Source organism: Mesorhizobium sp. B4-1-3 (assembly GCF_006439355.1).
Taxonomy (GTDB): domain Bacteria; phylum Pseudomonadota; class Alphaproteobacteria; order Rhizobiales; family Rhizobiaceae; genus Mesorhizobium.
In genome coordinates, this window is record NZ_VFTG01000004.1 from 334,117 (window position 1) to 390,025 (window position 55,909).

55 protein-coding genes, 3 tRNA genes and 1 pseudogene (2 of these 59 running past the window's edge) are annotated in these 55,909 nt (G+C 63.0%); 26 read left to right on the top strand and 33 right to left on the bottom strand.

Translation table 11 applies throughout. From position 1 onward, the window contains the following. A protein-coding gene (tyrS, locus tag FJW06_RS08460) for a tyrosine--tRNA ligase (protein WP_140750518.1) crosses the window boundary here: on the top strand, positions 1-990 show its 3' portion. Its footprint begins 264 nt before the window's first position; 990 of the gene's 1,254 nt are visible here — the last part of the coding sequence; its start codon lies off the left edge, out of view; the stop codon is at positions 988-990. A gap of 11 nt (positions 991-1,001) precedes the next feature. On the opposite strand, the gene FJW06_RS08465 is transcribed toward tyrS, so the two are convergent. Next, positions 1,002-4,418 carry a DUF3971 domain-containing protein gene (locus FJW06_RS08465; RefSeq protein ID WP_140750520.1) on the bottom strand — a complete coding sequence of 1,139 codons (3,417 nt, stop codon included), beginning with the start codon at positions 4,416-4,418 and terminating at the stop codon, positions 1,002-1,004. Between the two features lie 95 nt (positions 4,419-4,513). Between FJW06_RS08465 and FJW06_RS08470 the strand changes: the two genes are divergently transcribed. Beyond that, positions 4,514-4,981: a peroxiredoxin gene (locus tag FJW06_RS08470; RefSeq protein ID WP_140750522.1), complete on the top strand. Its 468-nt coding sequence runs from the start codon at positions 4,514-4,516 to the stop codon at positions 4,979-4,981. A 37-nt stretch (positions 4,982-5,018) separates the two neighbouring features. On the opposite strand, the gene FJW06_RS08475 is transcribed toward FJW06_RS08470, so the two are convergent. Next, the gene (locus FJW06_RS08475) at positions 5,019-6,155 is read right to left on the bottom strand and encodes a GNAT family N-acetyltransferase (RefSeq protein ID WP_140750524.1); all 1,137 of its coding nucleotides are present in this window, start codon (positions 6,153-6,155) and stop codon (positions 5,019-5,021) included. Then, on the bottom strand, positions 6,152-7,153 hold the full coding sequence (locus tag FJW06_RS08480) for a sterol desaturase family protein (RefSeq protein WP_140750526.1): 1,002 nt from the start codon (positions 7,151-7,153) through the stop codon (positions 6,152-6,154). Before FJW06_RS08480 ends, FJW06_RS08475 begins: the two co-directional genes overlap by 4 nt. Before the next feature lie 298 nt (positions 7,154-7,451). Here FJW06_RS08480 and FJW06_RS08485 point away from each other — a divergent pair, with 298 nt between their 5' ends. Then, entirely contained in the window at positions 7,452-8,732 is a 1,281-nt protein-coding gene (locus FJW06_RS08485; RefSeq protein WP_140750528.1) for a M23 family metallopeptidase, read from the top strand. Positions 8,733-8,765: 33 nt separating this feature from the next. Here FJW06_RS08485 and FJW06_RS08490 read toward each other — a convergent pair whose 3' ends face one another. Then, a complete protein-coding gene (locus FJW06_RS08490; RefSeq protein WP_140750530.1) occupies positions 8,766-9,995 on the bottom strand; it encodes an amidohydrolase in 1,230 nt (409 codons plus the stop codon). Next, positions 9,982-11,160, bottom strand: coding sequence for a M24 family metallopeptidase (locus FJW06_RS08495; protein ID WP_140750532.1), 1,179 nt, complete (start codon positions 11,158-11,160; stop codon positions 9,982-9,984). The genes FJW06_RS08490 and FJW06_RS08495 overlap by 14 nt, the downstream gene beginning before the upstream one ends. Before the next feature lie 407 nt (positions 11,161-11,567). Here FJW06_RS08495 and FJW06_RS08505 point away from each other — a divergent pair, with 407 nt between their 5' ends. Continuing rightward, complete coding sequence (locus FJW06_RS08505) at positions 11,568-12,107, top strand: hypothetical protein (RefSeq protein WP_246674559.1); 540 nt, start codon at positions 11,568-11,570, stop codon at positions 12,105-12,107. A gap of 77 nt (positions 12,108-12,184) precedes the next feature. Here the strand turns inward: FJW06_RS08505 and FJW06_RS08510 are convergent. Then, positions 12,185-12,260 (bottom strand) — tRNA-Val (locus tag FJW06_RS08510). A gap of 217 nt (positions 12,261-12,477) precedes the next feature. Here FJW06_RS08510 and FJW06_RS08515 point away from each other — a divergent pair. Further along, a tRNA-Asp gene (locus FJW06_RS08515) sits at positions 12,478-12,554 on the top strand. 660 nt (positions 12,555-13,214) lie between these two features. Continuing rightward, positions 13,215-13,418: a hypothetical protein gene (locus FJW06_RS08525; protein ID WP_126060562.1), complete on the top strand. Its 204-nt coding sequence runs from the start codon at positions 13,215-13,217 to the stop codon at positions 13,416-13,418. A 330-nt stretch (positions 13,419-13,748) separates the two neighbouring features. On the opposite strand, the gene rbsK is transcribed toward FJW06_RS08525, so the two are convergent. From rbsK to ugpC, 3 genes are read right to left on the bottom strand one after another with little or no spacing between them, the layout of a single operon-like run. Beyond that, positions 13,749-14,693: a ribokinase gene (rbsK, locus tag FJW06_RS08530; protein WP_140750534.1), complete on the bottom strand. Its 945-nt coding sequence runs from the start codon at positions 14,691-14,693 to the stop codon at positions 13,749-13,751. Positions 14,694-14,697: 4 nt separating this feature from the next. Continuing rightward, a complete protein-coding gene (locus FJW06_RS08535) occupies positions 14,698-15,150 on the bottom strand; it encodes an RbsD/FucU family protein (protein ID WP_140750536.1) in 453 nt (150 codons plus the stop codon). A 25-nt stretch (positions 15,151-15,175) separates the two neighbouring features. Beyond that, positions 15,176-16,252, bottom strand: coding sequence for a sn-glycerol-3-phosphate ABC transporter ATP-binding protein UgpC (ugpC, locus tag FJW06_RS08540; RefSeq protein ID WP_140750538.1), 1,077 nt, complete (start codon positions 16,250-16,252; stop codon positions 15,176-15,178). A 281-nt stretch (positions 16,253-16,533) separates the two neighbouring features. Between ugpC and FJW06_RS08545 the strand changes: the two genes are divergently transcribed. The 3 genes from FJW06_RS08545 (at position 16,534) to FJW06_RS08555 (ending at position 20,434) form a co-directional block, all read left to right on the top strand. Continuing rightward, positions 16,534-18,198 carry a sugar ABC transporter substrate-binding protein gene (locus FJW06_RS08545; RefSeq protein ID WP_140750540.1) on the top strand — a complete coding sequence of 555 codons (1,665 nt, stop codon included), beginning with the start codon at positions 16,534-16,536 and terminating at the stop codon, positions 18,196-18,198. Between the two features lie 194 nt (positions 18,199-18,392). Next, complete coding sequence (locus FJW06_RS08550) at positions 18,393-19,508, top strand: sugar ABC transporter permease (protein WP_140750542.1); 1,116 nt, start codon at positions 18,393-18,395, stop codon at positions 19,506-19,508. 8 nt (positions 19,509-19,516) lie between these two features. Further along, positions 19,517-20,434, top strand: coding sequence for a carbohydrate ABC transporter permease (locus FJW06_RS08555; RefSeq protein ID WP_140750544.1), 918 nt, complete (start codon positions 19,517-19,519; stop codon positions 20,432-20,434). A gap of 43 nt (positions 20,435-20,477) precedes the next feature. Here FJW06_RS08555 and FJW06_RS08560 read toward each other — a convergent pair whose 3' ends face one another. After that, positions 20,478-21,221 carry a creatininase family protein gene (locus FJW06_RS08560; RefSeq protein WP_140750546.1) on the bottom strand — a complete coding sequence of 248 codons (744 nt, stop codon included), beginning with the start codon at positions 21,219-21,221 and terminating at the stop codon, positions 20,478-20,480. A 3-nt stretch (positions 21,222-21,224) separates the two neighbouring features. Then, positions 21,225-21,791, bottom strand: coding sequence for a 6-phospho-3-hexuloisomerase (gene hxlB, locus FJW06_RS08565; protein WP_140750548.1), 567 nt, complete (start codon positions 21,789-21,791; stop codon positions 21,225-21,227). A gap of 186 nt (positions 21,792-21,977) precedes the next feature. Between hxlB and FJW06_RS08570 the strand changes: the two genes are divergently transcribed. After that, positions 21,978-23,000, top strand: coding sequence for an aldo/keto reductase (locus tag FJW06_RS08570; RefSeq protein ID WP_140750550.1), 1,023 nt, complete (start codon positions 21,978-21,980; stop codon positions 22,998-23,000). Between the two features lie 86 nt (positions 23,001-23,086). Here the strand turns inward: FJW06_RS08570 and hupB are convergent, their stop codons facing one another. The 4 genes from hupB to FJW06_RS08590 all read right to left on the bottom strand — a co-directional run bounded on the left by hupB (position 23,087) and on the right by FJW06_RS08590 (position 28,442). Continuing rightward, complete coding sequence (gene hupB / locus FJW06_RS08575; protein WP_040969493.1) at positions 23,087-23,359, bottom strand: DNA-binding protein HupB; 273 nt, start codon at positions 23,357-23,359, stop codon at positions 23,087-23,089. Between the two features lie 197 nt (positions 23,360-23,556). Next, the gene (gene lon, locus FJW06_RS08580; RefSeq protein WP_140750552.1) at positions 23,557-25,968 is read right to left on the bottom strand and encodes an endopeptidase La; all 2,412 of its coding nucleotides are present in this window, start codon (positions 25,966-25,968) and stop codon (positions 23,557-23,559) included. Between the two features lie 274 nt (positions 25,969-26,242). Then, a complete protein-coding gene (gene clpX, locus FJW06_RS08585) occupies positions 26,243-27,517 on the bottom strand; it encodes an ATP-dependent Clp protease ATP-binding subunit ClpX (RefSeq protein WP_040981372.1) in 1,275 nt (424 codons plus the stop codon). Positions 27,518-27,806: 289 nt separating this feature from the next. Then, a complete protein-coding gene (locus tag FJW06_RS08590) occupies positions 27,807-28,442 on the bottom strand; it encodes an ATP-dependent Clp protease proteolytic subunit (protein ID WP_140750554.1) in 636 nt (211 codons plus the stop codon). 449 nt (positions 28,443-28,891) lie between these two features. Here FJW06_RS08590 and FJW06_RS08595 point away from each other — a divergent pair, with 449 nt between their 5' ends. Then, on the top strand, positions 28,892-29,479 hold the full coding sequence (locus tag FJW06_RS08595) for a hypothetical protein (RefSeq protein ID WP_140750556.1): 588 nt from the start codon (positions 28,892-28,894) through the stop codon (positions 29,477-29,479). 64 nt (positions 29,480-29,543) lie between these two features. On the opposite strand, the gene FJW06_RS08600 is transcribed toward FJW06_RS08595, so the two are convergent. Further along, positions 29,544-29,747 carry a DUF3126 family protein gene (locus FJW06_RS08600; RefSeq protein ID WP_140750558.1) on the bottom strand — a complete coding sequence of 68 codons (204 nt, stop codon included), beginning with the start codon at positions 29,745-29,747 and terminating at the stop codon, positions 29,544-29,546. A gap of 146 nt (positions 29,748-29,893) precedes the next feature. Further along, positions 29,894-30,742: a serine O-acetyltransferase gene (gene cysE, locus FJW06_RS08605; protein WP_040981376.1), complete on the bottom strand. Its 849-nt coding sequence runs from the start codon at positions 30,740-30,742 to the stop codon at positions 29,894-29,896. 121 nt (positions 30,743-30,863) lie between these two features. Here cysE and FJW06_RS08610 point away from each other — a divergent pair, with 121 nt between their 5' ends. Further along, the gene (locus FJW06_RS08610) at positions 30,864-31,469 is read left to right on the top strand and encodes a hypothetical protein (RefSeq protein WP_140750560.1); all 606 of its coding nucleotides are present in this window, start codon (positions 30,864-30,866) and stop codon (positions 31,467-31,469) included. 94 nt (positions 31,470-31,563) lie between these two features. After that, entirely contained in the window at positions 31,564-32,529 is a 966-nt protein-coding gene (gene speB / locus FJW06_RS08615) for an agmatinase (protein WP_140750562.1), read from the top strand. Positions 32,530-32,562: 33 nt separating this feature from the next. On the opposite strand, the gene FJW06_RS08620 is transcribed toward speB, so the two are convergent. From FJW06_RS08620 to FJW06_RS08635, 4 genes are all read right to left on the bottom strand, one after another. Next, positions 32,563-33,063, bottom strand: a complete 501-nt coding sequence (locus tag FJW06_RS08620) for a GNAT family N-acetyltransferase (protein ID WP_140750564.1) — start codon at positions 33,061-33,063, stop codon at positions 32,563-32,565. A 23-nt stretch (positions 33,064-33,086) separates the two neighbouring features. Further along, a complete protein-coding gene (locus FJW06_RS08625; protein WP_140750566.1) occupies positions 33,087-33,854 on the bottom strand; it encodes an alpha/beta hydrolase in 768 nt (255 codons plus the stop codon). Between the two features lie 10 nt (positions 33,855-33,864). Further along, positions 33,865-34,359 carry a DUF192 domain-containing protein gene (locus FJW06_RS08630; protein WP_140750568.1) on the bottom strand — a complete coding sequence of 165 codons (495 nt, stop codon included), beginning with the start codon at positions 34,357-34,359 and terminating at the stop codon, positions 33,865-33,867. 110 nt (positions 34,360-34,469) lie between these two features. Further along, positions 34,470-35,063, bottom strand: coding sequence for a cold-shock protein (locus tag FJW06_RS08635; RefSeq protein WP_040995498.1), 594 nt, complete (start codon positions 35,061-35,063; stop codon positions 34,470-34,472). A gap of 260 nt (positions 35,064-35,323) precedes the next feature. Here FJW06_RS08635 and gloA point away from each other — a divergent pair, with 260 nt between their 5' ends. Together gloA and FJW06_RS08645 are read left to right on the top strand one after the other, a co-directional pair. After that, positions 35,324-35,764 carry a lactoylglutathione lyase gene (gloA, locus tag FJW06_RS08640; protein WP_140750571.1) on the top strand — a complete coding sequence of 147 codons (441 nt, stop codon included), beginning with the start codon at positions 35,324-35,326 and terminating at the stop codon, positions 35,762-35,764. Between the two features lie 122 nt (positions 35,765-35,886). Next, the gene (locus tag FJW06_RS08645; RefSeq protein WP_140750573.1) at positions 35,887-36,174 is read left to right on the top strand and encodes a DUF2218 domain-containing protein; all 288 of its coding nucleotides are present in this window, start codon (positions 35,887-35,889) and stop codon (positions 36,172-36,174) included. 14 nt (positions 36,175-36,188) lie between these two features. Here the strand turns inward: FJW06_RS08645 and FJW06_RS08650 are convergent, their stop codons facing one another. Then, positions 36,189-36,749: a DUF1697 domain-containing protein gene (locus FJW06_RS08650; protein WP_140750575.1), complete on the bottom strand. Its 561-nt coding sequence runs from the start codon at positions 36,747-36,749 to the stop codon at positions 36,189-36,191. Beyond that, positions 36,746-38,002, bottom strand: coding sequence for a threonine ammonia-lyase IlvA (ilvA, locus tag FJW06_RS08655; RefSeq protein WP_140750577.1), 1,257 nt, complete (start codon positions 38,000-38,002; stop codon positions 36,746-36,748). Before ilvA ends, FJW06_RS08650 begins: the two co-directional genes overlap by 4 nt. Positions 38,003-38,276: 274 nt before the next feature. Between ilvA and FJW06_RS08660 the strand changes: the two genes are divergently transcribed. Then, positions 38,277-39,311 (top strand): alpha/beta hydrolase, encoded by a 1,035-nt coding sequence (locus tag FJW06_RS08660; protein ID WP_246674563.1) that lies wholly within the window; start codon positions 38,277-38,279, stop codon positions 39,309-39,311. 106 nt (positions 39,312-39,417) lie between these two features. Further along, complete coding sequence (locus tag FJW06_RS08665; RefSeq protein ID WP_140750581.1) at positions 39,418-40,581, top strand: alpha/beta hydrolase; 1,164 nt, start codon at positions 39,418-39,420, stop codon at positions 40,579-40,581. 7 nt (positions 40,582-40,588) lie between these two features. On the opposite strand, the gene ade is transcribed toward FJW06_RS08665, so the two are convergent. Beyond that, positions 40,589-42,406 carry an adenine deaminase gene (ade, locus tag FJW06_RS08670; RefSeq protein ID WP_140750583.1) on the bottom strand — a complete coding sequence of 606 codons (1,818 nt, stop codon included), beginning with the start codon at positions 42,404-42,406 and terminating at the stop codon, positions 40,589-40,591. Positions 42,407-42,565: 159 nt separating this feature from the next. Here ade and FJW06_RS08675 point away from each other — a divergent pair, with 159 nt between their 5' ends. After that, positions 42,566-43,216, top strand: coding sequence for an outer membrane protein (locus FJW06_RS08675; RefSeq protein ID WP_140750585.1), 651 nt, complete (start codon positions 42,566-42,568; stop codon positions 43,214-43,216). 254 nt (positions 43,217-43,470) lie between these two features. Here FJW06_RS08675 and FJW06_RS08680 read toward each other — a convergent pair whose 3' ends face one another. Then, positions 43,471-43,698 carry a hypothetical protein gene (locus FJW06_RS08680; protein ID WP_140750587.1) on the bottom strand — a complete coding sequence of 76 codons (228 nt, stop codon included), beginning with the start codon at positions 43,696-43,698 and terminating at the stop codon, positions 43,471-43,473. Between the two features lie 179 nt (positions 43,699-43,877). On the opposite strand from FJW06_RS08680, the gene FJW06_RS08685 reads away from it, so the two are divergent. Further along, positions 43,878-43,963: transfer RNA gene (locus tag FJW06_RS08685), tRNA-Leu, on the top strand. Between the two features lie 96 nt (positions 43,964-44,059). Here FJW06_RS08685 and FJW06_RS08690 read toward each other — a convergent pair. Beyond that, positions 44,060-44,638 (bottom strand): NUDIX domain-containing protein, encoded by a 579-nt coding sequence (locus FJW06_RS08690; RefSeq protein ID WP_140750588.1) that lies wholly within the window; start codon positions 44,636-44,638, stop codon positions 44,060-44,062. 152 nt (positions 44,639-44,790) lie between these two features. On the opposite strand from FJW06_RS08690, the gene FJW06_RS08695 reads away from it, so the two are divergent. The 3 genes from FJW06_RS08695 to FJW06_RS08705 all read left to right on the top strand — a co-directional run bounded on the left by FJW06_RS08695 (position 44,791) and on the right by FJW06_RS08705 (position 46,576). After that, a complete protein-coding gene (locus tag FJW06_RS08695) occupies positions 44,791-45,894 on the top strand; it encodes an NADH:flavin oxidoreductase/NADH oxidase (protein ID WP_140750590.1) in 1,104 nt (367 codons plus the stop codon). Between the two features lie 139 nt (positions 45,895-46,033). Next, positions 46,034-46,312: a DUF982 domain-containing protein gene (locus FJW06_RS08700; RefSeq protein ID WP_140750664.1), complete on the top strand. Its 279-nt coding sequence runs from the start codon at positions 46,034-46,036 to the stop codon at positions 46,310-46,312. 24 nt (positions 46,313-46,336) lie between these two features. Further along, on the top strand, positions 46,337-46,576 hold the full coding sequence (locus FJW06_RS08705; protein ID WP_140750592.1) for a DUF2188 domain-containing protein: 240 nt from the start codon (positions 46,337-46,339) through the stop codon (positions 46,574-46,576). A 172-nt stretch (positions 46,577-46,748) separates the two neighbouring features. Here the strand turns inward: FJW06_RS08705 and FJW06_RS08710 are convergent, their stop codons facing one another. The 3 genes and pseudogenes from FJW06_RS08710 to FJW06_RS30470 all read right to left on the bottom strand — a co-directional run. Next, positions 46,749-47,021 (bottom strand): hypothetical protein, encoded by a 273-nt coding sequence (locus FJW06_RS08710; protein WP_140750593.1) that lies wholly within the window; start codon positions 47,019-47,021, stop codon positions 46,749-46,751. A 178-nt stretch (positions 47,022-47,199) separates the two neighbouring features. After that, a complete protein-coding gene (locus FJW06_RS30465) occupies positions 47,200-47,688 on the bottom strand; it encodes a hypothetical protein (RefSeq protein ID WP_246674564.1) in 489 nt (162 codons plus the stop codon). Positions 47,689-47,725: 37 nt separating this feature from the next. Continuing rightward, positions 47,726-48,208: pseudogene (locus FJW06_RS30470) on the bottom strand (alpha/beta fold hydrolase); the annotation flags it as partial. Positions 48,209-48,318: 110 nt separating this feature from the next. On the opposite strand from FJW06_RS30470, the gene FJW06_RS08720 reads away from it, so the two are divergent. The 4 genes from FJW06_RS08720 to FJW06_RS08735 all read left to right on the top strand — a co-directional run bounded on the left by FJW06_RS08720 (position 48,319) and on the right by FJW06_RS08735 (position 51,475). After that, positions 48,319-49,059: a competence/damage-inducible protein A gene (locus FJW06_RS08720; RefSeq protein WP_140750595.1), complete on the top strand. Its 741-nt coding sequence runs from the start codon at positions 48,319-48,321 to the stop codon at positions 49,057-49,059. Positions 49,060-49,142: 83 nt separating this feature from the next. Continuing rightward, positions 49,143-49,976 (top strand): universal stress protein, encoded by an 834-nt coding sequence (locus FJW06_RS08725; RefSeq protein ID WP_140750596.1) that lies wholly within the window; start codon positions 49,143-49,145, stop codon positions 49,974-49,976. Positions 49,977-50,287: 311 nt separating this feature from the next. Beyond that, positions 50,288-50,788 (top strand): xanthine phosphoribosyltransferase, encoded by a 501-nt coding sequence (gene gpt, locus FJW06_RS08730; RefSeq protein WP_127226028.1) that lies wholly within the window; start codon positions 50,288-50,290, stop codon positions 50,786-50,788. A gap of 198 nt (positions 50,789-50,986) precedes the next feature. Continuing rightward, positions 50,987-51,475, top strand: coding sequence for an NUDIX hydrolase (locus FJW06_RS08735; protein ID WP_140750597.1), 489 nt, complete (start codon positions 50,987-50,989; stop codon positions 51,473-51,475). A 186-nt stretch (positions 51,476-51,661) separates the two neighbouring features. Here the strand turns inward: FJW06_RS08735 and FJW06_RS08740 are convergent, their stop codons facing one another. The 4 genes from FJW06_RS08740 to FJW06_RS08755 form a co-directional block, all read right to left on the bottom strand. Beyond that, entirely contained in the window at positions 51,662-52,828 is a 1,167-nt protein-coding gene (locus FJW06_RS08740; RefSeq protein ID WP_181178185.1) for a hypothetical protein, read from the bottom strand. Positions 52,829-53,254: 426 nt separating this feature from the next. Further along, positions 53,255-55,060, bottom strand: a complete 1,806-nt coding sequence (locus FJW06_RS08745; RefSeq protein ID WP_140750598.1) for an ABC transporter ATP-binding protein — start codon at positions 55,058-55,060, stop codon at positions 53,255-53,257. A gap of 373 nt (positions 55,061-55,433) precedes the next feature. Then, on the bottom strand, positions 55,434-55,841 hold the full coding sequence (locus tag FJW06_RS08750; protein WP_140750599.1) for a GNAT family N-acetyltransferase: 408 nt from the start codon (positions 55,839-55,841) through the stop codon (positions 55,434-55,436). A 7-nt stretch (positions 55,842-55,848) separates the two neighbouring features. Next, on the bottom strand, positions 55,849-55,909 hold the 3' end of the coding sequence (locus FJW06_RS08755) for an NAD+ synthase (RefSeq protein WP_140750600.1). It continues 1,619 nt past the right edge of the window; only the last 61 of its 1,680 coding nucleotides appear in the window; its start codon lies off the right edge, out of view; the stop codon is at positions 55,849-55,851.

A 55,909-nucleotide genomic window follows, 5' to 3' on the forward strand; every position in this document is an offset into this window, starting at 1 on the left:
GAGGCGCGCAAGCTGCTCACCCCGCAGGATATCGACGACAATCTCGTCGGCATTCGCCGCAATTTCGCGCCTTACCTGAAATTCGGCAGCGGACCGGGCGACGCGGTCATGGTCAATAACGCCGACTGGCTGATGCAGATTAACTACGTCAATTTCCTCCGCGACGTCGGTCGGCACTTCTCCGTCAACCGCATGCTCGCCTTCGATAGTGTGAAGCTCAGGCTCGATCGCGAGCAATCGCTCTCCTTCCTCGAATTCAACTACATGATCCTGCAGGCCTACGACTTCGTCGAGCTCTACAAGCGCGTCGGCTGCCGGTTGCAGATGGGTGGCTCGGACCAGTGGGGCAACATCGTCAACGGCATCGATCTCGGCCACCGCATGGAAGGCGTGCAGCTCTTCGCCATGACCACGCCCCTGCTCACCACCTCGTCCGGCGCTAAGATGGGCAAATCGGCCTCGGGCGCGGTCTGGCTCGACGGCGACATGCTCTCGCCCTACGAGTTCTGGCAGTATTGGCGCAACACCGAGGACGCCGATGTCGGCCGCTTCCTGAAGCTCTACACGACGCTGCCGCTCGACGAGGTGGCGCGCCTTGAAAAGCTCGGCGGCTCGGAGATCAACGAGGCGAAGAAGATCCTTGCCACCGAGATCACCGCCATGTTGCACGGCCGCGACGCGGCCGAGACCGCAAGCGAGACGGCGCGCAAGACTTTCGAGGAGGGCGCGCTCGCCGACACTCTGCCCAGCATCGAAGTAGCCAAATCGGACCTCGAAGCCGGCATCGGCATCCTGGCGCTGTTCGTCACCGCCGGACTGGCCGGCTCGAACGGCGAAGCGCGCCGGCATATCCAGGGCGGCGCCGTACGCATCAACGACCAGCCGCTGACCGACGACCGGCGCATCGTCACACTTCAGGACCTCGGTCCCGAAGGCATCGTGAAGCTTTCGCTGGGCAAGAAAAAGCATGTGCTGGTGCGGCCGAGCTGAGCGGTCGCACTCTACTGCGCGGGCTGTTGCCTGTACTCGAAGATCGAGCGGAATATCCCGGGCGCCACGACTGACAATGGATTGATGTTGAGCGTCGGCTTGTTGGCGTTGCCGCGCAGCCGGTAGGTGACGCCGATCAGGCCGCGGTCGCGTCCGTTGCCGAGCAGCGGCCCGAACAACGGCAGCTCGCCGAAGAGGCGGTTGAGGCCATAGACCGGCATGAAGGTGCCGGTCATGTCCATGTTGTTGTTCGCATCGTAGAGCGTGCCCTGGAAGGTCGTGCCGATGCGCGGGCCCCGCAACAGGCCGTTCGCCAGTTTCAGATAGCCAGAACCCTTGTCGATCTCGGCGAAGCCGCGCTCGAACTGCACCCTGGACGTATCGATGTTGCTTTTGACGGCCTCGTTCAGGCTGCGCGTATCGCCGGCCGGCGTCGTCGATACGATCGAGGCGAGCTTTGGCTCGTTGACGATATAGAAATTGCGGGCGTCCACCTGTCCCTTCATCGGCCCGTCGGCGGAGCCCGAGAGCGACAGCGTGATCGCCCCGCCTTCCATATGCTCGTAGACGTTGAGGAAGCGCAGGATGGCGCCGGCGTCGGCGGACTTCACCCTGAGCACGCGGCCGCCCTCACCGGTTGTGTTGTTGATCGTGATCGCCGCGCCGGAGCTTGCCGCGGCAGTGACGTTGAGCCCGTTCACGCGCGATCCGGCGGCGCTGTATTCGAGCCTGAGATTGGAGAGCGCCTCGTCGTGGAAGCCGGTCAGCGATGCCACGTTGGCCCTCACCGAGACGGCATCGCTGCCCGCGCCCTTTGTCGCGGTGTCGACGTCCGAGGTGAACTGCTTGATCAGCGAGCGGGCGTCGAGCGACGCGCCGTTGACGTCGACGGCATAACTCTTGCCGGAGCGTTTGATGGAAACGGCGACATCGTCGCCCCGGTTCAGCGAAACCTTGCTGAAGCGGGCCGTGGACAACGCCCCGTTGACCAGCGTCACATTGCCGTCGATAGAAAAGCTTTTGCCGTCGAGATCGAAATCCGACAGCGTGGTGGTGCTGCCGGACTTTGCCATGTTAAAAGCGACCTTGGCGGGAATACCGGCGCCCTTGCTCCAGCCGGCCCAAGGAATGTCGAGCCTGGCATTGGTCAGGTCCGCCGAAACCTGCTGAGCGCCCTCTCCGCTCTTGTCGATCGCCACCTTGATGGTTCCCGAGAGCAGGTCCGAGAGGCCGGGCATGCTGGCATTGCGCGTTTTGTCGTCGAGCACCAGGGCAACCTTACGGCTGCGCGCCGGCCCGTCGTCTTCAAGCGGCTCGACCAGATCGAGCTCGGCCGGAATACCGTTGAGCTTGGCTGCGGCGGAAATCACCGCTTGCTTCGGCCCGACGATGATCGAGCCATTGGCCCCGGTGACCGTCTGGTCCTCGAAAGGCTTGGCGAGCGACAGGTCCTGATAGTCGAGCGAAACCAGCCAATCCAGTTTCGAGGTGTCCATGCCCTTGGTTAACGGGATGTCCGCCCTGACGTGGCCGGTGACGGCGCCGGACAGGTCCTCGGGCGCCAGTCCGACATGGCGCATGGCATTGATCGGCTCGTAGGAGGCAAGCTCGGCGATCGCCGGGGCTTCACCCGCGACGTCGATGTCGAGCCCGCCGACCACAACCGGCAGGTTCGCGTTCTTGATCGTCAAGGCGCCGCCGCTTGCCGCCACTGTGCGGCCGCTCGGCATATAGACGCTGCCCGAGGAGAGCGCGATGTCGACATCGTTGCCGTGGAAGGCAACGACGCCGACGGCGTCACGCACGGGCGGGATCCGCCCGGCGGTATCGAAGCGCGATCCTTTGATCTGGAACCGGCCGAACACTTCGTCGCTGGTCAGCGGCACGCCGTTGCCCAGGCGCCCCGGCGCGACCTGAAACTGCAGTTTGGCGTCGGTCACCGTACCGCCGAACAGATTGCCCAGCACCCAAAGCCGCGCGTTGCGGGCCGAGAACCACGGCCACAATTGCTTGACATGCGAGACCGGCATGTCGTGCATGTTGAGCGACAGCGACACGCCCGGCGGACCGTTGTCGACGAAGGCGACCGTGGCGGCGCCCAGCACCTCGCCCGGTCCGCCGGAGCGCACGCCGATCTGCTCGGCGACGAGCTTGCGGCTCTTCGGCTGATAGATTCCGGCGATGCGGGCCAGGAGTTGAAGCGCTGGTTCCGGCGATTCCGACGGCGCCAGCGTCGAGCCGTCGCTGGTGAGGTCATAGCGATAGGCGGGCTCCTCTCCGGCGACTGCCGGCTTCGGCCCGATCGATCCGGCAAAGTCGAAGCTGGAGCGGCCGCTCCTGATCAGCAGCCGGTCGACCGAAATCTTGTTCGAACCGGCCACCAGCGTGGCATCGGCATCGACATCGGTCGGCAGTAGCCCGCGTTCGTCCAGGTCGAGCACCGAACCGTTGAGAGAGAGCGATGCCGCCAAACGTGACGGGTTGTCGCCCGACGCTTCCGAGCCCGAGAGCTTCAACGCGATCGAACCCAGTTTGGCGCCATCGGTCGCCGGACCGGCTCCTGTCGAACTGTCCCCACCGAGAGGGCCTTCTATCTCGAGGTTGGCATCGAGCGACGAAATGCGCCTTGCCGTCGCGTCGCGTGTCGCCGAGGCGATCAAGGTGGCGTGCCGGCCATCGACCTCGGCATCGTAAGAGAACTGCATGCTTCCCGTGCCGGTCTGCGCGACGGTCGCCGAGGTGACGGTCATGCGCTTGACCGGCCCGGTGTCCGGCAGCTCGAACGCGACATTGCGCAGATCGATCTGGCGCATCGAGTCCTCGCGCACGGCATCCAGCGCGTCGTTGACGCCTGAAAACACCGCCGCCGAGACTTTCTCCGGGTCGACAAGGCCGTCCGCGTTGCGCAGCGCCGCCGTCCAGTCGCCGCCGCCGGAGGGCATGGCGGCCACCACGATATGGGCGTCGGAAAACCTGGCGCTGGTCAGCCGGACGTCGCCGGAAAGCAGCGGCAAGAGGCGCATGCCGAAACGCACCCGCCCGATATCGGCCATCGGCTTGCCGTCGGCCGTCTTGAGGCTGACCTCGTTCACCTGCAGGGCGACGAAGCTCGATCCGTCGAGCGTCAGTCGCGCCGCGCCGACAGTGACGTTGACATCGACGCCTGCCAGCTTCTCGATGGCGCTCTCCGCCTCGGTCCGAAGCCGTTCCGTGCCGATGCCGGATGCGCCGAGGACATAGACCCCCGCCGCGGCCAGGAGCACGAGCGCGCAAAGCCCGGCAAACACGCGACCGAGAATGCGAAAGCGCCGCCGCACCGCCGCGCGGCCAAGCGGCGGCACGCTGCACGCGGACGGCAGCGTCGCCAGGTCGGTGATCTCGTCACGCCTGAACCTGATTTTCTCGTGCTGCGGTTCTTCCTGATCCAAGCAATATTCCGTTGTGACGAACTCGTCGTGGACGACTCCCCGCTTCACGTTATAACGATGATTTCCCGCGCGTAACCGCAAACAAGGGCATCGATATGGCTGATCTCCAGGTGGGCGACGCAGCACCCCAATTCGATCTTCCGCGTGACGGCGGCGGTTCCCTCAGCCTCGCTGCCTTTCTGGGTAGGCCCGTCGTACTCTACTTCTATCCGCAGGACGACACCACAGGTTGCACCAGCGAAGCGATCGGCTTCTCGCAGTTGAAGCCTGAGTTCGAAAAGACCGGCGCCGTGGTTATCGGGCTCTCACCCGATAGCGTGAAGAAACACGACAAATTCAAGGCGAAGCACGGCCTCACCGTCGATCTGGTCGCCGACGAGGAGCGCAAGGTGATCGAGGCCTATCATTTGTGGGTCGAGAAGACGCTGTACGGGCGCAAATATATGGGTGTCGAGCGCGCCACCTTCCTGATCGACAAGGAGGGCCGTATCGCCCGCATCTGGCGCCAAGTTCGGGTCAAGGGCCATGCCGAGGCCGTGCTGGAAGCCGTTCGCGCGCTCTGAGCGTCGCCAAAGCCAAAGCAATCGACAATTATGGTCGTTACTCGTCAGGTACCTCGGCCTTTGGCTGCCGCCGCGTCCTCCAGGATTTCGAACGATGGCTCACCTGATCGGCCAGCGCAGCAAGATGGCCACGCAAGCCGCGCGCGCCGATCATGGACGACAGCGTGACTGATTGCGTGGCAAAGCGCCGCTTGAAATCCTCGCCGCCGCAGAGAAAATCAATCGTGGCAAGGCCGCGGTCGAACGACCATTGGATATAGTCCATCATCAGTACCATACCCGGCGAGGCACGCTCGTATTCGGGATCATAGGTGGTGACGAAAGCCATCATCGTGCCGTGCTGCTCGAAATTGATCGAGACGGCGACGATCGTGTCGTCAAGCTCCAGCACGAAGATGCGCAACAGCCCGAGGTCGGCCAGCACCGAAATAAGCGCGGCGAGAACCGGCGAGCCCTTGTCGAACAGATCCGAGGCGCGACCATGGCGAGCGAGCCAGAGGCGCTTCAGCGTCGCGACGCGCTCGAGCACCGGCTCGCGCGGGTCCTCCGCATCCAGCAGCCGGAAACGCAATGCTCCGCTTTCTTCCATGAACTTGCGGCCGCGACGATAGTTCTGCCGGCCCTTCTTGGACAACGTCTCGAACCATTCCGCCCCACCCTGCCAGGAGCCAGCGACACGATAGCTGAGTTCAGTGCGGTGGTTGGGCCGAAGCGCCTTGCCGTGAGCCGGTTCCAGCAGGGCATGAACACCGGCATCCGGTAGCAGACGGTTGAGATAGACCAGGTCGAAGCCACCCTGGTCGAAAACATACTGCCACAGGCGGAAGATCGCCCGCGGGTCGCTGTCAGGTGCAACCAGCGCGTCGCCATAGTCACTGTGATCCTTCGCCGCCCATTCGAGTACGCGGATGCCGGAACGCCTGAAGGTCGCCAGCGCTATCACGCCATCGAGCCGGTCGCCGTTCCAGGCAAGCCCAATCCTGAGCGCGCGCCGCTCCTGCTGCGGGGTGGTGCGCCACCAAGCCGCGATCCAGTCCGGGTGCTGGAAGACAAGCCCGCCAGCCCGCTGCCAGAGCGCGCTCCAGGCCGGTGCGATCTCGGCCAGGCGCGCCGCCGTTGTCACGACCTCGAAGGTGCGTGTCCGCGGGATAGCGAGCACAAAGGGAGCGTTCATGGCCGTGTCCCCTCCGAGGCTCGCGAGGTGCGTGACCGTGGCTTTCCGGGCCGGATGCGCCTGGCGATATGTCCCCACATCCGCTTCAGCGGCATGACGTAAAGGCCTGCGAGCGACTGATAATCGCGCACATCGCGATCGACCAGTCCGAACTTGAAGTCCTCGTCAGGCCTCGGCACACACAATGTTCCGAAGAGCCGGTCCCAGAACGAGAAGAGCAGCCCGAAGTTCTTGTCGTAGTGGCGCGGATCGACGCTGTGATGCAGCTGATGCCAGTGAGGACACAGGATCAAGTTGTTGAGCAGGCCGAACGAGATCTTGAAATGCGTGTGCCTGACGAAATCCATCATCAGGATGTTACGCATGACATAGACGTTGACGCCAAAAACGGTCAGTTCGACAAGGTTCAGCGAAATCAGCGACCAGATGCCGAAGCAGAACCCCACGATGATGCCGTCCCAAGCTCGGTTCATTAACTCGTCGAGCGGATGGACCCGGTCCTTGGTGATCCCGACCATCACCTCGGCCGAGTGATGCACCTTGTGCAGTTCCCAAAGCAGCGGATAGCGATGCTGGGCGACGTGATAGAGGTAATAGGAAATGTCGTAGGCCAAGAGCATGGTGACGGTGAAGATCAGAACCGTCACGGGCCCGGCCGGCCCCTCGGTCAGAGGCGGCTGGAAGTGGAACAGTGTCGAAAACAGCCAGTTGGTCCCGTATCCCACCGCCGTGACGAAGACGATTCCGGCGGGCAGCATCAGGAAAGGCATCAGGGCCTTCTTCGTGACCCAGAACAGAAGGTCGGCCTTCGCGGAGGGATGAGTGATGACCTCACGCGGGATGGCGAACTCGAAAAACTCCTTCCAGCTCTTCTCCTCGACCGCGCGCCAATAGGCCACAAGCGCGCTGACAAATGCGGTCAGCAGCAAAAGGCCGGTCGCCAGCAGACTGGTGCCCGAAATCTTGTCGAGGATCTTGCCAACCAGATCGCCCAGCATTCCTACCGCCACGGTGAATTCCAAATACCAACACGCCTTTACTCGAAAAACGTCAATTAAACGCAATCGAAGACAGTTAAGAAACCCGAGCTTGCTCTACGAGCTACGGGCTGCTCCTGGCAGAATACTGGTGTTCATCGCCAAAGCGACATGGCGTCCGCATCCTGGAGATTTTCGCGCAACCTCGTGCCCGTACTGCGTGCATCCGGCGCCGCGCGGTCGACACGGCAAGCCTTTGTTAACCCTAATAATGTGTAATCAGGCTTGTCGTTGGTCCCGTAACGAAAGCTTGGTCCCCGTGAAACCAACCGGTCAGTCCGCTGTCTTCGGCAGGCGCAAGGAACCGCACACGGTCATCATCGCCCGGGGCAACGAAATAAGGCATTTCACCATCCGCCCCTGGCTCGCCGCCTTCATCGGCTCGGCCCTGGCGGCGATCGCCATCGGTTATCTGCTCGCCACGTCCTATCTGGTGCTGCGCGACGATCTGATCGGCGCCACGACGGCCAGGCAGGCGCGCATGCAGCAGGGCTATGAGGACCGCATCTCAGCACTGCGCGCTCAGGTCGACCGCATCACCAGCCGCCAGCTTCTCGATCAGCAACTGATGGAAACCAAGGTCAGCGAGCTCTTGGCCAGGCAGACTCAGCTCAGCGAGCGGCACGGACGGCTCGGCCCGATCTTCGAGCGCGCCGAGAACGAGGTCGGCGACGCACCCGCGGCGGGCGCCGAGGCGCCCAAACTCGACGAGCACGCCGAGGTCACCGGCAGCCTCTCGCAGGCGCCGACCTATTCCGTCGCATCCTTGGGCGCCGGCGACACCAGGCCCTTCTCGCTCTGGTCGACGAGGTCCGATCCGCTCGACGGCGAAACGGCCGCCGATCGCGCCGACAAGCTGTTCGTCTCGATCAATGCATCGCTGAAGGCCATCGAGAACCGGCAGCTTTCGCGCATCACCACGCTTGCCGACAACGCCTACAAGAATGCCGATGCTATCGCCCAGGCATTGGGAGCGGCGGGCCTGCCGGTCGACAGCGAACTCAACAAGAGCGATGTCGGCGGTCCCCTGGTCCCGGTTGATCCTTCGCTGGTTTTCGACAGCAAGGTCAAGGAACTCGACGAAGCGCTGGACGCGCTCGACCAGGTCAAGAAGGAGGCGCGCAAGCTGCCCCTCGCCAACCCCGCCCCGGGCCATGCGGTGACCAGCCCGTTCGGCGTGCGCACCGACCCCATCCTTGGCAGCGCCGCCCTGCATACGGGCATGGATTTCAGGGCGCCGATCGGCATGCCGGCCAAGGTCACGGCCGCCGGCACCGTTACCAGGGCCGGCTGGGCCGGCGGCTACGGCCGCATGGTCGAGGTCGACCATGGCAACGACTTTGCCACACGCTACGGCCATCTGAGCGAGATCGACGTCACCGTCGGCCAGAAGCTCGCCGCCGGCGACGTCATCGGCAAGACCGGCAGCAGCGGCCGCTCGACGGGTCCGCATCTCCATTACGAAGTGCGCCACGATGGCGAAGCGGTCGACCCACTGCGCTTCCTCACCGTCGGCAAGAAGGTCGCGCAATATCTTTGACCGGTTGCCGATCCAAGATCGGCATTCGCGGCCTTACGGCGCGTCTGAAACCTCCTCGCCTGCCAGGAACATCGTTGCCGCCGAAACCAAGGTAAGGACGCCGTTCTTCAACGCAGCCTCGTCGAGGCGGAACCGGGCGTGGTGAAGCGGGTAGACCGATCCGACCTCCTCGTTGCGGATGCCGAGCCGGAAATAGACCGACGGGCGTTTCTCGCTGTAATAGCCGAAGTCGTCGGCAATGCTCCATCCGGGCATGTTGAGCGCATTGTCCGCGCCGATGCTCGCCTTGGCGCCGGCCATGATCAGCGCCGCCATCCCGGCATCATTGACCACGCCAGGTTCGCCCCGATGGATGTCGATCTTTACGCTTGCGCCGTGGCTTGCCGCTATTCGTTCCAGCACCTCGCGAAGCCGGCGCCATGCGCGCTCACGGGTGGCATCGCTGCCGCTGCGTATTGTGCCTTTGAACGCGACCTTGCCGGCGATCACATTGTAGGCGTTGCCGCCATTAATGGCGGTCACCGAGATGACCAGCGGATCAAAAGGATCGGTCTCACGCGAGACGATCTTCTGCAACTCGCTCACCATGGAGCAGGCGACAGTCAGCGCGTCGATACCTTCATAGGGCTTTGCCGCATGCGCCGCCGAACCGGTAACCAGCACATCGAACGTGTCGCACGCCAAGGTGTAGGGACCGGAACCGACCGCGACCTTGCCGGACGGCGTATAGGGATCGACATGGACGCAGATCGCGGCGTCGACATCGTCAAGCAGCCCCTCCTCCACCACCCGTCGGCCACCGGACGGTTCATCTTCCTCGGCCGGTTGGAAGATCAGGCGGACGGTTCCACCGAAACTGCCGCGTGAGCGATTGAGATGCGCGGCCACCGCAAAGCCCATCGCGGCATGGGCATCGTGACCGCAGGCATGCATCACGCCCGGATTTTCCGACGCAAAGTCGACGCCGGACTCTTCTTCGATCGGCAAGGCGTCGATATCGGCGCGAATAGCCACCTTGCGGTTCGAGGGCCGGCCGGTGCCGACGATATCGACGGCAAGCCCATAGCCGGCGACGTCGCGGATGTCCGCAATTCCCTGCCCGGCAAGCATCTCGCGCAAATAGCGCTGCGTGCCCGCCTCGCGGTTCGAGAGCTCGGGATGGCGGTGCAGATGGCGGCGGATCTCGATCATCCGATCGAGAATCGCGGCATCGACGTCGGGGGCGGGATCGCTCGCTGAAGACGGCCGGTCAGGATTTGACATGAATGTCCCGCGGGAACTTCGTGAGCGTCTCGTTGCCGGTTTCGGTCACCAGGATGGTCTCGCTGACCTCGATGCCCCAACCATCCATCCACATGCCCAGGATGGAATGAACGACATTGCCGGGTTGAAGCACCGTCTTGTCGCCGGGCCTCAGGCTGATCGTGTGCTCGCCCCAATCCGGCGGGTAGGCGACGCCGATGGAATAGCCGATGCGCGACTCCTTCTTCAGCCCGTAACGCTCTATGACCTTGCGCCAGGCGGCTTCGACCGCCTCCGCGGTCGTGCCCGGACGGGCGGTGTCGAGCACCGCATCCATGCCCTCGATCACCGCCTTTGCCGTATCCGCTACGCGAGTCGGCATTCTGCCAAGCTGCATCGTCCTGGCAAGCCCCGCCGCATAGCGGCGGCAGACGCCGGCAAGCTCGAGCGCGATCGTTTCGTCCTTCCCGAACCGCCTGTCGCTCCACATGATGTGCGGCGCGGAAGCGTTTTCGCCACCGAGGATCGTTGGTGGCAGCGCTGTGATGTCGCCGGCGAAATCCGGGCTGCCGGCGATCTGCGCCGCCTGGATGGAAGCAATCGCGTCGCACTCGCGCATGCCGGACGAGATGACTTCGTAGGCCCGCGCGACCGCCGCCTCGGCCAGCCTCGATGCGTTGCGCAGATAGGCGATTTCCGACGCCGACTTCACCGCGCGGATCCAGTTCACGAGCAGATCGGCATCGTGCCATTTCGCATTGGGCAGCCCGGCGACGAGCCGTGCATGGGCCTTCGGCGAGAAATAATAGGCTTCGAGCTCGATTCCGATGGGACGGTTACCCCAGCCCTTGGCGGCAATCCAGGCCGCGATCCAGTCCATGGGATGACGATCGGCGCGCTGAACATGGTCCTCCGGGAAGCCGACGACGTTTTCCGGCTTCATCCAGGCCGTCAGCAAGCCGCCCGCCGCATCCATGGCCCGGCCTATCCAGACAGGCTCTACGTCCTCTATCGGCACAAGCACCACCTGCGGCGTGTAGAACGACCAGCCGTCATAGCCGGTGATGTAATGCTGGTTGGCGACGTCGTTGACGATCAGGAGTTCGATGCCGCGCTTGGCCATCTCGGCACGGATTTTCCCGAGCCGCTGCTGGTATTCTTCGCGGGCAAAAGGCAGTTCAATCATCTTTTCTCCTCACCGGATCGATCTGGTCGGGGACAAAGCCCTATCGTCCACCATTGCGGTGGTTTTGACCGGCGACAATCGGCCAGGACGATGCATAGGCAGGGCCTAGCCGAACAGGCTCTTCTTGCCCGCCGACCAGCTCCCTTACCTTGAACGAGCCGGTGACCTGTTCGCCGAACAGGGGAGCGACTGACTGCGGCGATCCTGCTGTCGCCGTCGCTGTCGATCGCGTTGTTTTGCCTCGTCGTCCTGATCGAGCGGCGAATCATCAAATATTGAGCAAGACGGCAGCCCCGCGGCGTGTGCTCACGCATCGAGACAGGAACATCCTCCCGATCAGGCATTCATCGCGCATTTAATCCGTCTGCGGTAGGATGCCGGCGTACAACCAAACCGGGAGACAATTCGTGTTAAGAACCTTTCACGTCTCGATCCGAGCGACGCTGGCCTTCATATGCTTGGCCGGCCTGGTCGCCGCGGTGTCCGCCCTTTTCCCCGCCACCGCCTCGGCGCAGCAGCTGCGGCGATGCGCCAATGAAGGCGGCATATGCCGCTTGCCCTATCCCACGGAGGTGGTTTACGGCGCACGGGGCCGAACGACCTCGCGGTTTTTCGACCGTCGGTCAGTGCCCTGCTCGAATCGCCTGTTTGGCGATCCTGCCCCCGGCCGCGAGAAGGCCTGTTATTTCGTGGCGCGTGGCGGCGGTTATGGCGGTGACGACAATTACGGGGACGATGACTACGGCTCACGCCCAGGCCGCGGCGAATGGGTCGCCTGCGCCAGGGAGGGCGAATTCTGCGATTTCCACGGCCGCGCGATGGTCAGATACGGCGCACGCGGCCAGTACACGCAGGATGTTTTCAGGAACGGCGTCAGATGCGGCAACGACGCATTCGGCGATGACCCCGCTCCGGGCGCTCACAAGCGCTGCTACGTGAGACAGTAGCGGCCTGAACGCAGCTCGATAAGGCAGTGGCCCTGGCAAGGCCGCTGCCGCGTTCTGCTTCAGCTTGTTCGGCGTAATGGTGGGCGATGACGGGCTCGAACCGCCGACATCTTCGGTGTAAACGAAGCGCTCTACCAACTGAGCTAATCGCCCGCCTGAGCGCGGACCATTAAGCAGTTAGAGCCGCATTCGCAAGGCCAAATGAACAGACGGAGCCCCCGTCGCGGCGCGGATTTCCCCAGCCTCGGCGCCGCTGTCAAAAAACCTTCTCCTGATTGCTGTAATGCTTGAATGCCGCGCTTGACACCCGCGGGCGAACCCCTTATCCAGCCCCCCAACGACGACACGCCTGACACGTGCTCGTCAGTGCGCGGGTGTAGCTCAGTCGGTTAGAGTGCCGGCCTGTCACGCCGGAGGTCGCGGGTTCGAGCCCCGTCACTCGCGCCATTAACTTTCGGAAATGCCTGTCGCTCGCGCCATTAACTTTCTGAAATGTTGTGTTCCCGAGTTCTCCGCTGACCGTCTGGCAGCGCACTCGTCGCCGCTGTCCTACGCCGTCCAAGTCTCCCGCACACCCTGGCGCATCTACCCCGACGGCGAGGAGCCGAGTTTGGCATCCGCACGCCGAGCATCAAGCGCAGAGACGAGCCCATGGCGCAGCTGATTGACGCCATCCGGAAGTCGCGGTGAGGACTTGGTCTAATCACGGTTGATCTGGTCGATCAGGTCGAAGGGCTTATCATGCCTTCCGCTCCACCATATCAATGCAGCCATCACAACAGAACCCGCCGATATTCCGGCGAGGAATCCGATCCAAAACACCCCATCACCCCCGTGATGCAAAGACCCTATGACAAAATACTTCGTTGATAGCAATGACGCGCCCCGCGCCGGTTCTGCTTCGAACACGGAGCGAGGTCGAGTCAGATCGCTCACATCGCTGAGCTGGCCGGCTATCGATCGCTTGCCAATTTCGGACGTCGATTCAAGGCGTTGAAGGGACTCGCGCCGCGCGAGTATCGCGGCAGGTTCGCCAACTGAGGCCTTTCTCGGAACCATTCCAACCTTGTCTCGTTCAGCCCTCGGGCGAAAAACGGGAGAGATCAGATGGCCGTGAGATGCCGGATTTCCATCGACGATGAGAGGGACGTCGACGAGCTTGCCTTCCAGGAATTGCCGCGGGTCGGCGAAAGCGTGTCGATCCCGGTCGAGGGAACGAACAGGGACCTCCGCGTGCTGCGCGTCGTGCATATGCCCGGCAGCGAGCAAGGTGCAACGACGATGCTGGAGCTGACCAGCAGGATTCTCTAGAGCATGATCCCGAACCGAAGGTCAGCGTGGCAAAAGTGGGAACCGGTTCTCGGAAAAGATCATGCTCCAACAAGCAGTTGGATCAGGGTGACGATTCAGCGAAATGTCATCCTGATCTAGCGCGGCGACCCGGGATCATTCGCCCAATATGACGCCGGAAGCGATAATCTGAGCCGTCCGCGCGGTGAGCTTCTGGCGCTTCACGACCGTGGGTTTTTCGTAAGGTTTCTTCATCCTGCCGCTCCGGCGTCGCCGACCAGGAGGATGAACGCGCTCGGCTCAGCTGCGTTCCGGGTCAAGACACCGCTAATAGATCGCACGAACTGCGAGTCATGCCTTGGCGAGCAGCGCCTCGACTTCCTTGAGGGTCGGCATCGACGGCGCGGTGCCGGGGCGTGTCACCGAAATGCCGGCGACTGCGCAGGCGAAGCGCACGGCCTCCAGCGGCTCGACGCCCTTTGCCAAGGCCACGGCGAGGCCGCCGTTGAAAGCATCGCCCGCGCCCGTCGTTTCGACCACCGGACCGGCACTGACCGCGCCGACATGTTCGGAACGGTTCTTGCTGTGCAGCAGCGCGCCTTTTTCTCCCAGCGTCACGATGACGGCGCCGACACCCTTGACCAGCAGAGCGTCAGCGGCGCGACGAGCATCGTCGATCGACGAGACATTGATGCCTGTCAGCCCTTCGGCCTCGGTTTCGTTGGGCGTGACATAGTCGCAGAGCGTGTAGATGCGGTCTGGCAGGCTTGCCGCCGGCGCGGGATTGAGGATGGTCGTCACCCCTGCCCCGCGCGCGATTTCCAGCGCCCTCAAGGCCGCGTCGATCGGCTGTTCGAGCTGGGTGACAAAGACGCCGGCGGAACGGATGAGCCCGGCATTCGCCTCGACGTCGGCCGGGGAGATCAGCATCGCCGCGCCTGGACTGACGATGATGGCGTTGTTGCCGGTGCCTTCCTCGACGAAGATATAGGCTGCGCCCGTATAGCTGTCCGGCGTGTCGATGACGGCGCTTTTCACGCCTGCGTCTCTCCAGGTCTGCTTGGCCATATCGGCGAACGCATCGACGCCGAGCCTGGTCAGGAAGGTGATGTCGGCGCCGAGCTTACCGGCGGCCACGGCCTGGTTCGAGCCCTTGCCGCCCGGTCCGAGCTTGAAGGAATTGCCGAGAATCGTCTCGCCCATCCGCGGCTGGCAATCGGCGCGATAGGCAGTGTCGGCGACGAACACGCCCAAAATCACAACAGGCTTCATGACGACGGGCTTGCCGGTAGCCATGTCCTTATTCCGCATCCGGCGGCACGACGCCCTTGCGGAAGGCAAAGCAGCCATAGAAGCGGCGCTCGCCGGTCTGGATCACGCAATAGGCCTTCTTGGAGCGCTCGTAGAAGGCGTAGCGCTCGATCGAGATCATCGGCCAAGGCTTGCCCTCGGCCGCGTCGATCTCCTTCTGCACCTCCTTCTGCACCGGCGGGATCTCGTTCGGCTTGCCGACGATCTCCATGCGCGCCGCCGCATCGTTGACGAACGTATCCAGCGGCAAGACCGACAGCACCGCCTTCACCACTTCCGCCGCCGGCGCGTCGATGCGCAAGAGCTTGCCGAGCACGGTCTGCCGCGCCACTGAATCGGACGGGAAATTGGTGTCGGCGACGATCAGGTCGTCGCCATGGCCCATTGCCCGCAGCGCCTGGAGCACATCGGCATTGAGCAGCGGATTGATCCCTTTGAGCATGGTTTCCTCTTGAAGGGTTGATACGTCACAGACGCTTGCCTGTCCCGGCGTCGAACAGGTGAACCTGGTCGAGGCGCGGCTTGAGCTTGAGCGTGTCGCCCGGCTTGAAGTCATGGCGTTCGCGGAACAGCGCCACCATCTCGCCCTCGCCGAAGCGCACGAAGGCCAGCGTCTCGGAGCCCGTCGGCTCGACCACGGAGACCTTGGCCTCGACGCCGTCCGGGTGGATCTCCAGATGCTCCGGCCGCACGCCATAGACGACGGCCTGGCCATCCTCGGCAACGGCGCCCGACGGCACAGGGAACGCTGTACCGGCGATCTCGACGACCGGCTTCCCGACGTTCTTGACCGTGCCCCCATTCCTCACAGTGCCCTTGAGCAGGTTCATCGAGGGAGAGCCGATGAACCCGGCGACGAAAAGGTTCGCCGGTCGGTCGAACAGTTCCAGCGGCGCGCCGACCTGCTCGATGCGGCCGTCGCGCATCACCACGATCTTGTCCGCCATGGTCATGGCTTCGATCTGGTCGTGCGTGACGTAGATGGTGGTCGTCTTCAGCCGCTGGTGAAGTTCCTTGATCTCGGTGCGCATCTGCACGCGCAGCTTGGCGTCGAGGTTGGAAAGCGGCTCGTCGAACAGGAACACCTGCGGATTGCGCACAATGGCGCGGCCCATGGCGACGCGCTGGCGCTGGCCGCCCGAAAGCTGGCGCGGGTAGCGCTTGAGATAGGGCGCGAGGTCGAGGATGTCGGCGGCGCGCTTCACCCGCTCGGCGACGACGGCCGGATCGGTGCCGCGCAGCTTCAGCGCGAATGCCATGTTCTGCTCCACCGTCTTGTGCGGATAGAGCGCGTAATTCTGGAACACCATGGCGATGTCGCGCTTCGCCGGCGGCAGGTTGTTGACGACACGGCCGCCGATGGAGATCGTGCCGCCGGAAACCGTCTCCAGCCCGGCCACCATCCTCAACAGCGTGGACTTGCCACATCCTGACGGACCGACCAGCACGACGAACTGCCCGTCGGCAATATCGACGCTGACCTCATGCAGGACCTTGACGGTTCCGAACGCCTTGGCCACACTGCTGATCGCGACTTGAGCCATCGTCTCCCCTTTATCTTTTGCGGTGAAGCTAGCCATTGCGGGCGGCAACGGCAAGTCGGTATCTTATAGATAAAAAGCCATTCTTGTTGACAAGGTAATCGATTACGCGAATAGTGGCGAGTGCCAATCCGAGAGCAGGCCTGTTACCCTGAAATCGGAGCTCCGGCGGCGCAGGGTGGGGTCCCACGTCCCCGTATGATCGAGGAGAACCGAGAGACGCTTCGACGTCCGAGAGATTGGCACTTCAATTCAATCGCTGTTGTTCTGGGAGGAACCTGTAGATGAGAGTCGATCTGTATGAAAAACTGATGCGCGCCGGCGCGAACCGCCGCGATCTGTTGAAAGGTGCGGCCTCAATGGCCGCCATCGCCGCCACATCCGGCGCCGGGCTCGGCGCGTTGACAAGGCCGGCAGCCGCCGACGATGGTTTGCGCGCGAAGATCCTGCAGATCCCAGGCGTCGGCAAAGGCCAGCCCACCGATGCCGACTTCCAGAAAGTCGGCGAGCTTTGCCTTGGCGGAACCAAGTCCAACGTCAAGGAAGGTGAACTCGCCGGTGTCGAGCTCAAATTCATGGGACTCAACAACCAGAACCTGCACAACGTGCTGTTCCGCGGCTTCCTGAAGCCATGGGAAGCCTATACCGGCGCCAAGATCAGTTGGATCGATCTTGCGCAGGCCGACTACAACGCCCGTCTGCAGCAATCGATCGCCACCGGTACCGTCGACTTCGATATTGCCGAGATGGGCGCACCTTTCGAGGGCGATGTCTGCGGCAAGGGGCTCACTTCGGAAATGCCGGACTGGGTCAAGAAGCAGATCGACATCGACGATCTGGTCAACTACCTGAAGCCGCCGGTCGGCACCTGGAATGGCAAGCAGTATCGCGTGACGATCGATGGCGACACGCATAACTTCAACTACCGCACCGACGTGTTCTCCGATCCCGACCTCGCCAAGCAATGGAAAGACAATGGTGGCGCCGGCGAATGGGGCGTGCCGAAGACCTGGCAGCAGGTCCAGGCCGCAACCAAATTCCTCAAGGGCAAGAAATTCAAGGGCCAGGACGTCTATGGCTACCTCGACGCACCCAAGCCCTGGGGCGGCTTCGGCTTCTATTTCCTCGGCAGCCGGGCCACAGCCTATGCCAAGCATCCCGATGACAAGGCCTGGCTGTTCGACGCCGACACGATGAAGCCGCGCATCAACAACCCGGCCTGGGTGCGGGCCATCCAGGACGTGATCGACGCCCTGCCCTCCGAACCCGCCGACCAGATCAACGCCGATCCGAACACCACCGGTTTCCAGCAGTTCCTGGCGGGAACAGGTTCGATGATCCCCTGGTGGGGCGACATCGGCTCTAACGCCAAAACCAACGATTCTTCTGTGATTGGCGACCTTTGCGGCTTCGACATCCTGCCGGGCTCGGATGACGTTTACAATTCCAAGACCGGGAAATGGGAAAAGCTGCCGAGTGGGCCCAATTATGCTCCCAACCTCGCTTATCTCGGCTGGGGCATCTATGTCATGGCTCGCGTCGACAGCGATCCGAAGAAGCAGAAAGCCGCCTGGAGCGCTGCGGCGCATCTTGGTGGCAAGGATCTAGCGATCTGGACGGCCATGTATCCGTCCGGCTTCCAGTGCTACCGCAACAGCCAGCACAACATCGACGAATGGGTAGCGGCTGGGTACGACAAGGCATTCATCACGAACTACCTCGACTCCCAGTTCAATTCCTACAACCACCCGAATGGTGCAATCGAGCCGCGCATCCCGGGCATCTTCCAGTACTACTCAGCCGCCGAGGACATCCTGGCCAACACCTTCGCCGGCAAGATGAAGGCCCAGGAAGGCGCCGACGCCATCGCGGCGGCGTGGGAAAAGCTGACCGACCAGATCGGCCGCGAAAACCAGATCAAGCTCTACAAAGCTTCACTCGGCATGTAAGCTGGTTACGAGACGTCGCGGCCCGATGGCAGATCGTCATCGGGCCGCATCTTTACCGGCCCGGCCGGTTTGATGCGCTAGAGCAATTCCAGGAAAAGTGCGAGCGGTTTTCCGTCCGGAATTGCGTCAAACAAAGAGATAGAGCGGTTCGCCGTTTTCAGTGAAACGGTGAAGCGCTCTAGAAGGCGAGAGGCGTGGCTGAGCAGACTTCGACCGCGAATGCGTGGCAGGCAAATCCGGCCGACCTGATCCCGGCAGGCCGCAAGCGCCTCGGCTGGGGCCTGCTGGCTATCGCAACGCTTAGCCTGCTGGCGATCATCATTGTGCAGGTCCTTTACAAGACCGAGATGTCCACGGTCGGTTTCGACACCTGGCGCCCTGTGGTCTACGCCTACATCCTGTGGGGCGCAGCGCTCGGCGCCTGGCAGGTGCTGACGCGCGGCGAGGACGGGCAGCGCGCGCTGTTTCTTTTGCCGGCCCTGCTCTTCACCATCGCCATGGTGATCTTCCCGACGCTGTTCGGCTTCTACATCGCGCTGACCGACTGGAACCTCAGCTCGTTTACCGGACGTAGGTTCAACGGCCTCGACAATTTCTGGCAGATGCTTGCCGACCCCTATTACCGCAACGCGCTGTTCAACATGGTGCTTTATGTGCTTGCGGTGCTGGTCGAATATGTCATCGCCTTCGGCCTGGCGCTGCTGCTCAACGCGCAGATCCGGGCCCGCAAATTCTTCCGCGTCGTCTTTCTTTTGCCCCTGATGCTGTCGCCGGTCGCGGTGTCCTGGATGGTCGGCAAGTCGCTGATGGAGTACCGGTTCGGGCCGGCGGCGACGCTGGCGCGCCATCTCGGCTGGGACAATCCCGCCTTCTTCTCCGACCCGATCACCGCCCGCATCTCGATCATGATGCTCGACGCCTGGACCTTCATCCCGTTCATGATGATCATGCTGCTTGCCGGGCTGCAAGCGATGTCGCGCGAGGTGCTTGAAGCCGCCCGCGTCGACGGCGCGACCGCATGGCAGACCTTCTGGCAGGTCACCTTCCCGCTGATGCTGCCGGTATCGGTGACGGCCGTGATCCTGCGCATCATCTTCAAGCTGAAGCTCGCCGATATCATCATCACCCTGACCTCCGGCGGCCCCGGCGGCGCCACCGATTCCGTATCGAGCTTCATCTACCGCGAATACCGCGACCGCTCGAATGTCGGCTACGGCACCATGCTCGCCATGGCCTATCTGATCATCATCGTCGTGTTCGTGACCTGGCTGCTGAAAGTCGCCAGTCGCTTCGTGCGCAACGTCAACTGAGCGGCATCATGAGCGTCCAGACCACCGACTACACCGTTTCCGAGATCCGCTCGCCGGCGGCCTTCGTCACCAGCCGCGTCTTTATCTATGGCGCGCTTGTCTTCTGGGCTTTCGTGTGCCTGTTCCCGATCTACTGGACGATCACCACCTCGTTCAAATCGGCGGTCGACGTCACGCAAGGCCATCTCATCCCCTTCGTCGACTTCCAGCCTGACTGGAAGGGCTGGCGCTCGCTCGGCCTGTCGCCGGATTCGATCTTCCAGACATCGACCGTGCGCGACGAATTCCTCAAACGCTTCATGAACTCCGTCATCACCTCGGTCGGCGCATCGAGCCTCGCCATCGTCATCGGCAGCCTCGCCGCCTATGGCCTCGTTCGCTACCGCTACAAATTCGCCTGGTTCAAGAACGAGGACATCTCCTTCTTCTTCCTGTCGCAGCTGATCCTGCCGCCGGTCGTGCTGGCGCTCCCTTTCCTGGTGCTCTACCGGGAAGTGGCGCTCCTCGACACCCGCATCGGGCTCGTGCTCCTCTATACGCTGATGGTGCTGCCGATCGTGATCTGGATCATGCGCGACCAGTTCAACTCCATTCCCGTCGAATTGGAGGAAGCGGCTTTGGTCGACGGCCTGTCGATCTGGGGCGCCTTCTTCCGCATCGTCATGCCGATCGCGCTGCCCGGCATGGTCGCCGCCTTCATCCTGGCGATGGTGCTGTGCTGGAACGAGTATTTCTTCGCCGCGCTTCTGACGTCGACCGATGCGAAAACCATCCCCGTCATGGTGGCGAGCCAGACCGGCTCCCAGGGCATCAACTGGTGGTCGATGGCAGCCTTGGCCACCGCCGCGATCGCGCCGCTGGCGATCATCGGCATCGCGCTCGAACGCTACCTGATCATGGGCATGACGGCCGGCTCGGTGAAATAGGGTGGATTTCCTTCTCCTCTTTGTGGGAGAAGGAAGAACCGCGCTAGCGCACCAATATCGCCCTTAAATGATCAAGGATCATCGCGACGCCGATCTTGCCGAGACCCGCGGAGGCCTCCGCCGCGTCTTTGGTGTACCAGCCGGTGTTGTCGGCCAAATGCTTCTCGTCCACTGCCTCCGGGCATAGCGCCAGCATCAGCGAGGTTTCGCCTTTGCCGGCGTGATCGAAGGGATATTTGCCGTTCATCGCGGCCGGCATCAGCGGGTGCACCTGCACCCAGTTGAAGACATTCTCGCCCTGCGCATGGCCGGCATAGTAATCGGCCATGCTGTTCGACCCCCACCAGCCCTCGCCGCGCTCCTTCTCCAGGAAGCGGAAGATCGCCTGCCGGCCGGCGGTCTTGAAGGCGAGATCGGTCGGCATGCCGGCCACGAAATTCTCGGTCTGATGGTGGATGATGGCATGGATGTTGCGGAAGCCGATGCGCAGCAGGCCGTAGAACAATTCCCCCGCGAAGGGCGAAAGCACCGGCCCGCCGACCTGCACCGAGCCGCTGCCTTCCGGTGCCGCCACCGCATAGCTTGCCGCGCCGTAATAGAAGGGCGGCAGGATAACGAGGTCCCTCTCCTTCTCGATCAGCTCCACCGTCTTGATGACGGCCAGCGTGTCCATGCCGACCGCCATGTGCTCGCCGTGATATTCGAGCACGCCGAGCGGCAGCACGACCGGCCAGTTCTCCTCGATCGCCTTGCGGATCTGGTGCGGCAGCATCAGCTCGTAGCGCATCCCCTACTCCATGTTGGTGTGCCTGGCGCGCATCGCTTCCGGCGTCGCATTGGTCAGCGCCTGGAGCTTCAGCACCATGATCTCGAACAGAAGGAACAACGCGCCCTCGAACAGCGAGCCCATCGGCAGCACCGAGCTTCTCGCCGCGCCCTGGTCGCTGGCCATGGTCTGCGCCGGGATGACGAGCGTGAAGTCGGCGAGCTTCGCGGCGCTGCCTTCCGGTTCGGCGGTCAAGAGCAGCACCTTCGCGCCGGCCTCGCGGGCAACCCGCATCAAGGTCAGTACCGTAGTGGTCTCGCCCGGCCCTGAACTCGCCAGGAAGACGTCGCCCTCCCCGAGCGGCGGCGTGGTCATGTCGCCGACCACCGACACCGGCAGGCCGAGATGATAGAGCCGCATGGCGAAGCCCTTCACCTGCAGCGCCTCGCGGCCGCAGCCATAGACGGTAATCCTGCCGGCTCCTGCCAGCATGGCGCAGGCGGCGTCGATCCGGGCGTCATCCGTGCGCGCCAGCACCGCGCCAAGCTCGCCCAGCGCGGTCGAGAACATGCCGGATCCGGCTTGGGTCATGACGGCTCACCCCTGTCTGCGCGATGTCGCTTGTCTCTATGGATTTGGCGGCTCGCCGGCCGCGAACGGCTTGTTTTGTTCATGCTACCATTGCGAAAATCGCTGTCCAACGCGCCTCGCCACTTTTGCTGGGCCACGAGCGTGATAGTGTCATGTCAGACAAATCACTCCAGGACATCGTCAGACATGAAGACACGGCATTTCGACCGCATCGGCAATGGCGGCATCACCTTCACGGAGCTCGGCTTCGGCACCGCGCCGCTCGGCAATCTCTACCGCGCCATCTCCGACGAGGATGCCACTGCCACCCTGGAAGCGGCATGGGCGACCGGGTGCCGCTACTTCGATACGGCACCGCTTTACGGCCTCGGCCTGTCGGAAACCCGCCTCAACCCCTTCCTGCGCGGCAGGAAGCGCGACGACTATGTGCTGTCGAGCAAGGTCGGCCGCATCATGCGCGTCGCGCCGCCGGACCAGCGCACTGGCATCGGCAAGTTCTTCGAGACGCCGTCGCGCCGGGAAGTCTACGACTACTCCTATGACGGCGTCATGCGCTCCTTCGAGGCCTCGCTGGAGCGTCTTGGCGTCGACCGCATCGACATCCTCTTCGTCCACGATGTCGACATCTTCACCCATGGCAGCAAGGAAGCCTCCGACGCCCGTATCGCGGAGTTCATGTCGTCCGGCTATTATGGACTGCTTGCGCTGCGCGACCAGGGCGTCATCAAGGCCTTCGGCGGCGGCATCAACGAGTGGCAGGTCGCCCAGACGCTCGCCGAGCGCGGCGATTTCGATCTGTTCCTGCTGGCCGGCCGCTACACGCTGCTCGAGCAGGAAGCGCTTCAATCCTTCCTGCCGCTCTGCCAGAAGCGGGGCATCGGCATCGTGCTGGGCGGCCCTTACAATTCCGGCGTGCTGGCGACCGGGCCGAAGCCCGGCGCCTTCTACAATTACAGCGAGGCGCCCAAGGAGATCCTCGACCGCGTGGCGCGCATCGAAGCCGTCTGCAAGCGCCACAATGTGCGCCTGATCGAAGCGGCGCTGCAATTCCCGCTGCAGCACCTTTCGGTGATGTCGGTGATCCCCGGCGGCCAGCGGCCTGCCGAAGTCGAAAGCAACCGAGCGCTGCTCGACACCAGGATACCGGCTGCGCTTTGGGCGGATTTGAAACAGGAAGGCCTGATGCGCGCCGACGCGCCCACGGCCTGAGCAATTCCAGGAAAAGTGTGGCTCCGATCGCCACAAAAAAGAAAAGCCGGGCAAGCCCGGCTTTTCTGCACTTAAAGAAAAAGGTCTTAGTTGACCGCGTCCTTGAGGCCCTTGCCGGCCGAGAACTTCGGCACGGTGCGCGCCGGAATCTTCACTTCCGCGCCGGTCTGCGGGTTGCGGCCGGTCGAAGCAGCGCGTTTTGACACGGTGAAATTTCCGAAGCCGACAAGCCGGACATCGCCGCCCTTCTTCAGTTCGCCTGTGATCACGGAGAACACCGCATCGACGGCAGACTGCGCATCAGCCTTCGAAATGCTTGCGGCATCGGCGACAGCGGACACCAGTTCGTTCTTGTTCATAAAAATTCCCTTCCATGAGAAAACCGGAACTACGACTCATCCGGCAGGAAACGGACTTTAGAAAGAAGCGCCCCGGAACCCAAGCCAAAAACCGCGGAATTCCGGGCTTTTTTGCATTTTTTGGTGGCTTTTTCACATGAAAAAGCCGGGCTCGAAGCCCGGCTCTCTCTCTTTGTGCACTGCAACTTTAACTTTTGTCAGTGTGCCAGCGACTTTCCGGCATCGTCGCCGGTGTCGACCGGAGCCGGCGCATTGACCGGCTCGACCCACTCGATCGGCTCCGGCATCCGGGTGAGCGCGTGCGCGAGCACCTCGCCGACCCGCGAGACCGGAACGATCTCCATACCGTTCTTCACGTTGTCCGGAATGTCCGCCAAATCCTTGACGTTCTCTTCCGGGATCAGGACCTTCTTGATGCCGCCGCGCAGTGCCGCGAGCAGCTTCTCCTTCAGGCCGCCGATCGGCAGGATGCGGCCGCGCAGCGTGATCTCGCCGGTCATCGCCACATCGGCCCGAACCGGGATACCCGTCAGCACCGACACGATAGCCGTGGCCATCGCGGCACCCGCGGACGGGCCATCTTTCGGGGTCGCGCCTTCCGGCAAGTGGACGTGGATGTCACGCTTGTCGAACAGCGGCGGCTCGATGCCGAAATCGATCGCCCGAGAGCGGACGTAAGAAGCCGCCGCCGAGATCGATTCCTTCATCACGTCGCGCAGATTGCCGGTCACCGTCATGCGGCCCTTGCCGGGCATCATGACGCCTTCGATCGTCAGCAGCTCGCCGCCGACTTCCGTCCAGGCAAGACCCGTGACCACGCCAACCTGATCGTCGGCCTCGACCTGGCCGAAGCGGAAGCGCGGAACGCCGAGATAATCGGCGAGGTTGTCCGCCGTGATCTTCACCGTCTTCTTCTTCGTCCGCAGGATCTCGGTCACCGCCTTGCGCCCGAGCTTCATCAGCTCACGCTCCAGGCTGCGCACGCCGGCTTCCCGCGTGTAGGTCTGGATGATACCGCGGATCGCGTCCTCGCCGACCGAGAACTCGTTCGGCTGGAGCGCATGGTCGCGGATCACCTTGGGCATCAGGTGACGCTTGGCGATCTCGATCTTCTCGTCCTCGGTATAACCGGCGATGCGGATGATCTCCATGCGGTCCATCAGGGGCGCAGGGATATTCAGCGTGTTCGCCGTCGTCACGAACATCACGCTCGACAGGTCGTATTCGACCTCGAGGTAATGGTCCATGAACGTCGAGTTCTGCTCCGGATCGAGCACCTCGAGCAAAGCCGAAGACGGATCGCCGCGGAAGTCCTGGCCCATCTTGTCGATCTCGTCGAGCAGGAAGAGCGGGTTGGACTTCTTGGCCTTCTTCATCGACTGGATGACCTTACCGGGCATCGAGCCGATATAGGTCCGCCGGTGGCCGCGGATCTCGGCCTCGTCACGCACGCCGCCGAGCGCCATGCGGATGAACTCGCGACCGGTCGCCTTGGCGATCGACTTGCCGAGCGAGGTCTTGCCGACGCCGGGCGGGCCGACGAGGCACAGGATCGGCCCCTTGATCTTCTTCTGGCGGCTCTGCACGGCGAGGTACTCGACGATGCGCTCCTTGACCTTGTCGAGGCCGAAATGATCGGCGTCGAGCACGTCCTGCGCATAGTTGAGGTCCTGCTTGACCTTCGAGTTCTTGCCCCACGGGATCGACAGCAGCCAATCGAGATAGTTGCGCACCACCGTCGATTCAGCCGACATCGGCGACATCGAGCGCAGCTTCTTCAATTCGGCTTCCGCCTTCTCGCGGGCCTCCTTGGAGAGCTTGGTCTTCTTGATGCGCGCCTCGATCTCGGCGGCCTCGTCGCGGCCGTCCTCGCCCTCGCCGAGCTCCTTCTGGATCGCCTTCATCTGCTCGTTGAGGTAGTACTCGCGCTGCGTCTTCTCCATCTGGCGCTTGACACGCGAGCGGATGCGCTTTTCCACCTGGAGCACGGAGATCTCGGCTTCCATGAAGCCCATCGCCTTCTCCAGCCGCTCCTTGACGGAAAGCGTGGCGAGCATCTCCTGCTTCTCGGGGATCTTGATGGCCAGATGCGAGGCGACCGTGTCGGCGAGCTTGGAATAGTCGTCGATCTGGCTGGCGGCGCCCACCACTTCGGGCGAGATCTTCTTGTTCAGCTTGACGTAATTCTCGAAGTCGGTGACGACCGAGCGGGCAAGCGCCTCGATCTCGACCTCCTCCTCTTCCGGCTCGGCGAGCGCCGTGGCGCGGGCCTCATGGAAGTCGGGACGATCGGTGAACGAGACGATCTTGGCGCGCGACGCGCCCTCGACCAGAACCTTCACGGTGCCGTCGGGCAGCTTCAAAAGCTGCAGCACGTTGGCGAGCGTGCCGATGTCGAAAATCGCATCGGGCTCAGGATCGTCGTCGGCTGCATTCATCTGTGTGGCGAGCAGGATCTGCTTTTCCTGACCCATCACCTCTTCCAGCGCCTTGATCGACTTTTCACGGCCCACGAAGAGCGGAACGATCATATGCGGGAACACGACGATATCGCGCAGGGGGAGAACTGCGAAAACGCCGTCGCCGGAAGCCTTGGATATCTTGGCCATTGTCCAACCTTTCATGTCGCGGCCGCTTATTTAGCCAACCGCGAATCTCATATTAACGACCGAGCGTCGTTCCGCCTACCACCGTTTGTGACGGGAATTTTACAGCACAGAATTCGGCGCCTCGGCCTTCTGCTGTTAGGTGGATGTGGCCGAGGCAAAGATCAAGGGTTAACACGGTAGCTCGCCTCGTTCCATTGCATGCCTTCCCGCCTCTCACAGCAAAACGGCGCCACGCGGGCGCCGTTCCACGAAAATTGGCGAGTGCAGTGCCATTTCAGGCGCTGACATTGCCCTTCTTTTCCTTCTGCTCGGAGTAAATGTACAGCGGCCGGGCGTTGCCGGACACCACCTCTTCCGAAATCACCACCTCGCGCACGCCTTCCAGCGCCGGCAGCTCGAACATCGTGTCGAGCAGGATTGCTTCCATGATGGAGCGCAGGCCGCGCGCGCCGGTCTTGCGCTCGATGGCGCGCTTGGCGATCGCGGACAGCGCGTTCTCGTGGAAGGTGAGGTCGACATTCTCCATCTCGAACAGCCGCTGATACTGCTTGACCAGCGCGTTCTTCGGCTCGGTCAGGATCTGGATCAGCGCCGGCTCGTCGAGGTCTTCCAGCGTCGCCAAAACCGGCAGACGGCCGACAAATTCCGGGATCAGGCCGAATTTCAACAGATCTTCCGGCTCGACCTGGCGGAACAGGTCACCGGTGCGCCGATCCTCGGGCGAGGCCACGGTCGCGCCAAAGCCGATCGAGGTCTTGCGGCCGCGGTCCGAGATGATCTTGTCCAGGCCCGCGAAGGCGCCGCCGCAGATGAACAGGATATTGGCGGTATCGACCTGCAGGAATTCCTGCTGCGGATGCTTGCGGCCGCCCTGCGGCGGCACGGAAGCGACCGTGCCTTCCATGATCTTGAGCAGCGCCTGCTGCACGCCCTCGCCCGACACGTCGCGGGTGATCGAGGGATTGTCCGACTTGCGCGAAATCTTGTCGATTTCGTCGATATAGACGATGCCGCGCTGAGCGCGCTCGACATTGTAGTCGGCCGACTGCAGCAACTTCAGGATGATGTTCTCGACGTCCTCACCGACATAGCCGGCCTCGGTCAGCGTCGTGGCGTCGGCCATGGTGAACGGCACGTCGATGATGCGGGCAAGCGTCTGGGCGAGCAGCGTCTTGCCGCAGCCGGTCGGGCCGATCAAAAGGATGTTCGACTTCGCCAGCTCGACGTCGTTGTTCTTGCCGGCATGCGCCAGGCGCTTGTAGTGGTTGTGGACCGCCACCGACAGCACGCGCTTGGCGTAGGGCTGGCCGATGACATAGTCGTCGAGGACCTTGAGTATCTCCTGCGGGGTCGGCACGCCTTCGCGCGACTTCACCATCGAGGTCTTGTTCTCCTCGCGGATGATGTCCATGCACAATTCGACGCACTCGTCGCAGATGAAAACCGTCGGTCCGGCGATCAGCTTGCGGACCTCGTGCTGGCTCTTGCCGCAAAACGAGCAGTAAAGCGTGTTCTTTGAATCACCGCCGCCGTTGCTGACCTTGCTCATTTTTCTGTCCTTTCACCGGCACCCGCCGCGCCTGGCTTCGAGTGACGTCTCACCAATCTATCGCGGGAATCCGCCGCCGCCAGTGTCCCCGGCTCACACAGCGCATTCCGTACGAAACACAATTCAGAAAACGCGACAATGATTCGCAGCAACCCCACACAAAGCTAAGCCGTCGAAAATCAACATAGCCTTAACGTAGGCAATCCCAACGCCTGAGGGAACAGCCAATTGTGGCCGAAATGCCGCAAGACGCGCCAAAACCGCGTTATGCTGCCATTTGCCGTAAAAATCAGGCTGAAGCTGTGACTGCCTCGGCGGCCTCGCGGCTCGATATCACCTTGTCGATCAGACCAAAGTCCCTGGCCTCATCGGCGGTCATGAAGTGGTCGCGGTCGAGCGTCCTTTCGATCTCGTCATAGCTCTTGCCGGTGTGCTTGACATAGACCTCGTTCAGGCGGCGCTTCAGCTTGATGATGTCCTGCGCATGACGTTCGATGTCCGACGCCTGACCCTGGAAGCCGCCGGAAGGCTGGTGGACCATGATCCGGGCGTTCGGCGTGGCAAAACGCATGTCCTTGTGGCCGGCGGTCAGAAGCAGCGAACCCATCGAGGCGGCCTGGCCGATGCAGAGCGTCGACACCGCCGGCCTGATGAACTGCATGGTGTCGTAGATCGCCATGCCCGAGGTGACGACGCCGCCCGGCGAATTAATATAGAGGTTGATTTCCTTCTTCGGGTTTTCCGCCTCGAGGAACAAAAGCTGTGCACAAACCAGCGTCGCCATCCCGTCCTCGACCGGGCCGGTGATGAAGATGATGCGTTCCTTCAAGAGGCGCGAGAAAATGTCATAGGCACGCTCGCCGCGATTGGTCTGCTCGACCACCATCGGAACGAGGTTCATGTAGGTTTCAACGGGGTTCTTCATGGACTACCCTTGTTGGAGATGGATTCCGGCACCTTTGTATTATCAGCAATCGCGCGGAATCGTTCTGGATCGGTTATGGTCTAAATAGGATGCCGGCTCACCCTAGCGCAAGGCCGCCTCTCCTAGCCATCTGGTTAAGACGAGTAAAGCGTTGCGACGCCGGCGAAAGCCCGCGCGAATAGGCCTGATGCATGTCGCCCAAAAGTGCGCAGCGGTTTGGGAGAACGACATGCATCAAAACAAAGACTTATAGCGCGTCGCCCGAATTCCTTTCAGCGCGAGGCGCTTTAACAGACGGGCTCGGGCCGGTTGGCCGGACCAAGGCCATGGTAAGGTAGCAATTCCTTAACCCAGCCGCTTAACGAAAAGCCTCGAAATCGCTGCCGGCTCCCGGACCTTCCGCTACAGTCCTGCGTTGTGAAGGCGTCCTTTTTCAACGGGGGAATGTCATGATCCGCAAAAGCTCCGCATCGCTGGCGGCCGTCGCGATCCTTGCCAGCGTCTGTGAAACCGCCGCCGGCAGCCGTGCGCTCGAATGCTATGAGCCGATCCATAGGCCGGCAATTTACGACACCGTCTACGAGGATGTGATGCTGAGCCCCGGCGGAAAGGTGGTCGATTACGACGCGCCGATCTACGGCACCTATCAAAGCGTGGACCAGATCGCGGCGCCGCGCGTCACCTATGAAACCATCCCGGCGGTGACACGCACGGTCTACCACACGGTCAAGGTCGACGCCGGCGGCTATGCCTGGGAATGGCGCGTCATCCATGGCCGCAAGGTGCTGTGCAAGGTGTGGCGCAAGGCCCGCTATGCGCGTGTCGCCGAAACGGTCGTGATCCAGCCGGAGCGCGTGCGGCGCATCGCTCAGCCGGCCGAATACGAAGCGGTTGCCCACGAAGTGCTGGTGCGTCCGCAGCAAGTCCGCATCCGAGACATCCCGCCCTCATACGGGACGGTGGCGCGCCGGGTTGTGGTGCGGGAAGGTTCGACAAGCTGGCGGCGGGTGCATATTCCGCGGCATTGCCAGGATTAGGCGATCTTCGCCTGGGCGGCCGGGTTGGCGGTTATGCGCACGCCCCGGCCGGAACCGAGCCTGATTAGCCCAGGTCGATGTCGAGGATGGCCATCGAGAAATTGTAGTCGCCGTCGTCCTCGTCCTTGAAGACGATGCCGAGGAACTCGTCGCCGACATAGACTTCGGCCGAGTCTTCCTTGCGCGGGCGCGCCTTCACCTGCAGCTTGGGATTCTGAAAGACGCTTTTGAAATAAGCGTCGAGCTTTCTGATTTCGTCAGGCTTCAAAAGTGTTCTCCGAAATGTCGGCCTTGTTCGTGGGAACGCGCTTCTGACACGCCAACAATGGCCGTGTAAAGGCAAGCTGGCAGGATAACATGGGAGAACGGCCAAGCGAAACGGCGGCTCGTTGGGCGGCCGCCGGCAACGGTCAGTCAGATATCGAAGCTCACGACGTGGTCCATGCTTTGCGACGGCAGGAGCTGGTCCATCTGCCGCGAAGGCTGGTCGCAGCCGGTCTCGCCGACGACGCGCGCGGGCACGCCGGCAACCGTCTTGTTGTGCGGCACGGGCGACAGCACGACCGAGCCGGCCGCGATCTTGGAGCAATGGCCGATCTCGATATTGCCGAGGATCTTGGCCCCGGCCCCGATCAGCACGCCGCGGCGGATCTTTGGGTGGCGGTCGCCATTGGCCTTGCCGGTGCCGCCCAAAGTCACGCCGTGAAGGATCGAGACATCATCCTCGATGACGGCCGTCTGGCCGACGACCAGGCCCGTGGCGTGATCGAGGAAGATGCCCTTGCCGATGCGGGCGGCCGGATTGATGTCGGTCTGGAACACCGAGGACGAGCGGCTCTGCAGATAGAGCGCGAAATCCCTGCGGCCCTGGTTCCACAGCCAGTGCGCCAGCCGGTGCGTCTGAATGGCGTGGAAACCTTTGAAATAGAGAACCGGCATGATGAAGCGGTCGCAGGCCGGATCGCGGTCGTAATAGGCCTGGATGTCGACGCGAACCGTCGAGCTCCACTCCGGATCGTCGTCCAGCATCGCCTTGAAGGTCTGGCGGATGAGATCGGAACCGATATCCTGATGCGCCAGGCGCTCGGCCAGCCGGTGGATCACCGCTTCCTCCAGGCTGTCCTGGTTGAGGATGGTCGAGTAGAGGAAAGCCGCGAGCAGCGGATCTCGGTTCACCGCCTCCATCGCCTCGTCACGGATCGACCGCCAGATCGGGTCGACCGGCTGCACCATGCTGGGGCGGGCAATCGTAACGCTGTTCATCGATGCTCTCCGGCCTTGCTTATTCTCCGGCGGCACATATAGGCCAGATCATAGCACGGTTGAACTCAATTTTCCTTAGTGCTTTGTCAAATGGACCTGGTTCATCCAAATTCAAGCGACGATGGAAAACGAACCCTTGATCGACGAAGCGCTGAAAAGCGAGCTTACCATGCTCTATCAGGCAGCGGATCGCTACTATCACGGCTTGGCCCATATCGAAGCGATGCTGGCGCTGACAAGCGAATACCGGCACCTTCTCAATGATCCGCGGGCCGTCGAGGCGGCGATCTGGTTCCACGACGCCATCTATGATAGCCGCGCCAAGGACAATGAGGCAAAAAGCGCCGAACTGGCCGAGAAAAGGCTCGCCGGGCGCGTCGACCCTCATCGGCTCGCCCGCATTACAGCAATGATCAACGCCACCGCCACCCACCGGTTGCCGCGTTTCCGCGATGAGGGCGCGCTCAACGATGCTGCCCTTCTGCTCGACATGGATCTGGCGATCCTCGGCGCCAGGCCGGCGGTGTTCGATGCTTACGAGAAGGCGGTCCGGCTGGAATATGGCTGGGTGGCGGAGCCGATGTGGCGCGCCGGCCGCGCGGCCGTCCTGCAGAATTTCCTCGCCCGGCCGCATGTTTTCCATACGACCGAATTCCGCGATCGGTTCGAGGCGCAGGCCAGAAAGAACCTGAGCCGATCGTTGGAAGCATTGCAAGGCCAGCCTTGATAGGCCCACAAGCCCGCTGGGCTTTGTCCCTATGCCTGAATTCCAGGGCCTGCGATCACTATCGACGATAAACCGCTCCGGGATGGCTGCCAGCATGGAAAACAAGTTCCACCAACCTGTCGACGCCGCGCAGGTGCCGCGATTTGCCGGGCTTTCCACCTTCATGCGCCTGCCGGCCGTGCCAAGCGCGAAAGGGCTGGACATCGCCCTTGTCGGCATTCCCTGGGACGGCGGCACGACCAACAGGGCCGGCGCCCGCCACGGTCCGCGCGAGATCAGGAACCAGTCGAGCCTGATGCGCCGCGTCCATCACGTCTCGGGAACCGAGCCCTTCAGCATTGCCAATATCGCCGATGTCGGCGACGTTTCGGTCAATCCGATCAACCTGCTCGACGGGTTGAAGCGCATCGAGGACGGCATTGCCGCGATCGTAGCGGACGGTGCCCTGCCGCTCGCCGCAGGCGGCGACCACCTGACGACGCTGCCGGTGCTGCGCGCGGTGGCCCGCAAGGGGCCGGTCGGCATGATTCACTTCGACGCCCATTCCGACACCAACGACCGCTATTTCGGCGACAATCCCTATACGCATGGAACGCCGTTCCGGCGCGCGATCGAGGAAGGGCTGCTCGACCCCAAGCGGATTGTCCAGATCGGGATCAGGGGCTCGATCTATGAGCCGGGCGAGCACGACTGGGCGACCGCCCGGGGCGTGCGCATCATCTATATGGAGGAGTTCGTCCGGCGCGGCGCCGCTTCCGTCATGCAGGAAGCGCGCGATCTTGTCGGCGACAGCCCGACCTATGTGACGTTCGACATCGATTGCATCGATCCGTCCATGGCCCCCGGCACCGGCACGCCAGAGTTGGGCGGCTTCACGACGCGCGAGGCACAGGAGATGGTTCGGCTGCTGGGCGGATTGAACTTCGCCGGCGCCGATGTCGTCGAGGTCGCGCCTCCCTTTGACATTGGCGGCATGACGGCGCTGGCCGGCGCGACGATGATGTTCGAACTGCTGTGCGTCATGGCGAGATCCCTCGCCGACAGGAGAGCGCAGGGCTAGCGCAATTCCAGGAATGCGCTCAGCGCCTTCCGGCTAGTCCGGAAAGGTCTCGATCCTCTGGCTGTAGATACTGAATCCGGCGCTTCCGTAAACCGTCTGGGCGGCCGGATGGTCATAAGTGTCGGTGTGAAGCCAAAGCCTTTGCGGCCGATGCGACCACGCCGCGCGCAATGCTCGGTCGAGCAGGAAGGGCCCCAGCCGCTTGCCTTGGAAGGCCGGGGCCAGTCCAAAATGAACGAGCTCGATGGCTGCCTCCCCGACGCCGTTGAACTCGCAGAACCCCGCAGCCTCGCCATCGACGCGCAGCACATGAATGTGCGTGGCGTCATCGACGAGCAGCGTTTCGAGGTCCGCCTCGGGCATGCGCAGGCGCTGGTCCCATCGCACCGGTCCGCCGACCGCGCGGTAGAGATCGAGATAGCCGGAAAGGCAGAGCCTTTCGCGCGTCGCGACGACGCCGGGCAAAGGGGGCGCAAGCGGCGCGCCCTGCGGCGGCGCCAGCATCTCCATATAGGTGACGAGAAGATCGACCATTTGTGCCGAGGAGCACGGCGCGCTCAAAGCGGGTTTTCGGCGTAGAATTCGAGCACGCGCTGCTTGAAGCTCTTGTCGCCGACGGCAAGCATGTGGTCGCGCCCCTCGATGTGGAAGGCCCTGGCATTGGGCATCAGGGCGGCGAGCTCGTCCGGCGAGCCGCCGATATCGTCCTTCGTGCCGACGGCGATCAGCGTTGGCTGGGCGATGCGGGCCATGTCGTCCTCGCTGAGCAGCTCGCGCGACTTTGCGATACAGGCCGCGAGCGCGCGGCGGTCGCTGCGCGTCTGGTCGGCGAAGGCGCGAAAGGAACGGCCGCGCGGATGCGTGGTCTGGGAGGGGTCTTCCGCCAGCAGGGCGGCGGCGATCGGATCCCAGTCGCCGACGCCGTCGACCATGCCGATGCCGAGGCCGCCGAACACCAGCGTGGCGACCTTCTCCGGATCGGAGAGCGCCAGGAAAGCCGAAACGCGCGCGCCCATGGAATAGCCCATGACATGCGCGCGCTCGATGCCGAGATGATCGAGCAGCGCCGCCGCGTCGGATGCCATCTTTTCCGGCGTATAATCGGCCTCGTCATAGCTCTTCGACGACGAGCCATGGCCGCGATGGTCGAAAGCGATCGCCCGGTAGCCGGCATCGCTCAACGTCTTGAACCAGCCCGGCGAGACCCAGTTGACATAGTGGCTGGAGGCAAAGCCATGGATCATCAGCACGGGATCGCCCTGCCCCGAGGCCGGCTGGCGATCGAGATAGGCGAGTTCGAAGCCGTCATGCGAAAAGAATTGCATCGAACCGCTTTCAGTTGGAAACGGCGCTGATGGCCGGATGGCGCAAGAGATCGCCTTCCTTGATGCCGTCCTTGGCAGCCGTGCCTGCCTTCAGTTCAAGCACGAAGCGCACGGGCTGCCCGGGCGAGATGATCGCTTCGGATTCAGGCTCGCCGCGCTTGATGGCTTTGATCCTGCCGTCCTCCCCGATGAAGACGAGGTCGAGCGCCATCGGCGTGTTCTTCATCCAGAAATCCACCTCGCTGGTTCTTTCGAAGACGAACAACATGCCGTGATCCTCGGCCATGGTTCGGCGAAACATCAGGCCTGCCTCCCGCTCCGCGGAGGTGTCGGCGATCTCGATGGAGAAGGAACGCTCGCCCGAACCGGTCGCCACCACCAGCGGCGTCCGGTCGGTGGGCAGCAGCATCGCATCCGCCGAACTCGGCTTCGCGGCGATAAAACAGGCGGCGAAAACGATCGCGGCGCAGAGCGCGCCCGCGGTCAGCCAGTTGCGATAAGCCATGGGGTACCTCGTGCAGACCTTTGTCCTAACCCATGATCCGGAGAACTGGAACCGGTTTCGGACAAGATGGTCGGTCCGCGGCAAAGGCGTTTTTCGCGGCGTCGATAGGCCTAATGCGAGACCGACAAGGTACCCATATCGGGGTGGATTTCGGCGGCCATAAGGCCTTTGTCGCCGCGTCCGAACCGGACGAGCACGACCTGGCCAGGCCGGAGCTCGGTTATGCCGTAGCGCCGCAGCGTCTCCATATGGACGAAGATATCTTCCGTCCCCTCGCCTCGCGTCAGGAAGCCGAAACCCTTGGTGCGGTTGAACCACTTGACCAGGGCCCGCTCGAGGCCGCTCTCCGGGCTTACGGTGACGTGGGTGCGCTGTTCCTGCTCCGCCGGGTGCACCGCCGTTGAGGCATCCATGGACAGGACGCGGAAAGCCTGCAGCCCGCGTTCGCCCTGTTTCACCAGGCAGACGACCCGCGCGCCCTCCAGCGCGGTCTGGAAGCCGTCCCTTCGAAGACAGGTCACATGGAGGAGGATATCACCCGAGACGCCGTCGTCCGGAAGAATGAAGCCGTAGCCCTTGGCCACGTCGAACCATTTGATAGCGCCGGCGATTTCGACAAGCTCGGCGGGGTCGCCGCCATTGTCCCGCTTCAAGGCGTCGTCAAGGCTTCCGTCCCGCCTCGTGAAAGAGGCTTTTTCCCCCATAAGAACGCCCCCTTTTTCCAACTGAACCGCAACTGATTCTTGCCAAGAGATTAACACTGCGGCTTCCGGGGTGTGCAAGGGCTGACGTGCCTTTTTTCACTGTTCAGCACCGGAAAGGCTGAATTGTTGTTTGCCGGCGCTTCCGGAAGTCGAATGACGAGCCCGAAAATCGATCCTGCCGCCGCATTTGTCGGACGATTGCCCTTTCGCGGGGTGGCCCCTATGTTGCCTGGTAACCCCAACAGCCAAGGAAATCCGCCATGCGCTATCTGCACACAATGGTCCGCATCGCCGATATCGACCAGTCTCTCGATTTCTACTGCAACAAGCTCGGTCTGAAGGAGGTTCGCCGCTACGAAAACGATCAAGGCCGCTACACGCTGATCTTCCTTGCCGCGCCCGAAGACGAGCAGAGCGGCATCGAAGAGAAGGCGCCGCTGATCGAGCTGACCTACAATTGGGACCCGGAGGAGTACAAGGGCGGCCGCAATTTCGGCCACCTCGCCTATGAGGTCGACGACATCTACGCCACCTGCCAGAAGCTGATGGACAATGGCGTGACCATTAATCGCCCGCCGCGCGACGGCAACATGGCCTTCATCCGCTCGCCGGACGGCATCTCGATCGAGCTGCTGCAGAAAGGCCCCGCCAAGGCCAAGGCCGAACCATGGGCCTCGATGGCAAACACAGGCGTCTGGTAAAACCGACGATCCATGTCGATTTGACCGGCGGCCGCTGGCGTCTGGCCAGGCCGTGCCTATTTATCCACCATGGCGCCAGCCTCATCGGGGCTGGCGTTTCTTCATCCGCCAGGAGAATCTTCATGCCGACCAGTCGCGCCGATGTCGCCACCGAGCACGCAAGCCGTTACCTGCAGCAACTCTGCAAGCATTGGTCGCACAAATTCCCGGTCGAGTTCGACCCGCGGCACGGCGCCATCCAACTCTCGATCGGCCGCACCGTGATGGATGCCGATGATCATGCGTTGCACATCGCTCTGGCCGCCGACGACGAAGCGTCGCTGGAGCGGTTGGAGAGCGTGGTCGCCGACCACATCAAGCGCTTCGCCTTCCGCGAGGAATTGAGCTTCGACTGGCAGAAGGCCGCTTGAAGTTGCCGTAGCCCTCAGCCGTCGGCCTTGCCGGCCATGTCGAGCAGCGCAAGCACGCTGCGCCAGTTGCGTGCCGTACCCGGCACCTTCAAGGTGCGCGAGATGAGATTGGCGAACACCGATTTGCCGAGCCCGTCGGGCGCATGCAGGTAAAGCACGTCGCCCTTGATCTCGAAACGCTCGGGGCCGGTGCATTTGTCGGCAAGGCGCTTCGCTTCCTCGGCCGTCGGCTCCCGTTCCAGCGCATAGGCGTGCAGCTTGGTCGGCTCGCCGGCGACCTCGGGATAGGGATTGTCCTTCACCAGCCGCTCGAACCAGCCGGCATCGCGCACCATGATGCGCGAGTTGAAGCCCCACTTCTTCTCGAAAGCCGCCTCGAGTTCCTGGGTCAGCGCCGCCGCATCCCCCTTCTTCGCCCGGAACACGACATTGCCGCTCTGCACATACGTCACGACATCGCTGAAGCCGAGGCCTTCGAAGAAGGTTTTGAGCTCCGCCATCTTGACGATGCGGTTGCCGCCGACATTGATGCCGGAAAACAGCGCGACGAAAACCGTGCTATGTTTTGCGCTCATATGATGAATCCCGCCAGCGTCTCGTTGTCGGTGATGTCCTGATATTGCACGCCTTCGGCGTCGAAATTGGCCTTCAGCAGGTCGAAATTACGCCGATCCTTGGTCTCTATGCCGATCAGCACCGAACCGAAATTGCGCGCGGACTTCTTCAGATACTCGAAGCGGGCGATGTCATCGTCGGGGCCGAGCATTTCGAGGAAATCGCGCAACGCGCCCGGTCGCTGAGGAAAGCGGATAATGAAGTATTTTTTCAACCCCTCGAAGCGCAGCGCCCGCTCCTTCACGTCCGGCAGCCGCTCGAAGTCGAAATTGCCGCCGGAGACGACGGCGATGATGGTCTTGCCCCTGATCTCCTTGCGCGAAAAATCCTTGAGCGCGTCGATCGCCAGAGCGCCGGCCGGCTCCAGAACGACGCCCTCGACATTGAGCATCTCGATCATGGTAGCGCAGAGCCGGTTCTCCGGAATGAGCCGAACGGCATCGGCGGCGAAGTCCTTGAGATGGCGCAGCGGCTCGCGGCCGATCTCGGCCACTGCGGCGCCGTCGACGAAATTATCGACCTTGGCGAGCTTGACCCGCTTGCCGCCGGCAAGGCTCTCGGCGAGACTCGGCGCGCCCGCCGGCTCGCAGAACACGAAACGCGGCTCGCGATGCTGGTCGGCGAAATAGTGGGTCACGCCGGCGGCAAGGCCGCCGCCGCCCACCGGCAGCATGACGATGTCGGGCACGCGCTCGCCCGGCATCTGCGCCCCGATCTCGTAGGCGACCGTCGCCTGGCCCTCGATGATGTCCTTATGGTCGAAGGGCGGCACCATATGCGCGCCGGCGCTTTCGGTGAACTCGATGGCGGCGCGGTAGCAATCGTCGAAGAAGTCGCCGACCAGCCTGATCTCGACGAAATCACCGCCGAACAGCCGCGTTTTGTCGATCTTCTGCTGCGGCGTCGTCACCGGCATGAACACAACGCCCTTTTTGCCGAAATGCCGGCAGACGAAGGCGAAGCCCTGCGCGTGATTGCCGGCAGAGGCGCAGGCGAACAGCTCGGCATTGTTGCCGGCGGCGAGTGCCTTGCGGAAGAAGTTGAAGGCGCCCCTGATCTTGTAGGAGCGCACCGGCGTCAGGTCCTCGCGCTTCAAAAGCACGCGGGCGCCGGTCTTCTTCGACAGATAGTCGTTCTCCTGCAGCGGCGTTTCCGCAAAGATGCCGCGGATCGCTTCGGCGGCAGCGGCGACGCGGACGGAAAAGCTGTTCACCACAAGTCCCTCATTCTGATTTCGGCGCGTTCAGGGATAGCCATCGCCAGTGCCGGCAGACCTTCCTGCCGCCGTTTTGGCTTTTGCGCAACACCATGATGACCGTCATCCCACGCCGAACGAATTTTCGCTGGACACGACTTACTTTGGCCGCACTTCGCCTGTCCGGGAGGTTTCCGCGGAGGTGAGCGGCCAATCGCGGCCAAAATGGAATTGCAGTGGAAGTGTCGACGTGCGGTTGAAGACAATTCTGATCATCGCCCTTGCCCTGCTGATGGCGGGTTGCGCGGGCCACCAGACGCAGGAAATCCTGGGCAGCGTCGTTGTGCCGACGACGGCGACCGAGATCGCCGGCAATCACTCGATCTTCATCGCCACCACGCGCAAGCGGTCCGACGATCCGAACAAGGTCTTCGACGGCGAGCGCTCCGCGACGCTTAACTATGCTCGCGTCAACGTCACCGTTCCGCCGGTTCACCAGACCGGCCAGATCGAGCGCCGTTCGCGCGGCAAGTCGAACGACCCGACGAAGTATTTCATGGCTTCGGAAGTCGTCGGCTACGACACTCAGCCGAAATTCGCCAGCGCCCTCAACGCCGACATCGACGCCCGCGGCGGCCGCGTGATGGTCTTCGTCCATGGCTACAACACCGGATTCGACGACGCCGTCTACCGGCTGACCCAGATCGTCCACGATTCCGGCTACCCGGGCACGCCGGTGCTGTTCTCCTGGGCTTCCGGCGCCAAGACCACCGACTATGTCTATGACAAGGAAAGCGCCGCCGCCGCCCGCGACCAATTGGAAGTGACGCTGAGGATGCTGGCGCAGACCGGCGCCCGGCGCATCGACATCGTCGCCCATTCGATGGGAACCTGGGTGACGATGGAAACGCTGCGCCAGCTCGCCATCACCGGCGACCGCGATCTTAGCGGCAAGCTCGGCGACGTGGTGCTCGCCTCGCCCGACATCGATGTCGACGTCTTCAAGAGCCAGATGCGCCGCTACGGCAAGCCGGACAAGCCCTTCATCCTGCTCCTGTCGGACGACGACCGGGCGCTGCGGCTCTCCGGCCTGATCGCCGGCGCTCGGCCGCGCGTCGGCGACTACAGGGATGCCGCCGACCTTGCTTCCTATGGCGTCACGGTGGTCGACCTCTCTAAGGTCAAAGGCGCCGACAGCTTCAACCACACCAAATTCGCCGACAACCCGATGATGGTGCAGATGATTGGACAGCGGCTGCGCGAGGACGATGGCTTTGCCAGCGATCGCGATGTGACGGACCGCATCCGCCAACTGGCCGCACAGTAACCCTATCGGTGCAGGTTTCCGCATCGCACGGACTTTGAACTGGACCCGGCAGCCCTCTGGCTTTATCGGAGTAATAGAGAGGTTTGCCGCCCTTGGGGGACCCCGGGTGACTGTGCATGTGAAGATCGTTATCGGCCTTGCCCTCGCGCTCGCCCTCGCCGGCTGCGCCGGTCCCACGCACGATCTGCTCAACCGCAAGGCGGTTGCGGCGCCCGCGTCCGAGATTGCCGCCAGGCATGAGATCTTCGTCGCCACCACTCGCCAGCCGGCGACCAAGGACCCGCGCCAGGTGTTCGACGGCGACCGTTCGCTCACCACCAGCTATGCCCGCGTCGACGTCACCGTGCCGAAGATCCACCAGGTCGGGGCGATCGAGCGCGCCAAGGGATCGGCCGACGCCAACCCGGCCAAGCAGTTCACCGCCACCGATGTCGTCCACTATGGCGACGCGCGGCAATTCGCCAAGGCGATCGGCGCCGACATTTCCATGCGCGGCGACCGCGCCTTGGTGTTCGTGCACGGCTTCAACAACGGTTTTGACGACGGCATCTACCGCATCACGCAGATCGCGCATGACACGAAATATCCTGGAACGCCAGTGCTGTTCTCATGGGCATCGAGCGCCAAGGCGACCGGCTACATCTACGACAAGGACAGCTCGACCGCCGCGCGCGACGACCTCGAGGCGACGCTGAGGATGCTCGCCAAGACGCGCGTCAAGAGCATCGACATCATCGCCCATTCCATGGGCACCTGGCTGACGATGGAAGCTTTGCGCCAGCTCGCCATCACCGGCGACCGCGATCTGGGTGGCAAGCTCGGCTACGTCATTCTCGCCTCGCCCGACATCGACGTCGATGTCTTCAAGAAGCAGATGACCCGCTACGGCAAGCCTGACAAGCCCTTCGCCATCCTGCTTTCGGGCGACGACCGGGCGCTCAAGCTGTCGAGCTTCATTTCCGGCGACAAGCCGCGCGTCGGCGACTACGGCAACGCCGCCGATCTCGCCGATTACGGCGTGACGGTCGTCGACCTGACCCACGCCAAGGGTGGCGACGGCGGCCTGAACCATGCCAAATTCGCGGACAACCCGATCCTAGTGCAATTGCTGGGCAACCGACTGCGCACACCGGCCGGGCTTGCCTCGGACGAGCCCGACCCGACGCAGCTCAACAATATCGGCCAGGGCCTCGGCAAGGCGGTCGGCTCGGTCGCCGAGGTCGTCATCACCACGCCGTTCAAGGTGTTGACCATCGCGACCGGCGGGTGACCTATCCTTAAATAAAGAGATCGACCTTCCGGAACGTCGTCACGTCGACCAGGCCGACATCGGAAATTCTGAGCTCCGGAATGACCACCAGCGCCAGCAGCGAGTGCTGCATATAGGCGTTGTTGAGCGAACAGCCGACCTGGCGCATCGCCTCGGTCAGTTGCTCGGCCTTCGCCGCGACGATCTCGGCGCGCTCGTCCGACATCAGGCCGGCGATCGGCATCTCGACCAGCGCCAACTCCTTGCCTCGGGAATAGAGCACGACGCCGCCGCCCACTTCGCTCAGCCGGTTGACGGCCAAGGCCATGTCTTCCTTGTTGGTGCCGACGACGATGATGTGGTGCGCGTCATGAGCGACGCTTGAGGCCATCGCGCAGTCCTCCACATAACCGAAACCGGAAACGAAAGCGTTGGTGACGCCGCCCGTGCCGCGATGGCGCTCGACCAGGGCGATCTGGCAGATGTCGTTGCGGCGGTCCATGGCGACCAAGCCGTCCTCGACGGCGAGATCGGCCTCGAGAGCCCGCGTCGGAGCCTGGTTCTCGATCACGCCGATCACTCGCGCCCTGACCTCGTTGGCGCCCTGCGGCGCGGAAATGTCGAAGTCCTTCGCCGCGAGTTTCTTGCCGAGCTTGACCGTGTTCTTCGCGGATTGCGGATAGTCATAGGCCGGAATGTCGATCTCGAGCCTGCCGGCCTTGGCCAGCCGGACGCCGCGGCCATAGACCTCGTCAATGGTCATCTGGGCAAGGTCCGAAACGATCAGAAGATCCGCCAGCCGTCCGGGCGCGATCGAGCCGATCTCGCGTTCCAGCCTGAAATGCTGGGCGGTGTTGAGCGTCGCCATCTGGATCGCCGTCACCGGCTTCAGCCCCTGCTGGATGGCATGCCGCACCACACGGTCCATATGGCCTTCATGCACCAGCGTGCCGGAATGGCTGTCATCGGTGCAGAGGATGAAGTTGCGCGGGTCGACGGCGTCTTCGGTCACCGCCTTGATCTGCGCCGCGACATCGTACCAGGCCGACCCCAGCCTCAGCATGGCCTTCATACCCTGGCGCACGCGCGCGATCGCGTCCTCGGCGCGCGTGCCTTCGTGGTCATCCTCCGCCCCGCCGGCGGCATAGCCATGGAACGGCAGGCCGAGATCGGGCGATGCATAGTGACCGCCGACCGTCTTGCCGGCCCGGACCGTCTCGGCGATCTCGCCCGACATCACCGGATTGTTGGCGGCGACGCCGGGGAAATTCATCACTTCGCCGAGCCCGATGATGTTTTCCCAAGTCATCGCCTCTGCCACGTCGGCGACCGTCAATTCGGCGCCGGCGTGCTCCAGTCCCGGCGCCGAGGGCACGCAGGACGGCATCTGCACATGCACGTTGATCGGCATCGCGACAGCCTCGTCATGCATCAGGCGAACGCCTGGCAATCCAAGCACATTGGCGATCTCGTGCGGATCGATGAACATCGAGGTGGTACCGTGCGGGATCACGGCTCGACAGAATTCCGTCACCGTCACCATGCCGCTCTCGACATGCATGTGCGCGTCGCAAAGGCCGGGCACCAGATAGCGTCCGCCGGCATCGACCACTTTGGTCCCCTGCCCAATGGCGTGGCCGGCGTTTGGCCCGCAATAGGCGAAGCGGCCGGCGGCGATCGCGATATCGGTGCCGGGGATGATCTCGCCCGAATGGACATTCACCCAGCGCCCATTGCGGATGACCAGATCCGCGGGCTTTCGGCCCATCGCGACATCGACCAGATGTGTCGCTACCTCCGTCCACGGCTTCGGCTTTGCGGCGCTTGTCGGCTTGGCGTTCGTCATTGTCTGAGTCCTCTGCATGGGGCAGTTTGGCAAATGTCGGCGCCCGGAGCCAGAGCGTCAGGTCGTAAACCACTGTTGCAGAGATACAATTCCGTTTGGCGATGAATGGGGCTAGTTTACGCTCAGGAGTTTTTCGAAACCGCCATTTCGGAGCGCCCGATGCATCGACTGACGCTCGCCAGTGCCGGTCTTCTTGTCCTGTTGTCCGGGTCTGCCTGGGCGGCGGATTTGGGTAGCGATCTGCCGATGACCGCGCCCGGCTTCGACTGGACCGGCTATTATGCGGGCATGCAGGCCGGTTATGGCTGGGGCCGGTCCGACATCACCATCGACGGCGGTTCTGTGAAGCCGGACATCGACGGCGGTTTCGTAGGCGGCCATGTCGCGGGGCTCTGGCAGTTCGACCAAGCCGTGATCGGCGCCGAAGCCGATCTCAATTACGCCTCGATCGATGGCACCGCCGGCCCCGGGGACACGTTCGGCTCCGATATCAAATGGTTCGGATCGATCGACGCCAAGGCCGGCTACGCCATGGATCGCGTGCTGATCTATGGCATCGGCGGCGTCGCTTTCGCCGGCATCAAGACCTCGCAAGCGGCGGGCACGAGCTTTGCCCGAACCCGCACCAGCACCGGCTGGACGCTCGGCGCCGGCGTCGACTATGCCTTGACCAACAATGTCGTCGTCGGCGCGCAATACCGCTACTACGATTTCGGCAAGGAGCATTTCGACGCTTCGGACACCTTCATCGAGCGCGACCAGGATGTGAAGCTGCAGACGCTGGGCGTGAACTTCAGCTATAAATTCTGAGGTTTGCGGCGCCGCCGCGATGCGGAAGACCTCTCCCGCATCATTTTTCGAAATTCCGGTGGCCGGCGCCAGCAGGGGCGGGGGAATGGGTAGGGGCCTGGTGGACGCCGGCCTCGGCGGGCCGATCCGCCGCTTTGCGAACCTAGCCTTTCTTTAGCAGATCGTAATTCCGCGATCGCGCCACTTTCCAAGCGCCCTGCCATCCTCGGCGGATGGCGGACATGCTTGGCTGAATGCTTGCGACGACCAGCCGGTCAGGATCGGTCCGAAACCCTCTTTCCCTCTGGCATCGCGGCGAGGCACTCCTCCAGGCGCCGCAGCCGCGCCTTCTGCCAGCGCAACGTGTGCGCAACCTCGTGCAGGTTCCATTTGGCCTTCGAATTGCCGGCCTCGATCAGCCCTCGTTCGAGCCGATCGATCTCACAGCGCAACTGCCGCGCCTCCGCCTCCCTGAGCCCCCTGATCCAGCCTGCTCCACGCATGGTTCCACCATCAAAACCGGCCTGATGCTCGCAGACAAAGGCTAATGAGATCGGTCTGTGGAACCTGGCATTTTAAACATCACTAATATTAAATCTGCGCGATGGATCGCCGCGCAAACTGCGGACGATCGGAAACATCGCTTGACGGCTCATATCAGGCATCTGAAAAGGGCACGCCTGCGGACGTGGCGGAATTGGTAGACGCAAGGGACTTAAAATCCCTCGATCTCTGATCGTACGGGTTCGATTCCCGTCGTCCGCACCATCCTTCGCTCTTCGATGAGTCCGCCGAATCCTTGGCGAGGGAGGAGCTTCGGGTGTGGCGGGCCACCAACGCCGAAGCATCGTAGCCGAGACAGGGTCAAACCTTGATCGGGTTGAGCTTCAGGTGCTGGATCAGGATGATCGTCTTGGCATCGACGATGCGGCCGTCGGCGATGCCGGCCAGCGCCTCGTCCAAGGGCATTTCCAGGACCTCGATGTCCTCGCCTTCCTCCGGTGAGCCGCCGCCGTCGGAGATACGGTCGGCAGGCGAGTAGCGCGCGGTGAAGAACCAGAGCCGCTCCGTCACGCTGCCCGGGCTCATGAACGGCGCGAACAGCCGCTCGACATTCTTCAGATGGTAGCCCAGTTCCTCTTCCGCTTCCTTGCGGATGGCGGTTTCGGGATCGTTTTCGTCGAGCAGGCCGGCGCAGGCTTCGATCAGCGGCTCGCGATGGCCCACGGCATAGGCCGGAAAACGGAACTGCCGCACGAGCAGCACGGTGGAGCGCTGCGGATCGAAGGGCAGGATCACCGCGCCGTCGCCGCGATCGTAAGTCTGGCGGGTCTGCGTCTCCCATCGCCCGTCGCGGCGGCGATAGTCGAGCACCGTCTTCTTCAGCACCGCCCAGTCGTCCGAAAGGATCTCCTCCGAACGGATGCGAATGCGATCTTCCATGACGACCTCCGATTTGGCGGCAAAGGGGTAACGGCGAACGATCCCCTATGCAATCCTGGAAACCGACTGGTCCAGCGGACGTTTCACCGGCTCGTGTGTGGCGCGAAGCGCCGCGACTGCCTAGATAGCGATATCTCGCCAGGAGCCGTTTCATGACGTCATCGCTTTTCCAGCCGATCACCCTCGGCGGCCTCACCTTCCCCAATCGCATCGCGGTTGCCCCCATGTGCCAGTACTCGGCCGAGGACGGCTCGGCCAGCGACTGGCACCTCTATCACTGGATGAATCTGGCAATGTCAGGCGCCGGCATGGTGACCGTCGAGATGACCGATGTCGAGCGGCGCGGACGCATCTCGCACGGCTGCCTCGGCCTCTATTCAGACGACAACGAGGCGGCCGCCAAGCGCACGCTCGACGCTGCCACGCGCGTCGCTGCGCCCGGCACGAAGTTCGGCGTCCAGTTGGCCCATGCCGGCCGCAAGGCCTCCAACCGCAAACCTTGGGAAGGCGGCGGTCCGCTGCAGCCTGGCGAAGACCCGTGGCAGACGGTTTCTGCCTCGGCCATCGCCTACGACACGGGCTGGAATGTGCCGCACGCGTTGGAGGATAGTGAGATTCTTGAGCTGATCGCGCGTTTTGCGCAGTCGGCCGTGCGCGCCGAACGCGCCGGCTTCGACTTTGCCGAACTGCACGCTGCGCATGGCTATCTGATCTTCCAGTTCCTCTCGCCGCTCTCCAACCAGCGGACCGACCGCTGGGGCGGGTCGCTGGAAAACCGCATGCGCTTCGCGGTCGAAATCGCCAAGGCAGTGAGGAAGGCCGCTCCGTCCATGATGCTGGGCGCGCGCCTTTCGGTGAAGGAATGGGTCGACGGCGGTTTCGAGGTCGAGGACGCGATCGAGGTGGCCAAGGCGCTGAAGGCGGAGGGCATCGCCTATATCTGCTGCTCCAGCGGCGGCAATTCGCCCCTGCAGCAGGTGCCGCCCGGCCCCGGCTACCAGGTGCATCTGGCGGAAGCCGTGCGCAAAGGCGCCGGCATTCCGACGCGTGCCGTGGGGCTGATCGACGACCCGAGCCAGGCCGAGGCGATCGTCGCCGACGGCCGAGCCGACATGGTGGCGCTGGCGCGCGCCTTCCTCGCCGACCCGCGCTGGGGCTGGCGCGCGGCGGCGGCCTTCGGCGAGGAAATCCATCCCGCGCCGCAACTGGCACGTTCGGTGACGACGATGCGGCATTGGATGAAGGCCGCAGGCTAGAGCAATTCCAGGAAAAGTGCGACGCGGTTTTCCGTCCGGAATTGCGTCAAACGAAACCGGAAACAGCAGGTCCTGAGACGTTTGGGCGCAGGATCGTCGCCACAACTGCAACCAATTTGGCCGTTTTACGTTGGCGGCCATGATGGACAACAAGCCCTTTGAAAAGCCGGTGGTGGTCGAGCTCGGCCATGTCGGTAAATATCGCCAAATCCGCAGTACCCGCGAGGCCGCCGAGTGCCTGATGACCGTTTGGCCGCTAAATCGCGGCGAGCGCCATCGTGATGCTCTCGACACTTGCCTCAAGGCGCTGGAAGGTTATCGTTCGACAGCGGACGCGCGTCGCGCCCTCGTCGAGGCGGCCAGGGAATCGGAAGTGCTGGTTCCCGAAGACAGACTGCCCGACGGAAAGCTGCATTGAGCAGGTTCTTAACCGGAGGATTCCATGGCGAAGCTGACTTACAAGATCGTCGAGCATGATGGCGGCTGGGCCTATAAGGTCGGCTCGACATTCTCTGAGACTTTCCGCACGCACCAGGAAGCGCTGCGCGCCGCCGAAATCGCCTCGGCAGAGCAACAGGTCGCCGGCACCACGGACGGCATCCAGTATGAGGATGCCGAAGGAAAGTGGCACGACGAGCTGGCCGACGGCCGCGACCGCCCGCAGACCGAAGTATCTGACTGAAGCAACCCCGGGAAAAGTAGGGGCGGTCAGCGTCCGTCCGGAATTGCGTAAAAAAGAAGGGGATAGAGGGGTTCGCCGTTTCCGTGAAACGGCGAAATGCCCTAGGCACTGGGATCGCTCCGCGACCGGCGAAGTCCAAGGCTTCATACCGGCCGCCGGCGACTAGGCGATCCTATTTGCCGCAGTAATGGTCGTTGATGTTCTGCTGTGAGTTGGCATCCGGACCGGGCGTTGTGTCCGCGCACGGCCCGATGGCGCCGGTATTGCCGTAGGTGGTCAGCCCGGAACCGCCGTTGATGCTGCCTGTGGTATAGGGGTCCACCTGCTCGCTCACATCGGGACGATGGTCGCGATGCCACCACCACCAGTCGTCTGATGACTGCGCCATGGCCGCGCCACCCATGGCCAGCACCAGCGCCGAAGCTGCGATAAGTCTTGTAAGCATCGGATTTCTCCATTCTCTTGATCGCGAAATACGTGGGGCCAAGGCCCCACAGCGATACGGACGAAACCCTGCGGCGGGGGCTAAAGTTCCATCGGAAATTCCGGGTGGGACGGAATGTCCGACACTTATGTGACGTCTCGTGAATGCCCCCAGGGGACGCGCGGGGCGCCAGCCGAAATCATTTCGCGTCGGCGAAGGCTCGCGCGGCGACACGTTGTATAAAGGCCGCGACCCGTTCGGATTCTACAAATTGCGGCATATGGCCGAGACCTTCGACCCGTTCGAAGTCGAGGCCCGCGATCTTGTCCAGCATCGGCTCGCCATGAACGGCTTCGCCGATCACCTGATCGCCGGTACCGAACAGTATGCCTGCCGGCAACGCTATGTCCCGGTAACGCCGTTCGATTTCGCCAAGGTCCTGCTCCACCGCCACGACATCGGTGGAGGTGGCGAAATAGTGTGATGGACGCAAGCCGAGCCATCCGCCGCCGTCGACCATGTAGTCCGCGGGAACCGCTTGCGGCGCGAAAATGAACCTCAGCGTCGGCTGCGCGTAACGAAGGCTGAGCGGCATCGCCACCGTATAGGCCAGGATGCGGCGCAGCAGCGGCGATGGAACATAGAGCAGGTCGAACCGCTGACGTATCCTCGCTTCGAGATGCGTCAAGCGGCGAGAGCAGTGCAATGCCGGAAATCGCTGTCGGATGCCCGGTTGCCAGGGCAAGCGCGATGGCCCCACCCAGCGAATGGCCGACGATGAGGGGCCGCTCCAGGCGCAATTCCTCGATGAAGCGCCGCACGATGTCGGCCTGTTCGGGCAATCGGCCGGTCGCGCCCCTTGCCCGAACCGAATAGCCGGAGCCCGGCCGGTCGAGCGCGATCTGCCTGTAACCAGGACCGAAGCGCCCGAACAGCGTGTGACGGAAATGGTGGAGCTGGGCGCCCAGCCCATGCACGAAGACAATCGGCCTGCCCTCACCCTCTTCCACATAGTGGATGCGATTGCCGTCGATCTCGATGAATTTCCCACAGGGCGGCACCAGTCCCTCGGCCCTAGCCGCGATCCGCCAGGTCGCAAGCATCGAGGCGAGCACGGCAAGGACGACGGCGGCAAGCAGGCCGGCAAGCAGCCACGAGACGATCGATATCGACATGTTTTCACCCCGGCCCCCGACCGACTGCACCATATCCGCAACGACCGCCGCCACAAGCGCGCATCCGACACAGATCGGGGTTTCGCATTGCGGCCGGCCGCCGGCCGCGTTATCTCAGGCGACCTTTTGTGCCGGAGCCCGCCATGCCTGAAATCGTCACCGCCGCCATGCTCGTCATCGGCGACGAGATCCTCTCCGGCCGCACCAAGGACAAGAACATCGGCCACCTCGCCGACATCATGACGGCGATCGGCATCGACCTGAAGGAAGTGCGCATCGTCCCCGACGAGGAGGACGAGATCGTCGCGGCGGTGAATGCCGTGCGCGCGCGCTATACCTACGTCTTCACCACCGGTGGCATCGGCCCCACGCATGACGACATCACCGCCGACTCGATCGCCAAGGCCTTCGGCGTCCCCTGCGAATACGACGCCAAGGCCTACGCCCTGCTCGAAGCGAGCTATGCCGGGCGCGGTATCGAATTCACCGAAGCGCGCAAGCGCATGGCGCGCATGCCGCGCGGCGCCGACCATATCGACAATCCCGTCTCCGTTGCGCCGGGCTTCCGCATCGGCAATGTCCATGTCATGGCCGGCGTGCCGTCGATCTTCCAGGCCATGCTCGACAATGTCGTGCCGACGCTCAAGGCCGGCACGAAGATGCTGTCGGCCACAGTGCACTGCCCCTTCGGCGAAGGCTTGATCGGCGGGCCGCTGGCCGAGATCCAGAAGGCGCATCCCGACACGATCATCGGCTCCTATCCCAAATATGGCGACGGCAAGTTCTGGACCGAACTCGTCATGCGAGCCCGCAGCCAGGAAGCGCTCGAGGCCGCGCGCAAGGATGTCGAGGCGATGGTGGCGGGCTTCGCCAAGGCGGGCTGACCGGCGCTCGGCTGGAACCAGTCAACGCGGTAAGGCGTTGCCTTGCCGCGTGCACGCGTAGCGCAACAATTGAGGGACCGGTCATGCGCTTCAAGACGATCGTCGCCATCTTGCAGAACGAACAGGACGCCGAGCGTGTGCTCGATTGCGCCCTTCCGCTTGCCGAGAGGTTCGAGAGCCATCTCGTCGGCATCCATGCCGAGGCGCTTCCCGTACCCTACACATCGGCCACCGGCTTTCCGGATACCGAATTCCTCCAGGTCTCGGCCGAGATGAACAAGGAACGCGCCGACAAGTTGCAGGCCTATTTCCTGAAGCGGATCGAGGAATCCGGCCTTTCCTTCGAGTGGCGGAGCCTGGAAAGCTTCTCCGGCGACAGCGCGCTGACCGGCATATCGAGCGTGCGCGCCGCCGATCTGATCATCGCAGCGCAGCGCGATACCGGCGGCGACCCGAGCGCCGACGTCGACACGCTGGTCTACGATGCCGGCCGACCGGTGCTGGTCGTGCCTCATGCCGGGCCACTGGTCACCACCTTCAGGCGCGTGCTGCTTGCCTGGAACGGCAGCAAGGAAGCGGCTCGCGCCGCTTTCGATGCCCTGCCCTTCATCGTCGAGGCCGACAAGACCGACATTCTCGTCATCGACCCGCCGGAGACACTGGATGAATCCCCGGAAGCCGCCGGCGCCGAGATCGCGGCGGCGCTGTCGCGTCACGGCGCCAATGTCAGCGTCTGCGTGCAGAAATCGGACGGCTCCTCGGTCGACGATATTATCCAGTCGCGGATAACCGAGTCCGGTGCCGATCTTCTGGTGCTCGGCGCCTACAGCCACTCCTGGCTGCGCCAGCTTCTGTTCGGCGGCGTCACCCGCACGGTGCTGCGCACGGCAAATGTGGCGGCTTTCCTGTCGCGGTGACCGTCGGTCTTGAAGTCGTAAGCGGTTTTCGAGGTCACGACCTGCGTCAAGCTGGAGCATGATCCCTAAAGCGGGAATCGGTTTTCGGAAAAAGATCATGCTCCAACAAAAAGATAGATCGCCACGGCGATTCAACGAAAACGCCGTCACGATCTAAAGTGCGTCGCTTCCGTCCGTCCCAGCGCGACCCGCTTTAGAGTCCACAGTCCTCGCCGGCCCTCCCCTTGCCAAGCCCGGCGCTTTCCGGCTAATTCCGCCTGCATTCCAGTGTTTCTGCGCGCCGACGGCGCGCCTTGCGGAGTGCGCGAACCATGTCCCTTCCCGAAAAAGCTTTTCCCGTCTCGTGGGACCAGTTCCACCGCGACGCCCGTGCGCTTTCCTGGCGCCTTTCCGGCGCCAGCAAGGGACAATGGAAGGCGATCGTCTGCATCACGCGCGGCGGACTGGTGCCGGCGGCCATCATTGCGCGCGAGCTCGGCATCCGCGTCATCGAGACGGTGTGCGTCGCCTCTTATCATGACTACACCAGCCAGGGTCAGCTGCAGGTCCTGAAGGAGATTTCGCCTCCGCTGCTTGCCGATGACGGCGCCGGCGTGCTCATCATCGACGACCTGACCGATACCGGCAAGACCGCCGGCATTGTGCGCGCCATGATGCCGAAGGCGCATTTCGCGACCGTCTATGCCAAGCCGAAGGGCCGCCCGCTGGTCGATACATTCGTCACCGAGGTCAGCCAGGACACCTGGATATACTTTCCCTGGGACATGGGCTTCACTTACCAGAAGCCGATCGCGGACGATCACGCTGGCTGAACGGCCACCGCATCTTCCAGAGAACTCACTCAAACCCGCATCGTGTAGCCGCGCTCACAGGCCCGACTACTTTGCGAGATTCACTTTTTCTGGTGAGGTTTTCAGACGGAGTGAAGTTTTTTACTTTTAAAGCTCACAATTCGCCGTAAGATTCACAAGGTGGCAAACGATTCTGGAGGCTTGGGGCAGCTTCTTACCATGTTAACGAGGTCGACGACGCACAACCAGATGGCCGAAAGAGTCCGGCGACTCTTCGGCGTCGCGCCTTGTCGCCTGCAGGTCGCCGCATTGCCCTGGCGCGAGAATGAGAACGGCGTCGAGGTGATGCTGATCACCAGTCGCGACACCGGGCGTTGGGTGCTGCCCAAGGGTTGGCCGGAGGCAAGGGAGCCGCTTTGCGAGGCCGCCGCCCGCGAAGCGGGCGAGGAGGCCGGGCTGCGCGGCACCATCTCGCATTTCGAAGCCGGCCGCTATTTCTATGCCAAGGTCCTCGCTTCAGGCGAGGAAGTGCCTTGCGAGGTGCTGGTCTTTCCGCTGCATGTCGACCGTGTCGCGGATCGCTGGAAAGAGAAGCGCGCGCGCACGCGCAAATGGGTCGGCCCGAACGAAGCCGTCCGCATGGTCAACGAACCCGACCTTTGCCAGATCATTGCCGGCTTCTGCGCCGCGCCGCACAAGTTCGCCTGAGTCAAAGGCAATTCCAGGAAAAGCGTGAAGCGGCTAGTTCCCCGACACAGGGATTGCAGCGGTTCTGGGGCAGCGACATGCATCAAAAACAAAGACTTAAAGCGCGTCGCCTGAATCCGATTCAGCGCGACGCGCTTTAATTTCGTCGCGGCCTCCCATCCGGAATGGCGTCATATCGCAAGATCGTCAGACGCGGCCGAAATCATCGGAACTGAGCCGGGTCCAACGATCGCCCATCAACCCGCCGACGAAGATGTCGCCGGAGCGGACCGCTTCCGCGACCTCGGCGACGCGTGAACGCACCATCGTACCCCCCGCATAGTGGAAGTATACATTCTTGTAGCCGAAGAGTTGCGGCATGAACCTGCTCTGGGTCTGGCCGGTAATGCCCACGCAGCCCAAATCCCTCGCCGCCGCGATCAGAGCATCCAGCGTTGCCCCCCAATGGGTTCCGGACGCCTGGATTTGCAACAGGTTTGCGATGGCGCCGGCCTGGCCGTAGAAGGCATAGCACCCCAGTGTCTTGCCGGCTTCGTCGTAAATCCCACCGAAATGAAGCGGCCCGTCGGCCTGCTTCTCGGCCGCCAGCGCGAGCAGCCGCGTCAACTCGCCGTCCCTCCAGCTCGGACGCAGGGAATAATCGGCCATCAGGACGGGTAACCGCTCCGCAAACCGCGCCGCATCGATCGGCTCCCGGCGGATCCGTTGGCTTGACGAGTGCTGGGCTGGCGGCTCGAACCTTCTTCGTGCAAGCGCGTCAAATGCTCCCGCGAAGGGATCGAGCGCAAGACCAGGCAGCCCCGGCCATTTGCGGCGCAGCATGGCGGCGGCCATGGCGCCCGGCCGGAAAACACAGGTCCATTCCAGACAATGCACCGGCAGGAGCTGATACTTCATCGGACGCGCGAAGGCCAAGGATGTCCGGTTGGCGGAATCGGTCAGATACAGGTCGAATTCGCCTTGATGCAGGGCACGCAGCAATTGCGGCCCGGCCCAGCCGTGATCGATGCTGGAGTCGGTCATGAATGGACCGATGATTGCGGCGTTCAATGCTCTTCCGTTGAGCTCATAGCGGGCTTTCAGAACGCCCATGAAGCCGCCCAATCGGCCCTGCGGGTCAATCTGGACAAGAGCCTTGCTCTCATCCCCGTCAAGGTAAAGCCCCCTCATATAGTCCGCTGTCAGCGCGATCGCGCGATCGCGCTGACGACGAGGATGGCGAAACTTCATCAGGAAGAGCGCGGCGACGCGCTCGAGGTCCTCGGCGGCTAAAGGCCGAACCGAGCCATGGGATTCTGGCGCCGACGACCCAGCCACCTTGCCCGGGCCCACTTTTGCGGAAACAGGATCCATCGTGAAGCCTATACGAAAGCGCTAAAGGCGGCCGCTCTTCCCAAGAAAATTTCCCTCCCGTCGGCTTCCTGTAAAAAAAGTCTTGAAGAGACCTTATTCTGCCACGCTCGATTTTCTTTTCTGTAAATACATCAGGGCATTTGCGCCGGGCTATAAACATACATAAAATCTAAAATAGAAATTCATAAATATTAGATAGATATAAAGTAATTTGAACGACCTGTTGAACCGTTCTAACCGCATCCCGGGAGAGCGGTTGCAAATGCAGGCTTTGCAGGCGGATTGCCTGGACGATCCCATGCCGGTTGGCAACGGGGTCGGACATAACGTCCCGCGTCCATGAAACGGTGAAGCGCCCTAGCGAGCTCAATCACAAGCCGCGTTGCGGATGACTGCGCCCGGCCGAGGCCGGGCGCGGTCATCTCCTCAGGCGACGAGGCCCTTGGTCAATTCGAGCGCCTGACGCTCGAACAGCCGCCGGTAGATGCCGCCGTTCAGCCGGATCAGCTCGTCATGCGAACCTTCCTCGGCAATACGCCCGCGATCGAAGACCAGCAGCCGGTCGAGCGCCCGCACCGTCGAGAGCCGGTGCGCGATCACCAGCGTCGTGCGCCCGACCATCAATCGCTCCATCGCCTTCTGGATCAGCACTTCCGATTCCGAATCGAGGCTCGATGTCGCCTCGTCCAGGATCAGGATGCGCGCGTCGGCCAGGAAGGCGCGGGCGATCGCCACGCGCTGGCGCTCGCCGCCGGACAGCTTCACGCCACGCTCGCCAACCAGGGTTCCATAGCCCTTGGGCAGGCTGGTGATGAAATCATGCGCGCTGGCGAGTTTGGCCGCATGCTCGATCTCCGCCTGGCTGGCGCCGGGCCTTGCATAGGCGATATTTTCGGCAAGCGACCGGTGGAACAGGATCGGCTCCTGCTGGACGATGGCGATCTGGCCGCGCAGCGAAGCCTGCTCGACCTGCGAGATGTCCTGCCCGTCGATCAGGATCCGCCCGGCATTCACGTCATAGAGCCGCTGGATCAGCTTGACGAAGGTCGTCTTGCCCGAACCCGAATGCCCGACCAGTCCGATGCGTTCGCCCGCCGCGATATCGACCGAGAAATCGCGGTAGAGCGGCAGAAGGTGGTTGCCATAGTGGAACGTCACCTGGTCGAAGGCGATGCGCCCATCGGTGATCCGGATCGGCCGCGAGCCGGGCCGATCCTCGATGCCGAGCGGCTCGGACTGGAAGTCGACCAGTTCCTCCATGTCGTTGATCGAGCGCTGCAGGTTGCGGATATGCGTGCCGATGTCGCGCAGATAGCCCTGCAGCACGAAGAATGAGGTGAGCACGAAGGCGACATCGCCGGCGCTCGCCTGGCCCCAGGCCCAGAGCATGAGAGCAAGACCGATAACCGCCGCCCGCATCAGGAGCAGCAGCGCCCCTTGCGTGGTGCCGTTGGCGGTGCCGCGCATCCAGGTGCGGCCCGTGCGCAGGCGCCATTTGGCGACCACGCGCGCCAGCCGCGCTTCCTCGCGCGCCTCCGCGCCGAACCCCTTGACCACGGCATTGCAGCTCACTGCGTCCGCCAGTGCGCCGCCGAGGCGCGTGTCCCAGCTGTTGGCGAGCCGCGCGGCGGGCGCGACATAGCCGAGCGACAGCATCGCCGTGACGGCGATGAACAGCACCGATCCGGCCGCCACCACGGCTCCCATTAGCGGCCAGAACCAGCCGAGCAGCAGCGTCGACCCGACAAGCATGACAACCGACGGCAGAAGCGCGATCAGGATCGTGTCGTTGAGCAGGTCCAGCGCCCACATGCCGCGCGTGATCTTGCGCACCGTCGATCCGGCAAAGCTGTTGGCGTGCCAGTCCGTCGAGAAGCGCTGCACGCGATGGAAGGCATCGGCGGCAATGTCCGACATCATCTTCAGCGTTAGTTCGACGATCCACAGGAAGGCGGCGTTGCGCAGCACGACGCCTGCCAGCGCCAGTGCCATCAGGATCGAGAGCGCCACCATCGCGGCATTCCAGGCGACCGCGTCGGTTCCGGCGCCGCTGGCGACAGCATCGACCAGTCGGCCGGAATAGAAGGGTGTCAGCACGTCTGCCAGCGTCGAGAGCAGGAATGCGCCCATGATGAGCGAAAGCCGCCACGGCTGGCGCCTCCAGTGGCTGAACGTAAAACCAAGCACGCTGCGAAAGGCGCTCGCGCGCAGGTCGATCTTGAAACGAGCCATGATGTCATCCGGGCGCAAACGAGCCCGGCCCCGGTAAATCGAATTGGAAAACCCGCATCCGCGCCCTGCGGCGCCTCAAAAGAGCGGGAGGTTCAGTATGGGTAGGCCGCCTGCCCTCAGGCGGCGACCGGCAACGGCAAATGCCCGTCCTGCCCCTGGCTCTCCGAAAAAGCTTCGGAAAACCCGAGCAGACCTAGGCTTCGCGGCCTCGCATAACGATGTCAAATCCTGCCATACGGTCCTCCCGGAAGGGAATCGCGGAGAGGCTTTTATAGGGAGGCATCAGCCAACCGCCAAGCCGGACGGTCGCCAAAACGGCATCTGGTCCAAGCACTGCGACGAATTTGCAACAACGGCGGGTTGTGGCCAGGCCTCAGGCAGCGGGTGAGCGATCCAGTCGCATGTAGCGCCCTTCCGCCCGGAATCCGAACTTCTGGTAGAGGCTGTGAGCGTCGCTGGTCGTGAGGCTCCAATGAGAAACCGTCTTCATATCGGGATGATCTAGGAGTGCCTGCACAAGCCGTTTGCCGATGCCATGCCCACGACGCTCCGGCCAGACGATGACGTCGGCAAGATAGGCAAAGACCGTGTAGTCGGTGATCGCGCGGGCGAATCCGACCTGCTTGCCATCGAGATAGGCGCCGACGCAGAGCGAGTTGTCGAAGGCGCGGCGGTTGGCTTCGTCGGTTCTGGATGCACCCCAATAGCTTTGCATGAGCAGATCGGAGGTCGACCGGAAATCTATCCGCGACAGGTCGAAACTGATTTCAACATCTTGCATGCGGAGGCTAGCCGCGGTCCCGGAACCGGTTGGTGATCGGGTAGCGGCGGTCGCGGCCGAAATTCTTC

Bases quoted from the DNA above. Each gene is read 5' to 3' on its own strand.
- FJW06_RS08470 (WP_140750522.1), top strand. From the start codon at position 4,514: ATGGCTGATCTCCAGGTGGGCGACGCAGCACCCCAATTCGATCTTCCG.
- FJW06_RS08475 (WP_140750524.1), bottom strand. From the start codon at position 6,155: ATGAACGCTCCCTTTGTGCTCGCTATCCCGCGGACACGCACCTTCGAG.
- FJW06_RS08480 (WP_140750526.1), bottom strand. From the start codon at position 7,153: ATGCTGGGCGATCTGGTTGGCAAGATCCTCGACAAGATTTCGGGCACC.
- FJW06_RS08490 (WP_140750530.1), bottom strand. From the start codon at position 9,995: ATGTCAAATCCTGACCGGCCGTCTTCAGCGAGCGATCCCGCCCCCGAC.
- FJW06_RS08495 (WP_140750532.1), bottom strand. From the start codon at position 11,160: ATGATTGAACTGCCTTTTGCCCGCGAAGAATACCAGCAGCGGCTCGGG.
- FJW06_RS08525 (WP_126060562.1), top strand. From the start codon at position 13,215: ATGGCCGTGAGATGCCGGATTTCCATCGACGATGAGAGGGACGTCGAC.
- rbsK (WP_140750534.1), bottom strand. From the start codon at position 14,693: ATGGCTACCGGCAAGCCCGTCGTCATGAAGCCTGTTGTGATTTTGGGC.
- FJW06_RS08535 (WP_140750536.1), bottom strand. From the start codon at position 15,150: ATGCTCAAAGGGATCAATCCGCTGCTCAATGCCGATGTGCTCCAGGCG.
- ugpC (WP_140750538.1), bottom strand. From the start codon at position 16,252: ATGGCTCAAGTCGCGATCAGCAGTGTGGCCAAGGCGTTCGGAACCGTC.
- FJW06_RS08545 (WP_140750540.1), top strand. From the start codon at position 16,534: ATGAGAGTCGATCTGTATGAAAAACTGATGCGCGCCGGCGCGAACCGC.
- FJW06_RS08555 (WP_140750544.1), top strand. From the start codon at position 19,517: ATGAGCGTCCAGACCACCGACTACACCGTTTCCGAGATCCGCTCGCCG.
- FJW06_RS08560 (WP_140750546.1), bottom strand. From the start codon at position 21,221: ATGCGCTACGAGCTGATGCTGCCGCACCAGATCCGCAAGGCGATCGAG.
- hxlB (WP_140750548.1), bottom strand. From the start codon at position 21,791: ATGACCCAAGCCGGATCCGGCATGTTCTCGACCGCGCTGGGCGAGCTT.
- FJW06_RS08570 (WP_140750550.1), top strand. From the start codon at position 21,978: ATGAAGACACGGCATTTCGACCGCATCGGCAATGGCGGCATCACCTTC.
- hupB (WP_040969493.1), bottom strand. From the start codon at position 23,359: ATGAACAAGAACGAACTGGTGTCCGCTGTCGCCGATGCCGCAAGCATT.
- lon (WP_140750552.1), bottom strand. From the start codon at position 25,968: ATGGCCAAGATATCCAAGGCTTCCGGCGACGGCGTTTTCGCAGTTCTC.
- clpX (WP_040981372.1), bottom strand. From the start codon at position 27,517: ATGAGCAAGGTCAGCAACGGCGGCGGTGATTCAAAGAACACGCTTTAC.
- FJW06_RS08590 (WP_140750554.1), bottom strand. From the start codon at position 28,442: ATGAAGAACCCCGTTGAAACCTACATGAACCTCGTTCCGATGGTGGTC.
- FJW06_RS08595 (WP_140750556.1), top strand. From the start codon at position 28,892: ATGATCCGCAAAAGCTCCGCATCGCTGGCGGCCGTCGCGATCCTTGCC.
- cysE (WP_040981376.1), bottom strand. From the start codon at position 30,742: ATGAACAGCGTTACGATTGCCCGCCCCAGCATGGTGCAGCCGGTCGAC.
- FJW06_RS08610 (WP_140750560.1), top strand. From the start codon at position 30,864: ATGGAAAACGAACCCTTGATCGACGAAGCGCTGAAAAGCGAGCTTACC.
- speB (WP_140750562.1), top strand. From the start codon at position 31,564: ATGGAAAACAAGTTCCACCAACCTGTCGACGCCGCGCAGGTGCCGCGA.
- FJW06_RS08620 (WP_140750564.1), bottom strand. From the start codon at position 33,063: ATGGTCGATCTTCTCGTCACCTATATGGAGATGCTGGCGCCGCCGCAG.
- FJW06_RS08625 (WP_140750566.1), bottom strand. From the start codon at position 33,854: ATGCAATTCTTTTCGCATGACGGCTTCGAACTCGCCTATCTCGATCGC.
- FJW06_RS08630 (WP_140750568.1), bottom strand. From the start codon at position 34,359: ATGGCTTATCGCAACTGGCTGACCGCGGGCGCGCTCTGCGCCGCGATC.
- FJW06_RS08635 (WP_040995498.1), bottom strand. From the start codon at position 35,063: ATGGGGGAAAAAGCCTCTTTCACGAGGCGGGACGGAAGCCTTGACGAC.
- gloA (WP_140750571.1), top strand. From the start codon at position 35,324: ATGCGCTATCTGCACACAATGGTCCGCATCGCCGATATCGACCAGTCT.
- FJW06_RS08645 (WP_140750573.1), top strand. From the start codon at position 35,887: ATGCCGACCAGTCGCGCCGATGTCGCCACCGAGCACGCAAGCCGTTAC.
- FJW06_RS08650 (WP_140750575.1), bottom strand. From the start codon at position 36,749: ATGAGCGCAAAACATAGCACGGTTTTCGTCGCGCTGTTTTCCGGCATC.
- FJW06_RS08660 (WP_246674563.1), top strand. From the start codon at position 38,277: ATGGCGGGTTGCGCGGGCCACCAGACGCAGGAAATCCTGGGCAGCGTC.
- ade (WP_140750583.1), bottom strand. From the start codon at position 42,406: ATGACGAACGCCAAGCCGACAAGCGCCGCAAAGCCGAAGCCGTGGACG.
- FJW06_RS08675 (WP_140750585.1), top strand. From the start codon at position 42,566: ATGCATCGACTGACGCTCGCCAGTGCCGGTCTTCTTGTCCTGTTGTCC.
- FJW06_RS08680 (WP_140750587.1), bottom strand. From the start codon at position 43,698: ATGCGTGGAGCAGGCTGGATCAGGGGGCTCAGGGAGGCGGAGGCGCGG.
- FJW06_RS08690 (WP_140750588.1), bottom strand. From the start codon at position 44,638: ATGGAAGATCGCATTCGCATCCGTTCGGAGGAGATCCTTTCGGACGAC.
- FJW06_RS08695 (WP_140750590.1), top strand. From the start codon at position 44,791: ATGACGTCATCGCTTTTCCAGCCGATCACCCTCGGCGGCCTCACCTTC.
- FJW06_RS08700 (WP_140750664.1), top strand. From the start codon at position 46,034: ATGATGGACAACAAGCCCTTTGAAAAGCCGGTGGTGGTCGAGCTCGGC.
- FJW06_RS08705 (WP_140750592.1), top strand. From the start codon at position 46,337: ATGGCGAAGCTGACTTACAAGATCGTCGAGCATGATGGCGGCTGGGCC.
- FJW06_RS08710 (WP_140750593.1), bottom strand. From the start codon at position 47,021: ATGCTTACAAGACTTATCGCAGCTTCGGCGCTGGTGCTGGCCATGGGT.
- FJW06_RS08720 (WP_140750595.1), top strand. From the start codon at position 48,319: ATGCCTGAAATCGTCACCGCCGCCATGCTCGTCATCGGCGACGAGATC.
- FJW06_RS08725 (WP_140750596.1), top strand. From the start codon at position 49,143: ATGCGCTTCAAGACGATCGTCGCCATCTTGCAGAACGAACAGGACGCC.
- gpt (WP_127226028.1), top strand. From the start codon at position 50,288: ATGTCCCTTCCCGAAAAAGCTTTTCCCGTCTCGTGGGACCAGTTCCAC.
- FJW06_RS08735 (WP_140750597.1), top strand. From the start codon at position 50,987: ATGTTAACGAGGTCGACGACGCACAACCAGATGGCCGAAAGAGTCCGG.
- FJW06_RS08740 (WP_181178185.1), bottom strand. From the start codon at position 52,828: ATGGATCCTGTTTCCGCAAAAGTGGGCCCGGGCAAGGTGGCTGGGTCG.
- FJW06_RS08745 (WP_140750598.1), bottom strand. From the start codon at position 55,060: ATGGCTCGTTTCAAGATCGACCTGCGCGCGAGCGCCTTTCGCAGCGTG.
- FJW06_RS08750 (WP_140750599.1), bottom strand. From the start codon at position 55,841: ATGCAAGATGTTGAAATCAGTTTCGACCTGTCGCGGATAGATTTCCGG.